Here is a 57,671-nt window from a genome sequence, read left to right on the forward strand (position 1 = left end):
GTAACACCGGCAGCGCATAATAGCATCCACTACGGGACATCCGAATGAATCAAAAAAATAGCATTTCCGAATACACCGAGCTCGAATTCCTGGAGTTTATAAACTCCATTATGAACCCTCCTGATGACTTGAGCGAGCATGAGCTCGACGCAAGGATCATGAAATTCAAGTTATTAACCGAACACCCAAATGGTTCAGACCTCATATATTGGCCTGAAGCAGACGGACTGGACACACCGGAAGAAATTGTACGCATCATAAAAAAATGGCGCGCAGCCAACAACAAACCAGGCTTCAAAGCGGAGTAAGCCCAACACCCCGCTCACGCGGGGTGTCAATTCTCTAAATAAAAAAGCGCAAAGAGAAAATTCCTACACCCCAGTCAAAGAACTCGCACAAGATACTCAACTCCACCATGCATACTGAGCTGCGTTCGGACGATAGATTTCATCCCACTATCAACTGAGAAAATTGCTGAAATGGCCACCATTCTTCCAGAATACATAGCAAAAAAACTGTCAGGACAAGCATTCAAGAACTTCGACCACTTTTCCCGGTCCTTCTGGCTAGCCATTGCAGAAGACCCAATCTACAGCCAACAATTCATCCCCGCCCAACTCAACCGCCTCAAGAAAGGCTGGCCCCCTCGCGCGCCATTCCATGAAACGGCAAAGGGTCTGCGCTCCTATCAGATATGCCACCTGAACCCACCCGAGTGGGGTGGGCTGCTGTACGACGCTAAAAATCTAAGGATCATGAGCGCCATGCAATACACGCTTTCATCGGAGATGCCATGGTGATCAGCTTGAAGCACAGCCTGGCAGACTATTCATACAGTGAGTTCCGGTCGATTGTTGACGCGTTGATTCAGGCGACAGGCTCCCAGGACTGGCAGGACAGACTGCTGGAGCATTTTATCGAGCTGGTTGAGCACCCGGATGGTTCTGACCTGATCTATTGCACCGGGGGTAAGCCGGGAGACTGCGCCGAGCAGATCATGACCCGCATCGTGGCATGGAGGCAATCGAAGGGCCTTTCCGGGCTCAGGGATTTGCAATGAGCACATCCATCCGTGAATGAAATAACCGATCAAGTTCTCGACGCACTGAACAAGTATCCGGAGCTGCTGAAACAGCTCCCGGCAAACACGTTTTTACACAGGGTTCAACCTTGTCGCTACGACGCCAACCCCGTGAACTACCGCGCCGATTCCGATACCCGCTACGCCGACCCGTCCAAACGTGTTGGCGTTTACTACCTGGGTTGTTCCGCAGAGGTTGCCGTGGCCGAGTCGTTCCAGCCAGGCCAAGGTGTCGATGATCAACCGGTGCGTTTCTCGCAACTGCAACAGGCCTCGCTACACCTGCTAAAAGCGGCGCGCAAATTGTGCCTGGTGGACGTAGCTGCCCTGGCGAATCGGGCTACTCATCACAAAATCCGGGACATCGTTCAGGCCAAGGGTCAAGGCAAAGAAGGTTACGCCCTCACGCGTAAAATCAGCCAGGTGTGCATGAGCCAAGACCATGTTGATGGCCTGCTCTATCTGTCTGCGGTCTATACCGTCACCGGCGCCATGGAAGGTTGCAACATTGTATTATTCGAAGGTCGCTCAACCCAGATCCAAGCAATAAGCCATCAGCCTGTGAGCATTGCAGTGCTGCCGAACGGTGAAACGGTAGTAGAGTTTCTGTGCAGTCTGGGCGTAGCGCTGGAATAGCCGCAGAACCCAACTCTCCCTGGAAGATCTTCACTGTCCTGCTTCAAACGCGTTCACAAAATCGCGCTTGATGATGTCCATGGCCGCATCGTCATTCAGCAACTCAAAGCGTGGCACCACATTACGTGGTTCTCCAGGCTCGGAATAATCCATGTTGCCGACGAGGTGCTGAACCAGAAAATTCATCGCTTCGGTATCTGCCGGGTCCACCGCGAGCGACCAAAACAGTGTCTCTACAACCGGCCTGGGCTTGTTGTCGGCGAATTGAAACGACGGATAGAATTTCCTGCGATTGCCAGTATTGGTATAGGCGAGCAGCTTCCCCGCCTTTGTCTTCTGACTCAGGGCCTGTTTGGTAATCCCCAGAATTTCACAAGCGGCCTTGGCGTCCAGCAGTTCACAACGGCTGGCCACACGCTCGAATGCACGTGTTTTCATTCTGGCCATAGCCTCTTGGTTACGTGTTGCAATACTGCGCTTCGCTTCGATATCTACTTTGGCAAGCGCAGCAAAAGCCTTCTCGTCCGCAAGGCCAAGTGCTTTGAGCACCACTGCTTCCGAAGCGCGCGCAAGATGCTCTTCAAAGCGCTGCCGCAGCGCAGCTTTGGCAGCTTCAAGGTGCGCGAGTGCAGGCCGAATCGCTTCGTGGGTAGCGGTTGCCATCAGTTCTCCTCCAGCCTGAACAGGCTCCTTGCCTATCAAGGTAGGCTTCCACTTTCAGCCTGTCAACTTGTCAACCAGTCAATATGTAAATAAAGACTGACACTGCCGCGCAGCCCATCGCGACCGCGCAAGCCGGTTGGGACGGAAACAAAAAACCCCGCCGAAGCGGGGTTTTCCTTGCACGCTAGCGCTTAGATCGCGCCGCGCTGGCGCAGTACGTCCAGCACCAGTTTCACACCTTCGTCCACGCTAGTGGCCTGGGTGTCGATCACCAGGTCGGCGTCCAGCGGCACATCGAACGGGAAGCTTTCGCCCGGGATGTTTTCGCCACCGGCCGCGTACAGGCCTTGCGGATCACGCTCGCGGCACGCCAGCGGCGAGGCCTGGACGTAAACGGTCACCAGGCGCTCTTTGCCGATCAGCGCCTTGGCCTGTTCGCGGCCTTCGGCATCCGGGGCCACGAACGCAGCCAGGGTCAGCAGGCCGGCCTCGTTGAACTGGCGCGCCACATGGGCGGCGCGGCGCCAGTTTTCGGTGCGACCGGCGCGGTCTTGCGGCAGGCCCTTGTTCAGGTCGTGGCGCAGGTTCTGGCCATCGAGCACGTATACCGCACGGCCCATGTCGAACAGCTTGCGCTCCACGGCATAGGCCAGGGTGCTCTTGCCAGCGCCGGACAGGCCGCTGAACAGCACGGTGGCTGGCTGCTGGCCGAAGCGCAGGGCGCGCTCTTCGGTCGACACGTGGGCCTGCTTGCCATGCTGGCCGGTGCTGCCGTGTGGCAGAACGGGCGGAGCGATGATCATGCCGGCGCCAACGGTGCCGTTGGTCAAGCGGTCGATGACAATGAACGCACCGGTGGTGCGGTTGCTGTCGTAGCCGTCCAGGGCGATCGAGGCGTCCAGCGCAACTTTCACGCGGCCGATCTCGTTCAGTTGCAGTGCGCTGGCAGCGCCCTGCTCCAGGGTGTTCACATCGACCTTGTGGGTGATGCTGGCAATCGAGCCCGGCACATAGCTGGTGGCGCGCTTGATGTCGTACTTCTTGCCCGGGAGCATCGGCTCTTCGGCCATCCACACCAGCATGGCGTCGAACTGGTCGGTTACCGGCGGAACGTTGTCGGCATGTACCAGCAGGTCGCCACGGGAGATGTCGATCTCGTCTTCCATGGTCAGGGTCACGGCCTGGCCTGGACCTGCGTTCTCCAGCTCACCTTCGTAGGTGACAATGGACTTGACGCGGCTGCTCTTGCCCGACGGCAGCACGACGATTTCGTCGCCCTTGTGCACCACGCCGCTGGCGATGGTGCCGGCGAAGCCACGGAAGTTCAGGTTCGGGCGGTTCACGTACTGCACCGGGAAACGCAGGTCGGTGAAGTTGCGGTCGGCCGACACTTCGACGGTTTCGAGGATTTCCATCAGCGTCGGGCCGGCATACCACGGCGAACGCTCGCTGTGGTTGACCACGTTGTCACCCTTGAGCGCCGACATCGGCACGAAGTGCAGGCTGCTCGGGGTCAGGTTGATGGCTTCGGCGAACTGCAGGTAGTCGGCCTTGATCGACTCGAAGACGTCTTGGTCGAAGCCCTTGAGGTCCATCTTGTTGACCGCGACCACGATGTGCTTGATGCCCAGCAACGAGGCGATGTAGCTGTGGCGGCGGGTCTGGGTCTGCACGCCGTAGCGGGCATCGACCAGGATGATCGCCAGGTCGCAGGTGGATGCACCGGTGGCCATGTTGCGGGTGTACTGCTCGTGGCCCGGGGTGTCGGCAATGATGAACTTGCGCTTGGCGGTGGAGAAGTAGCGGTAGGCAACATCGATGGTGATGCCCTGCTCACGCTCGGCCTGCAGGCCGTCTACCAGCAGTGCCAGGTCGACTTCTTCGCCGGTGGTACCGACTTTTTTCGAATCACGGGTGATGGCCTCGAGGTGGTCCTCGTAGATCATCTTCGAATCGTGCAGCAGGCGCCCGATCAGGGTGCTCTTGCCGTCATCCACGTTGCCGCAGGTGAGGAAACGCAGCAGTTCTTTGCGCTCGTGCTGAGCCAGATAAGCGAGGATATCTTCGCTGATCAAATCGGATTGGTGCGACATGGAGTAACCCTGAAAATTAGAAGTAGCCCTGACGTTTTTTGTCTTCCATGGAACCGGCGCCATCGTGGTCGATGACTCGGCCCTGGCGCTCGGAAGTGCGCGTCAGGAGCATTTCCTGAATGATGTCGGTGAGCGTTTCGGCTTCCGACTCGACAGCGCCCGTCAGCGGGTAGCAGCCAAGGGTACGGAAACGCACCTTCTTCTTGACGATGCGGGCTTTCTCTTCCTCGGAGAGGTGCTCGAGAATGCGCTCGTCGTCGATCATGATCAGGGTGCCGTTCTTCTCGATGACTTCACGCTCGGCGGCGAAGTACAGCGGCACGATCGGGATGCCTTCGAGGTAGATGTACTGCCAGATGTCCAGCTCGGTCCAGTTCGACAGCGGGAAGACGCGGATCGACTCACCCTTGTTGACCTTGCCGTTGTACACGTTCCACAGCTCTGGGCGCTGGTTTTTCGGGTCCCAACGGTGCTTGCTGTCACGGAACGAATACACGCGTTCCTTGGCCCGCGACTTCTCTTCGTCGCGGCGCGCGCCACCGAAAGCGGCGTCGAAACCATGCTTGTCCAACGCCTGCTTCAGGCCCTGGGTCTTCATGATGTCGGTGTGCTTGGAGCTGCCATGGGTGAACGGGTTGATGCCCTGCGCCACACCCTCGGGGTTGACGTGGGTGATCAGTTCCAGGCCCATTTCCTCGACCATCTTGTCGCGGAAGCTGTACATCTCCTGGAATTTCCACTGGGTGTCGACGTGCATCACCGGGAACGGCAGCTTGCCCGGGAAGAAGGCCTTGCGCGCCAGGTGCAGCATCACGGCGGAATCCTTGCCGATCGAGTACAGCATCACCGGGTTGTCGAACTCGGCGGCCACCTCGCGGATGATATGGATGCTTTCCGCCTCCAGCTGTTTCAAGTGCGTCAGTTTGTCGACCATGGCTACTCACGAAAAACGATCTTATGGACGGCCTGCGGGCCGTGTTCGAGCGAGCCACTTTATCACAGCGGCTGCTTCTATTTAGGCGGCGGGCTAGATCGAAAAGGTCTAACGATATGACTGGGGGTTTGGCTGATATTGGGGCCGCGTTGCGGCCCTTTGGGAGCAGGCGAGCCCGCGCAGAGGGCAGCACTGATTTCAGATGGGATTCGGGCAATCGATGAACAGGTGCTCCACGGCAAACCGCCGCGCCAGGTAATCGCCCAGCGCCTGCACGCCATAGCGCTCGGTGGCATGGTGCCCGGCCGCAATGAAGCTGACCCCATTCTCGCGGGCACTGTGGTAAGTCTGCTCCGACGCCTCGCCTGTGAGGTACAGGTCCACCCCGGCCGCAATCGCCGTGTCGATGTAACCCTGCCCGCCACCGGTGCACCAGCCGACCCGACGGATCATCTCGTCGCCTTCGACCAGCAACGGCTCACGCCCCAGCACGTCCTGCACCCGCCTTGCAAAATCACGCGCGGTCACGGGCTCGGCCAGCGAACCGACCAACCCGACCACTTTGGGGTTCTCCGGGTCCAGCGGCCCTTCGACGGTGATGTCCAGTTGCCGCGCCAGTTGCACGTTGTTACCTACCTCCGGGTGCACGTCCAGCGGCAGGTGAAACGCCAGCAGGCTGATATCGTTGTTCAGCAAGGTTTTCAGGCGACGCTGGCGAATACCGGTGATGCATGGGTTTTCACCTTTCCAGAAGTAACCATGGTGCACCAGCACCAGGTCGGCCCCGGCCTCGACCGCTGCGTCCAGTAACGCCTGGCTGGCGGTAACGCCACTGACGATGCGGCTGACCTGTGGCCGGCCTTCGACCTGCAGGCCATTGGGGCAATAATCCTGGATCTTCGCGCTACCCAGGTAACGCTCGGCTTCTTCGACCAGGGTGTTTAGAGCGACGGCCATGAAAATCTCCTCGAAAACTGCGCTTTTCCCAGGCACAACGCCTAGCGAACGCCCGTATAATGCCGGCCATTATGGGCCGTCGCCGGCACTGGGGGAACCGGTGTATCATCGCGCGCGCTCATGCCCCACTGCGCGGCCGCTGGCCCCCGCTCTTTCCAGGATTCGTTCATGTTCAAGGCTTTGCGTTACTTTGGCTGGCCCCTGCTTACCGGCGTACTGATCGCCATGCTGATCATCCAGCGTTTCCCGGAATGGGTCGGCCTGCCCAGCCAGGACGTCAACCTGCAGCAAGCACCGCAGACCACGCGGATCATGCAAGGCCCGGTGTCGTACGCCGACGCCGTGACATTGGCCGCCCCGGCTGTGGTCAACCTGTACACCACCAAGGTGGTGAACAAAAGCGCTCACCCGCTCTTCGAAGACCCGCAGTTCCGCCGCTTTTTCGGCGACAACCTGCCCAAGCAGCGCCGCTGGGAATCAAGCCTGGGCTCGGCGGTGATCATGAGCCCCGAGGGCTACCTGCTGACCAACAACCACGTCACCAGCGGCGCCGACCAGATCGTCGTTGCGCTGAAGGATGGCCGCGAAACCTTGGCCCGCGTGATCGGCAGCGACCCGGAAACCGACCTGGCGGTGCTCAAGATCGACCTGAAGAATCTGCCGGCAATCACCATCGGCCGTTCCGACAACATCCATATCGGCGACGTGTCGCTGGCCATCGGCAACCCGTTTGGCGTCGGCCAGACCGTGACCATGGGCATCATCAGCGCCACCGGCCGAAACCAGCTGGGCCTGAACAACTACGAAGACTTCATCCAGACCGACGCGGCGATCAACCCCGGCAATTCGGGTGGCGCGCTGGTGGATGCCAATGGCAACCTGGTCGGCATCAACACGGCAATCTTTTCCAAGTCCGGAGGCTCGCAAGGCATCGGTTTTGCCATCCCGGTAAAACTGGCACTGGAGGTGATGAAGTCGATCGTCGAGCATGGCCAGGTGATTCGTGGCTGGCTGGGTATCGAAGTGCAGCCGCTGAGCCAGGAGCTGGCCGAGTCGTTCGGCATGAAGGACCGCCCAGGCATCGTGGTGGCGGGTATCTTCCGCGAAGGGCCGGCGGCCAAGGCCGGGCTGCAGCTGGGTGACGTGATCCTGAGCATCAACGGCGAGCCGGCCGGTGACGGGCGCAAGTCGATGAACCAGGTGGCGCGGATCAAGCCCAATGAGAAGATCACCATCGAGGTGATGCGCAATGGGCAGCAATTGAAGCTGGTTGCCGAGGTGGGGCTGCGGCCGCCGCCGGCGCCGGCTGCCAACCCGGAAGAGAAATAAAAATGGGGCCGCTTTGCGGCCCCAACTGCATCAGTGCAGGATCTGGCTGAGGAACAACTTGGTCCGATCACTGCGCGGCCGGTCGAAGAAGTCATCCGGCGCGGCTTGCTCCACAATCTCCCCCTTGTCCATGAAGATCACCCGGTTCGCCACAGTCCGGGCAAAGCCCATTTCGTGGGTTACGCAAAGCATGGTCATGCCATCCTCGGCCAGGCCCACCATGGTATCGAGCACTTCCTTGACCATTTCCGGGTCCAGCGCCGAGGTCGGTTCATCGAACAGCATGATCTTGGGTTTCATGCACAGCGCACGGGCAATCGCCACACGCTGCTGCTGGCCACCCGACAACTGCCCTGGGTACTTGTGCGCCTGCTCCGGAATACGCACCCGCTCCAGGTAATGCATGGCAATTTCCTCGGCCTTGCGCCGTGGCATCTTGCGCACCCACATCGGCGCCAGGGTGCAGTTTTCCAGAATGCTCAGGTGCGGGAACAGGTTGAAGTGCTGGAACACCATGCCCACTTCACGGCGGATAGCCTCGATCTGCTTGAGGTCGTTGGTCAGCTCCACCCCGTCGACCACGATACGCCCCTGCTGATGCTCTTCCAGGCGGTTGAGGCAGCGGATGGTGGTGGACTTGCCCGAGCCGGACGGCCCGCACAGCACGATGCGCTCGCCCTGGCGCACATTCAGGTTGATGTCCTTGAGCACATGGAACTGGCCGTACCACTTGTTCACACCCTGCATCTGGATGATGCCTTCGGGGCCAGCAGGCTGCTTGATCGCTTCACTCATTTCGAAACTCCTAACGCTTGTGGCCAGTGTCCAGCTTGCGCTCCAGATGCATGGAGTAGCGGGACATACCGAAACAGAAAACCCAGAACACCAGGGCGGCGAACACATAGCCCTCGGTGGCCATGCCCAGCCAGGCCGGGTCGGCGGCGGCTTGCTTGACGCTGTTCAGCAGGTCGAACAGGCCGATGATGATCACCAGGCTGGTGTCCTTGAACAGGGCGATGAAGGTGTTGACGATGCCGGGGATCACCAGCTTGAGTGCCTGCGGCAGGATCACCAGGCCCATCGAGCGCCAGTAGCCCAGGCCCATGGCCGCAGCGGCTTCGTACTGGCCCTTGGGGATGGCCTGCAGGCCACCGCGCACCACCTCGGCGATGTACGCCGACTGGAACAGGATCACGCCGATCATCGCCCGCAGCAGCTTGTCGAAGCTCATGCCTTCAGGCAGGAACAACGGCAGCATCACCGAGGACATGAACAGCACGGTGATCAGCGGTACGCCGCGCCAGAACTCGATGAAGGTCACGCACACCACCTTCACGGCTGGCATCCGCGAACGCCGGCCCAGGGCCAGCAGGATGCCCAGCGGCAAGGCACCGACGATACCCACGGTGGCGATCACCAGGGTCAGCATCAGCCCGCCCCATTGGCTGGTCGGCACGCTATCCAGGCCCAGGTAGCCCCCGTGCAGCAGGGTGTAGGCCAAAACCGGGTACAGCACCAGGAAGCCCAGGCCATAGAAGGCCTTGCGCGGGAAGCGCTTGATGAACAGCGGCGCGGCACCGAGCACGGCAAGCCACACGGTCAGGTCCACGCGCCAGCGCAGCTCCGCCGGGTAGTAGCCGTACATGAACTGGCCGAAGCGCTGCTGCACGAACACCCAGCAGGCGCCCTCCTTGGTGCAGTCGGCGCGGGTGGTGCCGACCCAGTTGGCGTCGATCAACGCCCACTGCAGCAACGGCGGCACGATCAGCCACACCAGGTACAGGGCAAACAGGGTCAACAACGTGTTGAGCCAGCTGGAGAACAGATTGGCACGCATCCATGCGAGCACGCCGACGGTTTTCACCGGTGGCGGCATATCGGGTTTGAAAACATGGGCATTCACGGGCGTATCCTCACCGCTCGATCAGCGCAATGCGCTTGTTGTACCAGTTCATCAGCAGCGAAATGCTGATGCTGATGGCGAGATAGACACTCATGGTGATGGCGATCACCTCGATGGCCTGGCCGGTCTGGTTGAGCACGGTACCGGCGAACAGCGAGACCATTTCCGGGTAGCCGATACCGGCCGCCAGCGACGAGTTCTTCGCAAGGTTCAGGTACTGGCTGGTCAGCGGCGGAATGATCACCCGCAGTGCCTGGGGGATGATCACCTTGCGCAGGGTCGGGCCCTCGCGCAGGCCCAGCGAACGGGCGGCCTCGGTCTGGCCATGGCTGACCGAACGGATGCCGGAACGCACGATTTCAGCGATGAAAGCTGCCGTATAAATAGTCAGCGCCAAGGTCAGCGCCAGCAGTTCGGGGATCAATACCCAGCCACCGACGAAGTTGAAGCCCTTCAGCTGCGGTACTTCCCAGGTCACCGGGCTGCCGAACAACAGCACGCTCAAGCCCGGGATGGCGATCAACAGCGCCAGCCCTGCCCAGAACTTGTGGAACGGCACGCCAGTCTCGTCAAAGCGTTTGTTGGCCATGCGCACCATCACGGCAATGGCCGCGATTGCCACCACCACGGCCACTGCAAACGGCCAGAAACCATCGGCCATGGAGGCGCCCGGCATGTTCAGGCCACGGTTGCTGATGAAGAACATATCGTCGATGTTGATGCTGCCCCGTGGGCCTGGCAGGGTCAGGAACACGGCGAAATACCAGAACAGGATCTGCAACAGCGGCGGGATATTGCGGAAGGTTTCCACATACACGGTCGCCAGCTTGTTGATCATCCAGTTTGGCGACAGCCGCGCCACACCGATGATGAAGCCCAGGATCGTCGCCAGGATGACACCGATGAAGGTCACCAGCAGGGTATTGAGCAGGCCGATGACGAACACCCGCGCATAGCTGTCGGATTCCACGTAGGGGATCAGGTGCTGGGCGATGCCGAAGCCGGCACTGCGGTCCAGAAAGTCGAAGCCCGACGTGATGCCTCGGTGCTGCAGGTTGGTTTGCGTGTTGTGGAACAGGTACCAGCCCAGACCGACCACGAAGACGATCGTGAGAATCTGGAACAGCCACGCGCGCACACGCGGATCGTTAAGGGACAAGCCCTTGGGTGCGCCGATTTGATTTTGCATGAAGTGCCCCGGACAGTAGGGATTCGAACAGCCTGCGGCGGCGGGATGCCGCCGCAGGGTGCAACCATCAGCGCACAGGTGGCGCGTACTGGATGCCGCCGTTGTTCCACAGGGCGTTCATGCCACGGTCGATCTTCAGGTCGGTGCTCTGGCCCAGGTTCTTCTCGAACACTTCGCCGTAGTTGCCGACTTGCTTGACGATCTGCACTACCCAGTCTTTGGGCAGTTTGAGGTCCTTGCCGTACTCGCCATCCCCACCCAGCAGGCGGGCGACGTCCGGGTTCTTGGTGGCCTTGGCCTCAGCTTCGACGTTCTTCGAGGTGATGCCCGCCTCTTCGGCGTTGAGCATGGCGAACAGGGTCCATTTGACGATGCTGAACCACTCCTCGTCGCCCTTGCGCACTACCGGGCCCAATGGCTCCTTGGAGATGGTTTCCGGCAGCACCACGTAGTCGGTCGGTGCGGCCAGCTTGGAGCGCTGGGCGAACAGCTGCGACTTGTCCGAAGTCAGCACGTCGCAACGGCCGGACTCCAGCGACTTGGCGCTTTCGTCGGACGTGTCGAAGGTGATCGGGGTGTACTTCAGGTTATTGGCGCGGAAGAAGTCCGATACGTTCAGCTCGGTGGTGGTACCGGCCTGGATGCAGATGGTCGCGCCATCGAGCTCCTTGGCGCTGGAAACACCCAGCTTCTTGTTGACCAGGAAGCCGACGCCGTCATAGTAGGTGACACCGGCGAACACCAGGCCCATGCCCGCATCGCGCGAGCTGGTCCAGGTGGTGTTGCGCGACAGCACGTCGACTTCGCCCGATTGCAGGGCGGTGAAGCGTTCCTTGGCGTTGAGCTGGCTGAACTTGACCTTGGTGGCATCGCCAAACACGGCGGCGGCCACGGCACGGCAGACATCGGCGTCGATACCGACGATCTTGCCCTGTGCATCAGGTACCGAGAAGCCTGGAAGACCGTCGCTCACGCCACACTGGACGAAGCCCTTTTTCTTTACCGCATCGAGGGTGGCGCCGGCCTGGGCATTGCTCACGGCGCCCAGCGCGGCGGCAGCGGTCAGGACTGCCAGGGTGGTTTTCAACATCTTCATTCACAACCTCCAAATCGCTCTTGTTGTATCGAGCCGGAATTGCACCGCACCCTTTTGAGGCGTATCCGACCCGTATTGGCTTGTTATTGGGTCAATTGGCGCAATGGACTGTTCTGTGACAGCCTTCGCGTGCAAAGGGTGTTACCGTCACGGCTTGCCCTTTGCATCACAGGTTGAATTGCAAAGGGCGTACCAGATTCTTTGGCTGTAGCGTTTAAGCGCTCGTCAAGTAGGGAAAGTTGTATCGTTGCGACATTCTTTTTCCGACAATCATTTCCCGTGCCTTCTTTTCACGCACGCCATAACAAGACACGCACATTTTCGGAGCAGTCATGACCAACCCGCTGATTCTCGAACCACAGAAAACCGCTGACGCCTGTGTGATCTGGTTGCACGGTCTGGGGGCCGATCGTTACGACTTCCTACCTGTGGCCGAATTCATGCAGGAGCGCCTGCTCAGCACCCGCTTCATCATGCCCCAGGCGCCAACCCGCCCCGTGACCATCAACGGCGGCTACGCCATGCCCAGCTGGTACGACATCAAGGCCATGACCCCAGCCCGCGCCATCGACGAAGCTCAGCTGGAGGAGTCGGCCGAGCAAGTGGTTGCCCTGATCAAGGCCGAGCAGGCCAAAGGCATCAACCTGTCGCGGATCTTCCTGGCCGGTTTCTCCCAGGGTGGTGCGGTGGTGCTGCACACTGCCTATATAAAGTGGCAAGAAGCACTGGGCGGGGTGATCGCCCTGTCCACCTACGCCCCCACCTTCAACGACCAGCACCAGTTGAGTGCCTGCCAGCAACGCACCCCGGCCCTGTGCCTGCATGGGGTGCACGACCCGGTAGTGATCCCGTCCATGGGCCGCACCGCCTTCGAGTACCTGAACACCTGGGGCGTCGCCGCCCGCTGGCACGAGTACCCGATGGAGCACGAAGTGGTAGTCGAAGAGCTGAACGACATTCACGAATGGCTGGCCAAGCAACTGCAATAAGCCGCGACCGCCTGTAGTTGTAGGGCTATTCCACTACGCCGCGCCCGAATCTTGCATTACACTGCCCGGCGTACATTCCTTAACCAGTTGATGAGACGATCGTGCTCAAGGCACTCAAGAAAATATTCGGCAAGGGAGACGCCGCGCCACAGGCCGTCGCTCCTGCTGCCAGCGTGACGCCACCGGCGCCCACGCCCGCCAGCGAGCCCCGGCCCGCAGCCAAACCGGCCGCCCCGCGCGCCAACCCCACCCCCAAGGCTGAGCGGCCTGCCGCCGTTACGCCAGCGCCAGCAGCCGAGAAGCCGGCCAAGGACAAACCGCGTCGCGAGCGCAAGCCCAAACCGCAGGCCAGCCTATGGAAGCCCGAAGACTTCGTGGTCGAGCCGCAGGAAGGCAAAACCCGTTTCCACGACTTCAAGCTGTCCAACGAGCTGATGCACGCCATCCACGACCTGGGCTTCCCATACTGCACGCCGATTCAGGCGCAGGTACTGGGTTACACCCTGCGTGGCCAGGACGCCATCGGCCGGGCCCAGACCGGTACCGGCAAGACCGCCGCATTCCTGATCTCGATCATTTCCCAGTTGCAGCAAACGCCCCCGCCCAAGGAACGCTACATGGGCGAACCGCGCGCGCTGATCATCGCCCCCACCCGCGAGCTGGTGGTGCAGATTGCCAAGGACGCCGCAGCCCTGACCAAGTACACCGGCCTGAACGTGATGAGCTTCGTCGGTGGCATGGACTTCGACAAGCAGCTCAAGGCCCTGGAAGCGCGCCACTGCGATATCCTGGTGGCCACCCCGGGCCGCCTGCTGGACTTCAATCAGCGCGGCGAGGTGCACCTGGACATGGTCGAGGTGATGGTGCTGGACGAAGCCGACCGCATGCTCGACATGGGCTTCATCCCCCAGGTTCGCCAGATCATTCGCCAGACGCCGCCGAAGAGCGAGCGCCAGACCCTGCTGTTCTCCGCCACCTTCACCGACGACGTGATGAACCTGGCCAAGCAGTGGACCACCAACCCGGCCATCGTCGAGATCGAACCGGAAAACGTCGCCAGCGAAACGGTCGAGCAGCATGTGTATGCCGTGGCCGGCAGCGACAAGTACAAGCTGCTGTACAACCTGGTGACCCAGAACAAGTGGGAACGGGTAATGGTGTTCGCCAACCGCAAGGACGAAGTGCGGCGTATCGAAGAAAAGCTGGTGCGTGACGGCATCAATGCCGCCCAGCTGTCGGGCGACGTGCCGCAACACAAGCGCATCCGTACCCTGGAGAGCTTCCGTGAAGGGCGCATCACCGTGCTGGTGGCGACCGACGTGGCGGGGCGTGGTATTCACATCGATGGTATCAGCCATGTGATCAACTTCACCCTGCCGGAAGACCCGGACGACTACGTGCACCGCATTGGCCGAACTGGCCGTGCGGGGAGCAGTGGTGTGTCGATCAGCTTTGCCGGTGAGGATGATTCCTACCAGTTGCCGGCGATCGAAGAACTGCTGGGGCGCAAGATCAAGTGTGAAATGCCGCCGGATGAGCTGTTGAAGCCGGTGCCGCGCAAGCACCACTGATTACCCGAAATGCTAACGCCGTCCCTGTAGGAGCGGCCTTGTGTCGCGAAAGGGCCGCGCAGCGGCCCCAAAGATTTCATCTTTAATGCAGCTATTGCCGGGGCCGCTTTGCGGCCCTTTCGCGACACAAGGCCGCTCCTACAGGGAATCGGTGCAACCTTGACTACCAGCGCCCCGCCGCATCCTGGTCACTCTGCTTCCCTTCCACCCACCGCGGCCCTTCCTCGGTATTCTCCTTCTTCCAGAACGGCGCCCGGGTCTTCAGGTAGTCCATGATGAAGTTGCAGGCGTCGAACGCTGCCTGCCGATGGGCACTGGCCACACCGACGAACACGATCGGCTCACCCGGCTCCAGCGCACCGATGCGGTGCAGCACTTCCACCTTCAGCAGTGGCCAGCGCTGCTCGGCCTCGACCACGATCTTGGCCAAGGCCTTTTCGGTCATGCCGGGATAGTGTTCGAGGAACATCCCCGCCACTTCGCGGCCATCGTTGAAATCCCGCACATAGCCGACAAAGCCGACCACCGCCCCTACGCCGACGTTGGCCGCATGCATGGCATTGACCTCAGTCCCCGGGTCGAACGCGCCTTCCTGCACTCGCACTGCCATGGTCAGCCTCCGGTCACCGGCGGGAAGAATGCCACTTCATCACCCTCTTCCAGTGGCTCATCCAGCTTGCACAGCTCTTCGTTGCGCGCGCACATCAGGTTCTGCTCGGCCAGCACTTCGTACTGCCCGCCCTTGGCCACCAACGCCTGGCGCACATCGTCGAGCACCTTGAACGCCCCCTCCACACGTTCGGCATCCACGCCCAACAGCTCGCGGTAACGGGCGAAGTACATCACCTTGATCTTCATTACGCCTGCACCTTGTAGTGACCGCTCTTGCCGCCGAGCTTTTCCAGCAGGCGCACTTGCTCGATGACCATGCCCTTGTCCACCGCCTTGCACATGTCATAGATCGTCAGCGCCGCCACACTGGCTGCGGTCAGCGCTTCCATCTCCACACCGGTCTGCCCGGCCAGCTTGCAACGGGCGACGATACGCACAGTGTCCTGGCCCTCGGCACTGAGTTCGACCTTGACGCTAGTCAGCATCAATGGGTGGCACAGCGGGATCAGGTCGCTGGTCTTCTTCGCCGCCTGGATCCCGGCAATGCGCGCCACGGCGAACACGTCGCCTTTGGGGTGTTCACCGTCGACGATCATCTGCAACGTCTGCGGCAACATGCGCACCCGCGCCTCGGCGGTGGCCTCGCGCTCGGTCACGGCCTTTTCAGTGACGTCGACCATGTTGGCCCGCCCCTGGGAATCAAGATGTGTCAGCACTGCTCTGCTCCTGTGAAGGGAACAGCCAGTGTAAACCCGTGGGTCAGGTTTGAGCAGAGGGTTTGACCGCGAAGAGGCCGGGCGGCGAACCGCCCGGCGGCAAGGGTTACAGATGCGACTCGGCGTACTCGGCCAGCACCGAGCGTGGCACGCCCTGCAGGGTGATGTGCACGCCGTGGGGGAAGTCCTTGAAACGCTCGGTCAGGTAGGTCAGGCCCGAGCTGGTCGCGGACAGGTAGGGGGTGTCGATCTGCGCCAGGTTGCCCAGGCAGACCACCTTGGAACCGGAGCCGGCACGGGTAATGATGGTTTTCATCTGGTGCGGCGTCAGGTTCTGGCACTCGTCGATCAGGATCAGGCTTTGCTGGAAGCTGCGGCCACGGATGTAGTTCAGCGACTTGAACTGCAACGGCACGCGTTCGAGGATGTACTCGACGCTGCCATGGGTACTTTCGTCATCCATGTGCAAGGCTTCGAGGTTGTCGGTGATGGCGCCCAGCCACGGCTCCATTTTCTCCGCTTCGGTACCCGGCAGGAAGCCGATCTCCTGGTCCAGCCCCTGCACGCTGCGGGTGGCGATGATGCGCCGGTAGCGCTTGCTGACCATGGTCTGCTCGATGGCCGCAGCCAGGGCCAGGATGGTCTTGCCGGAGCCTGCGGCGCCGGTCAGGTTGACCAGGTGGATATCCGGGTCGAGCAAGGCGAACAGCGCCAGGCTTTGGTGGATGTCGCGTGGTTTCAGGCCCCAGGCTTCCTGGTGCAGCAGCGGTTCCTGGTGCAAGTCGAGCAGCAGCAGTTCGTCGTTGCGGATGCCCTTGATCCAGCCGACGAAGCCCTGCTCATCGATGATGAACTCGTTGATATGCACGGCTGGCAAGTTGTCGATCATCTGCACCCGATGCCAGGTACGGCCACGCTCCTGGCGGGTATCGACCTTGCTGACGCGGTCCCAGAACGAGCCGGTGACCGAGTGGTAACCCTTGGACAGCAAGGACACGTCATCGACCAACTGGTCGGTGCTGTAGTCCTCGGCCGCAATGCCACAGGCGCGCGCCTTCAGGCGCATGTTGATGTCTTTGGTGACCAGCACCACGTCCAAGTCGGTGCGCCGGCTGCGTACGTCGAGCAGGGTGTTGATGATGATGTTGTCGTTGAGGTTTTCCGGCAGCAACTTGCTGGGCTCGTTGCGCGGGCTCATCAGGATCGACAGGAAGCCCTTGGGCCCGCTTTTGTTGCGCTGGATCGGCACGCCCTGCTCGACATCGCTGGGCGAAGCGTCACCAAGGGTCTGGTCGATCAGGCGGATGGCCTGCCGGCATTCGGCGGCGATGGTCTGTTTACCGGTCTTGAGCTTGTCGAGTTCCTCCAGCACCGTCATCGGAATGGCGACATGGTGCTCCTCGAAGTTCAGTAACGCGTTGGGGTCGTGAATCAGGACGTTGGTATCGAGCACATAGAGGATTGGCTTGCTGGAGGAAGGGTTGCGTCCTTGGTCATCCATACTCGGTCACCTTATGTCGAAGCCATACGGCGCGGTCTGTTGCGCCGCAAAGTGACTGCCGCTGTTCCCGTATCCGCGTTGTTACGGGCGGGAAGCGAACCTGGCAAGGTGGGCCTGGATGACGCCACCTGTGCTGCAGGAATCGGCTGTCTGGTTTCTTCATACCGCAAAAACCATGACCAAAAAAAGCATTTTTACGTGTTTTTGAACTTTATTTTTCTGATTGACGAAGCCCTCTTGGCGGCAGGGCCAGAGGGGTCTACGCTCAGAAGTCATACCCTCTATTCGCTATATCCATATTCTCGGCAACTCTCCCAGCCAATCCCGCTCTGGGCGGTATTGCGCAGCACCCATTCCACCGCCGGCTGCGCCTTGGGCAGGCTGTCATGGAACTGGATCACGCCCTTGCGCCACAGCAGCATCAGGGTCAGTACACGCTGCGCCGACGCCTCTGCGCTCAGTGCGCCGTCATCCTGGGCATCGATATCCCATAACGATACCCGCAGCTGTTGGCTGGCCATGAACGCCTCGCCGTCGGCCCGGCGCTGGCCATAAGGCGGGCGGAACAGCGGCACATACTGTTCCGGCAAGTCGGCCTGCACCCGCGCCTGGCTGCGCCGCAACGAATCCTGCCAGTCGGTCCACTGCGCATGGGAGCGGTACTCCCAACCCTGGATGCCCACGCACTGGCCGCCATAGAGCCGGCGCAAGGCGTTCGCAGCCCCGCCATCCCGGCGTTGCTGCAGACGGTTGCCGAGCACGAAGAACGTGCCTTCGAGCTTCTGCCGGCGCAAGTAATCGGTGAGTAAATCGGTACTGCCACTCTCAGGCCCGGGCCCGCCGACGAAGGTCAGCAGGAACATACGGTCGTTCAATTCGTCGCCATTGCGCTCGCGCGAAGACAACCGCTCGATTTCGCTACTGGTCTGCGGCAACAACGCCGCCTTGCGCAGCTGCTCGTCCAGATAGCGCACATGAAACTGATGGCTTGGCTCGACCCAACCGGTATAGAACGTGCCGACATCAGCAGCGAACGTGGCTGCCTGCGTGCGCAACTCCGCCATCGACGTAACCGGGTAGCAGAACGACGCGTCCTGCTCGCAACTGCGCTGCGCCTGTTGATAACCTGCCCACAACCGCTGCCACATACGTGCCCGCACCTGGCGCACCTTCTGCAGGTTGATCTGCCGCAGCCCCAGCCTCGCCGCCAGCGCCGAGTCATCCAGCAACTCGCTTTCGTGCAGCACCTGGGCGAACGAAAGGATTTCCGCCCGCGAGGCCACGTCGAACAGCGCCGGGCTGTTCAGTTGCTCGGGCCACAGGCTGCGGTCCAGGCTGACCTGGGGTGAAGGGGCGGCTTGCACGGCCAGGCTCAGCAGAGCGGCCAGCAAGGCAAAGGCAGTGCGCACGGTCGAAGGCTCCGCAACGGCAAAACGCGAACTATAGCGCCTGCATCGGCCATGGTCTGTGACTATCGTCGCCATAGTTTGGACTTGCACCGCCCAGCCCGTAGAATCCTCGGCCAACGATGCCAGGAGCCGACCCGATGCTGACGGTGATTTCCCCCGCCAAGACCCTCGACTACGACACCCCGCCAGTAACCGAGCGTTTCACCCTGCCCCAGTACCTGGATGACTCCCAGGCGCTGATCCAGCAGCTGCGCGAACTGTCGCCAGCGCAGATCAGCGAACTGATGCACCTGTCCGACAAGCTCGCGGGCCTGAATGCCGCTCGTTTCGGCAGCTGGACCCCAGACTTCACCCCCGCCAATGCCAAACAGGCGCTGCTGGCGTTCAAGGGTGACGTGTACACCGGCCTCGACGCCGAAAGCCTGGCTGAAGACGACTTCAGTTACGCACAAGACCACCTGCGCATGCTTTCTGGCCTGTACGGCCTGCTGCGCCCGCTGGACCTGATGCAGCCCTACCGCCTGGAAATGGGCACCAAGCTGGCCAACGCACGCGGCAAGGACCTGTACGCCTTCTGGGGCACACGCATCAGCGAATGGCTGAACGAGGCCCTGGCCGAACAGGGTGATGACGTGCTGCTGAACCTGGCCAGCAATGAGTACTTCAGCGCGGTGAAACGCAGCGCGCTGAAGGCCCGGGTGATCAATGTCGATTTCAAGGACCTGAAGAACGGCCAGTACAAGATCATCAGCTTCTACGCCAAGAAAGCCCGCGGCATGATGAGCCGCTTCGTCATCCAGCAGCGCATCAGCGACCCAGAGCAGCTCAAGCAGTTCGATGTGCAGGGCTATTACTACAGTGCCGAGCAGTCCAAGCCGGACCATCTGGTGTTCCTGCGCGATCACCCTGCCGATTAAGCCTGCAAAGCCCTCTTCGCGGGCGTGTCCGCGAAGGGGCCATCAGCCAAGCCCCATCCCCTCCGCCCTGCAACAGGGCACGATGCAAATCGCCATCACGCCATAAATCAGGCGCCAACAAATCGACACGCCTACCTTTATCGCCAAACGCCATAAGACCGTTCATACCTTTTTTGACGAATTTTGAAAAATATTTTCCGATACTGGCATAAAAACATCTCGTAACAGTTACACCCTTGATACACGGGGGTGAAACACCCGCGTGCTATCAAATTGAAACTGCCTACAACTGAATAAATATTTAGAAATCTTTCATCCGAGCGAAACCGGCTCAGGAACTTCTGCTAGGAGCAATCGCTCATAGTGCCGTAACGATTTTCCTGCCTGTGGGCTGTGAGAGATGACTTACAGATGACAACGGCAGGTATCCACTACTGTGCCCTTACAACTTCGACAGGTACTACGGGAACACCCCAAGACCGTGTCCATGCTGGAGATACGCGCCCCTTAAAAATCGTCCTAGTGGTTGATTTCAAAGGATTTATCCACTTGAAAAAACAAGCACAGCAACGCGCCAAGTAGCGCATTGCAATAAAGACGGCTGCATTTCAGGGCACGTTTTTTAATTGATGGCTTTTTACTGCCAACTTTGAGCGCATAACTTTTTGCGCTCCGGATTTATTTTGCCTGCGCTCGGCGAAGTGTGCATTCGCCATGGATCCGTGCGCCCGAAAACTGTTGTTAATCAACCCAGCCCGGCACTCTGCGGAGGCGCCGGCGTGATAAACACATGAGGTGATAGCGATGCGTATCAGCATCTTTGGTTTGGGTTATGTGGGTGCAGTCTGTGCAGGCTGCCTGACGGCGCGTGGCCATGAAGTGATCGGTGTGGACGTGTCCAGCACCAAGATCGACCTGATCAACCAGGGCAAGTCGCCCATCGTCGAACCTGGCCTGGAAGCACTGCTGCAACAGGGCATCGCCAATGGCCGCCTGCGTGGCACCACCGACTTCGCCGAAGCCATCCGTGCCAGCGATGTGTCGATGATCTGCGTGGGTACGCCCAGCAAGAAAAACGGCGACCTGGGCCTTGAGTACATCGAATCGGTGTGCCGTGAAATCGGCTACGTGCTGCGTGACACCACCCGCCGTCACACCATCGTGGTGCGCAGCACCGTGCTGCCGGGCACCGTCAAGAATGTGGTCATCCCGATCCTCGAAGACTGCTCGGGCAAAAAGGCCGGCGTCGACTTCGGTGTCGCGGTCAACCCGGAATTCCTGCGTGAAAGCACCGCCATCAAGGACTACGACCAGCCACCGATGACGGTTATCGGCGAACTGGACAGCGCCAGCGGCGACATCCTCCAGGCCCTGTACGAAGAGCTTGACGCCCCGGTCATCCGCAAGCCGATCGAGGTGGCTGAGATGATCAAGTACACCTGCAACGTGTGGCATGCCACCAAGGTCACCTTCGCCAACGAAATCGGCAACATTGCCAAGGCGGTAGGCGTTGATGGCCGTGAAGTGATGGACGTGGTCTGCCAGGACACGGTGCTGAACCTGTCCCAGTACTACATGCGCCCAGGTTTCGCCTTCGGCGGCTCGTGCCTGCCCAAGGACGTGCGTGCCCTCACCTACCGTGCTGCCAGTCTCGATGTGCGCGCACCGCTGCTCGACTCGCTGATGCGCAGCAACGAATCGCAGGTGCAGAACGCTTTCGAGCTGATCGAAGCCCACGACAAGCGCAAGGTCGCCCTGCTGGGCCTGAGCTTCAAAGCCGGCACCGACGACCTGCGCGAAAGCCCACTGGTCGAGCTGGCCGAGCGCCTGATCGGCAAGGGCTACCAGTTGGACATCTACGACGAGAACGTCCAGTACGCCCGCGTCCACGGCGCCAACAAGGACTACATCGAATCGAAGATCCCGCATGTGTCGTCGCTGCTCAATGCCAACTTCCAGCAGGTGATCGACAACGCCGACATCATCGTCCTCGGCAACCGTGACGAGCAGTTCCGCGCGCTGGCCCAGCAAGCGCCAGCTGGCAAGCAAGTAATCGACTTGGTCGGTTTCATGAGCAAACCAACCTGCACCACCAGCCGTACCGAAGGCATCTGCTGGTAAGTGCCTGACCGGGCAGCGCAAGCCCTCCCCACTTGCGCTGCCCACCCTCCCCCGAATTCTCGACGGATGCTGAACATGCAAAGGCTCCAGACCGTGCTGTTGCAGTGCGCCGGGTGGCTGCTCTACATGAGCCTGCTCATGCTGATCGCCCTGGCCCTGCCAGCCGATATCTTCGACTCGCAATCGAAGCACTTCATCTTCCTGGTCGGCGCAGTCGGCATCTGGCGCTATTCCATGGGCGCCACCCATTTCATCCGCGGCATGATCTTCCTCTACGGCGTGTACCCGTACCTGCGCCGCAAGGTGCAGAAAATGGGCACTGCTGCCGACCCGTCGCACGTTTACCTGATGGTGACCAGCTTCCGCATCGAAGCGCTGACCACCGCCCAGGTGTACAGCTCGGTGATCCGCGAGGCGATCAACTGCGGCTTCCCCACCACCGTGGTCTGCTCGCTGGTGGAAATGTCCGATGAGCTGCTGGTGAAAAGCCTGTGGGCCAAATACAACCCACCAGCCCATGTGAAGCTGGACATCGTGCGCATCGCCGGCACCGGCAAGCGCGATGGCCTGGCCTACGGCTTCCGCGCCATCTCACGCATGCTGCCGGACGAGAACGCCGTGGTGGCGGTGATCGACGGGGACACCGTGCTGGCCGATGGCGTGGTACGCAAGACCGTACCGTGGTTCAAGCTGTTCCCCAACGTCGGTGGCCTGACCACCAACGAATTCTGCGAGGTGCGCGGCGGCTACATCATGAGCGAGTGGCACAAGCTGCGCTTCGCCCAGCGCCACATCAACATGTGCTCGATGGCACTGAGCAAGCGCGTGCTGACCATGACCGGCCGCATGTCGATGTTCCGCGCCAGCGTGGTGACCAACCCCGAATTCATCGCCGATGTTGAAAGCGACTCGCTGATGCACTGGCGCCTGGGCCGCTTCAAGTTCCTCACCGGTGACGACAAGTCCAGCTGGTTCAGCCTGATGCGCCTGGGCTACGACACGTTCTACGTGCCGGACGCGGCCATCAACACGGTCGAGCACCCGCCGGAAAAAAGCTTCTTCAAAGCCAGCCGCAAGCTGATGTACCGCTGGTACGGCAACAACCTGCGGCAGAACTCCCGCGCACTGGGCCTGGGCCTGGGCCGCCTGGGGTTGTTCACCAGCATCGTGCTGTTCGACCAGCGCGTGTCGATGTGGACCAGCCTGCTGGGCCTGACCGTGGCGGTGATCGCCAGCCTCAAGTTCGGCCTGGCCTTCCTGCTGGTGTACCTGCTGTGGATCGGCATTACCCGCCTGATCCTCACCATCATGCTGCTGTGCTCCGGCCACAACGTAGGCCCGGCCTACCCGCTGATTCTCTATTACAACCAGATCATCGGCGCGCTGATGAAGATCTACGTGTTCTTCCGCCTCGACAAACAGTCGTGGACGCGTCAGCCCACTGCCCTCAAGCGTGACCTCGCCAGCTTTCAACAATGGTTCAACACCTGGTCCTCGCGGACCATGACCTTCTCGGCTGCCAGCATCTTCGTTGCTGTGCTGTTCATGGTCGTGTGAGCCCAACCCGGATCGGATCTAACAGGAACAAACCACCATGAATACCGCCGTGAACGTCAATGTCGTGCATGAGTCCGAAGCCCAGCGCCAACACGCCCGGGTACGCATTCCCGCCAAGCTGCGCTTCCTGGACGCCCAGCGCCAGACCCACGAAGTGAAGGTCGACGACCTTTCCGCCGGTGGCCTGAGCTTCCACACCAAGCAGCAGCTGACGGTAGGCGATGTACTGCGCGGGCGCCTGCAGTTCGTGGTCGACAACCTGGGCCTGTCGATCGACATCGAGTTCCAGGTGCGCTCGTACAACCCGGACAATGGCCGTACCGGCGCGCAGTTCCAGAACCTTGAACCACGCGACATCGCCACGCTGCGGCACATCATCACCAGCCACCTGTCCGGTGAGCTGATCAGCATCGGCGACGTGCTCAGTACCCTGCAGCGCGACAACTTCACCAAGGCGCGCAAGCAGAAGGACGGTGGTTCTGGCCTGAGCGCCTTCGGCCGGCTCAAGGCCGTTACCGTCACCCTCGGCGTGTTCGTGGTCGGCGTTGCAGCTTTTGGCTTCGTCGCCAAGTCGCTGTACGGCATGTACTTCGTCAGCCATGCCGAAGCGGGTGTGGTCGCGGTACCGACCACCACCGTCACCATGCCGCGCGACGGCACTGTGAGCAGCCTGGTCGAAAGTGGCGGGCAGATCGCCAAGGGCGCGCCACTGGCCAGCTTCACCACCAGCATGCTGGACATGCTCAAGGGCAACCTTGAAGACGCACAGCTGGAGCCGGCGAAGATCGAAGAACTGTTCGGCAAGCAGCTGTCCGGCACCCTCACCAGCCCCTGCGATTGCGTGGTCGCCCGCCAGTTGGTGGACGATGGCCAGTACGCAGCCAAAGGCCAGGCGATCTTCCAGCTGATCCCGCGCACCACCACGCCGATGGTCGAGGCCCGCTTCAGCTACCGCCAGTTCGACGAGGTCAAGCCGGGTACCCGGGTCAACTTCCAGGTCGCCGGCGAAGACGAAGTGCGCACCGGCCAGATCGTCAGCAGCACCAGCCTCAACAGCGAAGACCTGTCCTCCGACATCCGCGTGCAGATCAAGCCTGACACTGGAATGCCCGCCGAACTGGCCGGCCGCCCGGCTTCGGTCAACAGCGACCGTGGCCCGTCTATGAACTGGCTGATCGACAAAGCAGTGGCCCGTGGGCTGTAAGAGGAACTTGCGATGACTAGCATGCCGCCGTTGCGAGGGCTTTGCCCTCGATCGCGACACAAGGCCGCTCCTACAGGGTCCGAGTCGTTCTCCCATCTGTCGCCTGGCACTCAACCTGTAGGAGCGGCCTTGCGTCGCGATCGAGCGCGCAGCGCTCGCCCATTCGCATGGTGCACACTCGCCCTGGCCATTACCCTGGCCGGCTGTGCCGGCCTGCCTGACCAGCGCCTGGCCAACGAAGCCATGAAGCGCGGCGACACGGCTTTGGCCGAGCGCAACTACAAGGCCCTGGCCGACCTGGGCTACAGCGAAGCACAAGTAGGCCTGGCAGACATCAAGGTGGCCACCCGCGACCCATCGCAAATCAAGGAAGCCGAGGCCACCTACCGCGCAGCGGCGGCCACTTCGCCCCGTGCCCAGGCGCGCCTTGGCCGCCTGCTGGTGGCCAAGCCCGACAGCACCCAGGCCGAACGCGAAGAAGCCGAAACCCTGCTCAAGCAGGCTGCGAAGCAGGGCGAAAGCAATACCCTGATTCCGCTGGCAATGCTCTACCTCAGCTACCCGCAGAGCTTCCCCAAGGTCAATGCGCAGCAGCAGATCGACCAATGGCGCGCCGCCGGCAACCCGGAAGCGGGCCTGGCCCAAGTGCTGCTGTACCGCACCCAGGGCACCTACGACCAGCACCTGGGCGACGTGGAGAAGATCTGCAAGGCCGCCCTGAACAGCACCGACATCTGCTACGTCGAACTGGCCACCGTGTACCAGAAGCGTGGCCAGGCCGACCAGCAAGCCGCCCTGCTCGCCCAGTTGAAGTCCGCCTACGCCCGTGGCGCGGTGCCGGCCACTCGGGTCGACAGCGTTGCCCGGGTGCTGGCCGACCGCAGCCTTGGCCAGACCGACGAGAAAACCGCCAAGGACCTGCTTGAGCAGGTGGCCCCCGCCAACCCGGCATCCTGGGTCAGCCTGGCGCAACTGCTGTACGACTTCCCCGAACTGGGCGATACCGACCAGCTAATGGCTTACATCGACAAGGGCCGCGAGGCCGAACAACCACGCGCCGAACTGTTGCTGGGCCGCCTGTACTACGAAGGCAAAACCCTGCCAGCCGACGCGAAAAAAGCCGAGCAGCACCTGCAAGCCGCCGCCGACGCTGGCGAAATCAGCGCCCATTACTACCTGGGCCAGCTGTACCGCCGTGGCTACCTGGGCAATGTCGAGCCGCAGAAAGCCGTCGATCACCTGCTGGCCGCCGCCCGTGGTGGGCAGAACAGCGCCGACTATGCCCTGGCCCAGCTGTTCAGCGAAGGCCACGGCATCCGCCCGCAACCGGGCAACGCCTGGGTGTTCGCCCAGCTGTCGCAGGCCAACCCGACGCCGCAATCGAGCGAACTGCTGCAGCAACTCGACCAGCAACTCACGCCTGACCAGCGCAGCCAGGCCCAGCAACTGTTGGGCCAGGAAAAGCGCGCACGCGGCAGCATGGCGCAGGGCGCGAACAGCACCCTGGCCCTCGAAGCCCTGCAAGACGACGAAAAAGAAGTAGACGGTGAGGACTCGCTATGACGCTCAATCCCTTCGTGAAAGCCGGCATCGGCCTGAGCTTCGCCCTGCTGTGGTCCTGCCCGACCCTGGCGGAAATGACCGCTGAAAAGAATTTTGGCCTGGACGTGAAAATCACCGGCCAGTCGGAAGACGACCGCGACCTGGGCACCCGCCCTGGCGGAGACGTCAACGGCCTGGGCCTGGACCTGCGCCCTTGGGTGTACGGCGAGCGCGGTAACTGGAGTGCCTATGCCATGGGCCAGGCCGTCGCCGCCACCGACACCATCGAAACCGACACCCTGCGCCAGAACGACGACGGCACCAGCACCGAAACCGGCGACGATAGCCGCCAGCCGGACAAAAGCTACCTGGCCATGCGCGAGTTCTGGGTCGGCTACAGCGGCCTCACCGCCTACCCCGGCGAGCAACTGCGCTTCGGCCGCCAGCGCCTGCGCAGCGACGATGGCATGTGGCGCGACACCAACATCGAAGCATTGAACTGGACCTTCGACACCACCCTGCTCAAGGCCGACCTGGGCGTGGCCCAGCGCTTCAGCGAGTACCGCACTGACCTCACCGAACTGGCCCCGGAAGACAAGGACCGCACCCACATCTACGGCAACGTCGCCACGCAGTGGACGCCTGGCCATTGGGTTGGCGTGCGGGCACACCATACGCACGACAGCGGCAGCCTGAAAAAACCCGGCGAAACCGTCGACGCGCTGGACAAGACCCGCACTGGCGACTTGACCTGGCTGGGCCTGGAAGCCAACAGCGACGCCTACAACTGGCGCAACGACCACACCGTCAACTACTGGGGTAGCGTCACCTGGCTGACCGGTGACCGCGACACCCTCAGCAGCCAGGCCGTCGGCAACGATCAGGTTGCCACCGGCAAGCAGAGCGGCGACGTCAATGCATGGGCCACCGACCTTGGCATTCGCCTGCGCCTGGACCCGCAATGGCAGGTCGGTGCGGCCTACGCCCGTGGCAGCGGCGGTGGTGGCGACGACGGCTCGAACAACTTCGAGCAGACCGGCCTTGAGAGCAACCGCTCCAACTTCACCGGCACCCGCTCGCGCGTGCACCGCTTCGGCGAAGCTTTCCGTGGCGAGCTGGGCAACTTGCAGGCAGCCACCCTGTTCGCCTCCTGGCAGCTGCGCGACGACTACGACGCCAGCCTGATCTACCACAAATTCTGGCGGGTCGACGGTAACCAGAACATCGGCTCCAGCGGCATCAACGCGGTGGTCAACGACAACGGCGTGAACCGCCCGCTGGTCGACGGCGAAAAAGACCTTGGCCAGGAAATGGACGTGGTCGTGACCAAGTACTTCAAGCAAGGCCTACTGCCGGCATCGATGAGCCAGGCCATCGACGAGCCGTCCGCTCTGGTGCGCCTGCGTGCCGGTGTATTCAAGCCGGGCGATGCCTACGGCAAGGAAGCGGACTCGTACATGCACCGCGCCTTCGTCGATGTGATCTGGCGCTTCTGAGGCCGGTAGGGGACTGACCGTTATGAACCTTCACCCGCACTTACGTCACAGCCTGTTGGCCAGCGCCTTGCTGCTGGCCAGCGGCCTGGTCGCTGCCGCAGAACCCCAGGTGATCGCCAAGGAGCTGCAGCAGGCCAAGACCTACACAGTGGCCAGCGCACCGATCGAACCGCTGCAGATGGACCCGCCAAAGCTGCCCGACTTGACCGGTTTCACCGCCGAGGCGGTGCAGAAGAAGATCGACCGTAGCCACAAAGGCAAGGTCAGCCTGCGCCGCATGTTCCAGGAGGACACCCTCAAGGAGTTCGTCGGCGGCGACAACAAGGCAGCCGAGTGGGTGCAGCGCCAGCACGGCATTCCGCAGGCGATCTTCGTCGATGACGGCCATGTCGACCTGGTCGAGCTGAGCAAGAAGGTGCCCAAACAGTACCTCAGCGAAATCGAGCCCGGTGTGTACCTGGCGCGCCTGCCGATCGTGGTCGGGCAAAAGGGCATCCTCGAGATCGACGGCAAGGTCAAGCAGTTGCGCCTGTCCCAGGAGGGCGGTTCGTTCCTGGTCAACGACGGCAAGCTGTTCGTCACCGACACCCAGGTGACCGGCTGGCGGGAAAAGGACAATGGCCCGGCCACCTTCCGCTCGCCCAAGGAATTCCGCCCGTTCCTGCTGTCGTGGGGCGGCACCGAGACCTACATCGTCAACACCAGGATGGCCAGCTTCGGCTACGCCAAGTCCAAGTCGTATGGCGTGAGCATTTCGCAGTACACGCCGAACATGGCCAAGCGCATGGGCCGCCCGGAACCCACCGGCTGGATCATCGGCTCGGAATTCAGCGACATGTGGTACGGCTTCTATTGCTACGAAACCCAGGATTTCGTGGTCAAGGACAGCACCTACCGCGACAACATCGTCTACGGCATCGACCCGCACGACCGCTCGCACCGCCTGATCATCGCCGGCAACACGGTGTACGGCACCAAGAAGAAGCACGGCATCATCGTTTCGCGTGAGGTCAACGACAGCTGGATCATCAACAACAAGAGCTACGACAACAAGCTCTCGGGCGTAGTGATCGACCGTAACAGCGTCAACAACTTGGTGGCCTACAACGAGATTTACCGCAACCACACCGACGGCATCACCCTGTACGAAAGTGGCGACAACCTGATCTGGGGCAACAAGCTGATCAACAACCGCCGCCACGGCATCCGCGTGCGCAACAGCGTGAACATTCGTCTGTACGAAAACGTCGCCATGGCCAACGGCCTGGTCGGCGTGTACGGCCACATCAAGGACCTGTCCGACACCGACCGCGATATTGCCCTCGACCCGTTCGACACCAAGGTGTCGCTGATCGTGGTGGGTGGCGAGCTGGCGGCCAACGGCTCCGGCCCGCTGTCGATCGACTCGCCGCTGTCGGTCGAACTGTACAAGGTGTCCATGCTCGCCCCACGCAAGGCCAGCGGCATCAGCCTCAATGGCGTGCTGGGCGAGCGCCAGGACGAAATCCTCGACCTGCTGGTACGCCAGCAGAAGGCTGTGCTGATCGACCCGGTCGAACGCCAGACCGAAATGATCGATTAAGGAAGCCCAGACCATGACTCCACACCTGATGAAACTGCTGGGCCTGTCCGCCGCCCTTCTGGCGATCAGCCAGGGCGTGCGCGCCGAAGACGTCAAGGCCCCGACCTTCAGCGCCGAGCCCTGCTGCCAGCTGTGCCCCGAAGCGCACGATGCCAGCCGCTACACCACCCGCTACCAGCAGAACTTCACCACGCTGGTGCAGGCCAAGGGTGACTGGCTGTTCCGTACCCGCGAAGACCTGCGCACCGAGTTCACCACCACCCCGGCCGGCTACAAGCGCCTGCAACAAGTGCACGACGCTTTCAAGAAGCGTGGCGTGGAACTGGTGGTGGTGTACCAGCCGACCCGTGGCCTGGTGAACCGCAACATGCTCAACCCGGCCGAGAAAGCCGCCTTCGACTACCCAAAGGCCCTGGGCAACTACCAGGCCATGCTCAAGCGCTTCGCCAGCATGGGCTACAACGTGCCCGACCTGTCGCCGCTGACCAACGAGCAACTGGCCGCCGCCGACCAGGGCAAGGACTTCTACTTCCGTGGCGACCAGCACTGGACGCCCTATGGCGCCGAGCGCGCGGCAAAAATCGTGGCCGACACCGTGCACAAGATGCCGGCCTTCGAAGGCATACCGCGCAAGGAATTCGAGACCAAGAAGTCCGGGCGCATGGGCAAGACCGGCACCCTGCATAACGTAGCCGGCCAGCTGTGCAGCACCAGCTACGCGGTGCAGTACATGGACCAGTTCGCCACCGAGCCGAAAGGTTCGAGCGGCGGCGACGACCTGTTCGGTGACGGCGGCAACGCGCAGATCACCCTGGTCGGCACCAGCCACAGTGGCAAGAACTACAACTTCTCGGGCTTCCTCGAGCAATACATCGGCGCCGACGTGCTCAACGTCGCCTTCCCTGGCGGTGGCCTGGAGGGCTCGATGATCCAGTACCTGGGCAGCGAGGAATTCCAGAAGCACCCGCCGAAGATCCTGGTGTGGGAGTTCTCCCCGCTGTACCGCCTGGACCAGGAAACCATCTGGCGGCAAATCCTTGGCCTGCTCGATGACGGCTGCGACGACCGCCCTGCCCTGATGAGCGCCAGCACCACCCTCAAGCCCGGCAAGAACGAGCTGATGGTCAACGGCAAGGGCGGCGTGATCAAAGACTTGATCAACCGCAACCTGCAGATGGACGTGAAGTTCGAAGACCCGTCGGTGAAGGTGTTGCAAGCCACCCTCTGGTACCTCAACGGCCGCCACGAGGACATCAAGCTGGAAAAACCGGAAACCTCCGACACCGACGGCCGCTTCGTCTTCCAAATGCGTGAAGACGAAGACTGGGCCAGCCAGGGCCTGCTGGCGTTCGAGGTACAGGGGCCGGAAAGCGGCACCCAGAAGGTCGAGGCCAAGCTCTGCAAACGCAACAAATTCGCCGTGCCTGCGCAGACCGCGCAGGCCGGCCAGTGAGGCGATCCATGACCCTATTGAAGCGAATTTCCAGCCCCGCCCTGCTCGCTTTGGCCCTGTTTGGCGGTGCCGCGCACGCTGCGCTGGTACCCCCGCAGGGTTACTACGAGGGGATCGAAAAGCTCAAGACCGGCGACGGCAATTTCCGCTGCGAAGCGGCGCCCAAGCCGTACACCGGCGCGTTGCAGTTTCGCAGCAAATACGAAGGCTCTGACAAGGCGCGGGCAACGCTCAATGTTGCCTCGGAAAAGGCCTTCCGCAAGTCGACCGAAGACATCACCACGCTTGAGAAAGGCGTGAGCAAGATGGTTGGCCAGTACATGCGCGATGGCCGCCCGGCGCAGCTCGATTGCACCTTGGCCTGGCTGGGCACTTGGGCACGCGCCGACGCATTGCTGTCCACCGACTACAACCACACCGGCAAGTCGATGCGCAAATGGGCACTGGGCAGCATGAGCGGCTCGTGGCTGCGCCTGAAGTTCTCCCACTCGCAGCCGCTGGCCGCGCACCAGGCTGAAGCCGAAGTCATCGAAAAATGGTTCGCCCGCCTGGCTGAACAGACCGTGCGCGACTGGAGCGACCTGCCGCTGGAGAAGATCAACAACCACAGCTACTGGGCGGCCTGGTCGGTCATGGCGACCGCTGTCGCCACCGACCGTCGCGACCTGTTCGACTGGGCCGTGAAGGAATACAAGGTGGGCGCCAACCAGGTGGATGACCAGGGCTTTCTGCCCAACGAAATCAAGCGCAAGCAGCGCGCACTGGCCTACCACAACTATGCCCTGCCGCCCCTGGCGATGATTGCCAGCTTTGCCCAGGCCAATGGCGTGGACCTGCGCAAAGAGAACAACTTCGCCCTGCAGCGTCTGGGTGAAGGCGTACTGGCCGGTGCCCGCGACCCGAGCCAGTTCAAGGCCCGCACCGGCGAGAAGCAGGACATGAAGGACCTCAAGGTCGACAGCAAGTATGCCTGGCTCGAACCCTGGTGCGAACTGTACCACTGCGTCGGCGACACCCTGCAGCGCAAGCACGGCATGCAGCCGTTCAACAGCTTCCGGCTGGGCGGCGACCTGACCCGGGTCTACGACCCGAACGCAGAGAGCAAGAAATAGATGTCGCCTGGGTTAGGGCCGCTTTGCGGCCCATCAGGAATGAAGTGACAACGGTTTCCTCCAGCTTTTTGCTGGGGGGTTTGGGGGGCGCTTTGCCCTGGATGCTGTGAACAAATTAGGAGAACCGGGATGGTCTTCTCGTCCAACGTGTTCCTGTTCCTGTTCTTGCCGATCTTCCTCGGCCTGTACTACCTGAGCGGGCAACGTTATCGCAACCTGCTGCTGCTGATCGCCAGCTACATCTTCTATGCCTGGTGGCGGGTGGACTTCCTGGCCCTGTTCGCCGGGGTCACCCTGTGGAATTACTGGATCGGCCTCAAAGTGGGTGCCGCCGGTGTGCGCACCAAGCCCGCCCAGCGCTGGCTGCTGCTTGGCGTGGGTGTCGACCTGGCGATTCTCGGCTACTTCAAGTACGCCAACTTCGGCGTCGACAGCCTCAACGCGATCATGGCCTCGTTCGGCCTTGAGCCGTTCATCCTCACCCACGTGCTGCTGCCGATCGGTATCTCGTTCTACATCTTCGAGTCGATCAGCTACATCATCGACGTCTACCGTGGCGACACCCCGGCTACTCGCAACCTGATCGACTTCGCCGCGTTCGTGGCCATCTTCCCGCACCTGATCGCAGGCCCCGTGCTGCGCTTCAAGGACCTGGTCGAGCAATTCAACAACCGCACCCACACCCTGGACAAGTTTTCCGAAGGCTGCACCCGCTTCATGCAGGGCTTCATCAAGAAAGTGTTCATCGCCGACACCCTGGCCGTGGTCGCCGACCACTGCTTCGCCCTGCAAAACCCGACCACGGGCGATGCCTGGCTGGGCGCGCTGGCGTACACCGCACAGCTGTACTTCGACTTCAGCGGCTACAGCGACATGGCCATCGGCCTGGGCCTGATGATGGGATTCCGCTTCATGGAGAACTTCAAGCAGCCATACATCAGCCAATCGATCACCGAGTTCTGGCGGCGCTGGCACATCAGCCTGTCGACCTGGCTGCGCGACTACCTGTACATCACCCTGGGCGGTAACCGCAAAGGCACCTTCAACACCTACCGCAACCTGTTCCTGACCATGCTGCTGGGCGGCCTGTGGCACGGTGCCAACTTCACTTACATCATCTGGGGCGCCTGGCACGGCATGTGGCTGGCCATCGAACGCGCGCTGGGCATCGACACCAACCCGCAGCGCTTCAACCCGGTCAAATGGGCCTTCACCTTCCTGCTGGTGGTGGTCGGCTGGGTGATCTTCCGCGCCGAGAACCTGCACGTGGCCGGCCGCATGTACGGCGCCATGTTCAGCTTCGGCGACTGGCAGCTGTCGGAACTCAACAGTGCCCAGCTGACCGGCCTACAGGTGGCGACCCTGGTCATCGCCTACCTCACCCTGGCGTTCTTCGGCCTACGCGACTTCTACCGCAATGCCAAACCGACGCCCAAGGCAACCCCGGTGCAGGTGAACAGCGATGGCTCGATCGGCCTGGACTGGACCCGGGTGATGACCCGCGCCCTGATTCTGCTGCTGTTCGTCGCCTCGATCCTCAAGCTTTCGGCGCAGAGCTACTCGCCGTTCCTGTACTTCCAGTTCTGAGGCCGATGACATGAACCGCACATTACGCATCACTTATTCCTTGTCGTTCCTTGGCTTGCTGGTGGGCATGGGCGTGTGGTCCACCGGTGGCCTGCAAAGCTTTCAGCGCACCGAGCAGATGACCCTGCTCAACGGCAAGCTGGCCAAGGCCGCCGAGACCCACTACGACGACGAGTTCCCGATCAAGCGCCTGGGCACGAACCTTTGGGCGGCCATGGACTTCAAGCTGTTCAACGAGGGCCGACCCGGTGTGGTACTGGGCCGCGACCAGTGGTTGTTCAGCGACGAAGAGTTCAAGCCCACCGCCGGTGCCGAACAACTGATGCAGGAAAACCTGGCGCTGATCCGTGGCGTGCGCGACACCTTGCAGCAGCACGGTAGCCAGCTGGTGCTGGCGATCATCCCGGCCAAGGCGCGCCTCTATTCGGAATACCTGGGCAAAGAGCAACCGGCCAGCCTGCACGATGACCTGTACAACCAGTTCCACGCCCAGGTACGCCAGGCCAACGTGTTCGCCCCAGACCTGCAAGCGGCCATGGAACAAGCCAAAGCCCGCGGCCAGGTATTCCTGCGCACCGACACCCACTGGACACCAATGGGCGCCGAAGTCGCCGCCCAGACGCTGGCCGAGGCGGTAAGCCGGCAGAACCTGCTCAACGGTGACCCGCAAACCTTCGTCACCGAAGCTGGCAGCACCGCGCCCTACAAAGGCGACCTGACCAACTTCCTGCCACTGGACCCTTTGTTCAGCAACCTGTTGCCGGCCCCGGACAACCTGCAGCAGCGCACCACCCGCCCGGTCGATGCCGAGGGTGACGCGGGGGACGCACTGTTCGCCGATAAGCAGATTCCGGTTGCGCTGGTGGGTACCAGCTACAGCGCCAACCCGCACTGGAACTTCCTTGGTGCCCTGCAGCAGGCCCTGAACAGCGACGTCGCCAACTACGCAGAAGACGGCCATGGCCCGCTGCTGCCAATGCTCAAGTACCTGCAAAGCGATGCCTTTAAAAACGCCGCACCGCAAGTGGTGGTGTGGGAATTCCCCGAGCGTTATCTGCCCATGAAAAACGACCTCAGCAGTTTCGATCCGCAGTGGATCGCGCAGCTGAAGAACACCCGTAAAACCGAAGAAAACCTGGCCTTGTCGTCCAACCAGACGCGCCACTGATCGATAGAGAGGAAACGCACATGACTACCAAGACTTCCATTGCCAAAGCCCTCACCCTCGCGGCCGGCCTGTCCCTTGCTTCCATGCAGGCCTTCGCCGGCGCGGATGCCGCGCTGTATGGCCCGAGCGCGCCGAAAGGCTCGACCTTCGTGCGCCTGTACAACGCGGCCAGCGCACCGGCCGCCGCCTCGGTCGGCAACACCCAGATCAAGCAGGTTGGCGCCCAGGCCAGCAGCGACTTCAGCTTCCTGCCAGGCGGCGACTACACAGCCCAGGTCGGCGGCAAGAGCGTGCCGGTCAAGCTGGCCTCGGACAAGTACTACACCCTGGTCAACAGCAGCAGCGGCAACCCGCAGTTGATCGAAGAACCACCGTTCAAGAACAAGCAGAAAGCCCTGGTGCGCGTGCAGAACCTGAGCGACCAGCAGCTGACCCTGAAAACCGCCGACGGCAAGACCGAAGTGGTCAAGCCGGTGGCCGCAAACGGCCGGGGCGAACGCGAAATCAACCCGGTCAAGGTCAACCTGGCGCTGTACCAAGGTGACAAGAAAGTGGGTGACGTGAAACCCGTCGCCCTGGAGCGCGGCGAAGCCGCCGTGCTGTATGTAACGGGTTCCGGCAACGCCTTGTCGCCGGTGTGGGTAACTCGCCCCGTGGCTAGCAACTGATCCCCCTGCCTTTAACGACTATTGGAGAAACATGATGATCCCGGTAATTCTTTCTGGTGGTAGCGGTTCGCGTCTGTGGCCTCTGTCGCGCAAGCAGTTCCCAAAACAGTTCCTGGCCCTGACCGGCGAACACACCCTGTTCCAGCAAACCATCGAGCGCCTGGCGTTCGAAGGCATGGACACACCGATCGTGGTCTGCAACAAGGACCACAAGTTCATCGTCCAGGAACAGCTGGCTGCGCTGAAGCTGGAAACCCAAGGCATCCTGATGGAGCCGTTCGGCCGTAACACCGCGCCGGCCGTGGCCATGGCCGCCATGAAACTGGTCAACGAAGGCCGCGACGAGCTGATGCTGGTACTGCCAGCCGACCACGTGATCGACGACCAGAAGGCCCTGCAGCGCGCCCTGGCCCTGGCCACCATCGCCGCCGAGCGTGGCGAGATGGTGCTGTTCGGCGTGCCGGCGACCAAGCCGGAAACCGGCTACGGCTACATCCGCTCCAGCCAGGATGCCCTGCTGCCCGAAGGCGTGGCACGCGTGGCCCAGTTTGTCGAGAAACCCGATGAGAAACGCGCCGCCGAGTTCGTCCAGGCCGGTGGCTACTTCTGGAACAGCGGCATGTTCCTGTTCCGCGCCAGCCGCTTCCTCGAAGAGCTGAAAAAGCACGACGGCGACATCTACGACACCTGCGTGCTGGCGCTGGAGCGCAGCGAGGAAGACGGCGATGTGCTGAGCATCGACGAAGCCACCTTCGCCTGCTGCCCGGACAACTCCATCGACTACGCGGTGATGGAAAAAACCCAGCGCGCCTGCGTAGTGCCGATGTCGGCCGGCTGGAGCGACGTGGGCTGCTGGTCATCGCTGTGGGAAGTGCACGAGAAGGACGACAACGGCAACGTCACCAAGGGCGACGTGGTGGTGCAGGACAGCCGCAATTGCATGATCCACGGCAACGGCAAGCTGGTGTCGGTGATCGGCCTGGAAAACATCGTGGTGGTCGAAACCAAGGACGCCATGATGATTGCCCACAAGGACAAGGTCCAGGGCGTCAAGCAGATGGTCAAGACCCTAGACGAACAGGGTCGCACTGAAACCCAGAACCACCTGGAAGTGTATCGCCCGTGGGGCTCGTACGACTCGGTGGACATGGGTGGCCGCTTCCAGGTCAAGCACATCACCGTCAAGCCGGGTGCCAGCCTGTCGCTGCAGATGCACCACCACCGCGCCGAGCACTGGATCGTGGTGTCCGGCACCGCCGAGGTCACCTGCGACGAGAACGTGTTCCTGCTGACCGAGAACCAGTCGACCTACATCCCGATCGCATCGGTGCACCGCCTGCGCAACCCAGGCAAGATCCCGCTGGAGATCATCGAAGTGCAGTCCGGCAGTTATTTGGGCGAGGATGACATCGAGCGCTTCGAGGATGTGTATGGCCGGACATCGACGCCGGTGGAGCGAGGTGTTTCGGTCAAGACGATTGCGCAGTAAGTAAACCCCTGGGGCCGCTTTGCGGCCCTTTCTCGACACGAGGGCGAAGCCCTCGCGCTTTTGAGCCCTCCCCCATTTCAGGCTACGATGGTCAGACCCCGCGCAACCAAGGTCTTCAAGCCCAATGATCATCGGTGCCTTCCTCATCCTCACCTGGCTGGTGCTGCTGTTGCGCTACCCGGCCAAGGCCCTGCCGATTTCGCTGGCCGCCGTGTGTGGCCTGGGCCTGGTAGCCCTGTTCGTTGCCTGGCAGGAAAACCGCGAAGCCTCGCAATTGGCCCGCCTGGACCTGCGCCTGAGCTACGCCCCCGAGCAGTGCCCTGCCGACCGCGCCCTGCAGGTACGCATGAAAAACGGCAACAAGGCCCCGCTCACCGAACTTCGTTGGCGGGTAGCGGCGTATGCGCCGGGCGATACCGTGAACCTGGCCGAGAATACCTACAACGCACCGCGTTACCGTGGACCGGGTGAGTTGCAGCCGGGAGCCGAGTGGAAAGATTGCCTGCCGGTGCCGCCGCTGCGCTCCGGGTACCGGCCACAGACCCTGGAATTTCGTGCCGAGCATCTGCAAGGTACATTCGCCAATTAATCGAAGGCCTCTCCCATGCCCACTGTCCTGATCACAGGTTGTTCCAGCGGCATCGGCCGCGCCTTGGCCGATGCTTTTCGCGATGCCGGCCACCACGTCTGGGCCACTGCCCGCAAGCCTGAAGATGTCGAGCAACTGAGCGCCGCCGGCTACACCGCCCGGCAGTTGGATGTGAACGACGGCGAGGCGCTGGCCCGCTTGGCCGACGAACTGGAGAGCCTCGACATCCTGATCAACAACGCCGGCTACGGCGCCATGGGCCCGTTGCTCGATGGCGGCGTGGATGCCCTGCGCCAGCAGTTCGAAACCAACGTCTTCGCCGTAGTCGGCGTTACCCGTGCGCTGTTCCCGCTGCTACGCCGCTCACGGGGCCTGGTGGTGAACATCGGCAGCGTCTCCGGCGTGCTGGTCACGCCATTCGCCGGTGCCTACTGCGCCTCGAAAGCCGCCGTGCATGCGCTGAGCGATGCCTTGCGCCTGGAGCTGGCACCGTTCGGTGTGCAGGTGATGGAAGTGCAGCCGGGGGCGATTGCCACGCAGTTCGCCAGCCATGCCCAGCGCCAGGCCGAGCAGGTGCTGGCGGCGGATTCACCGTGGTGGCCGCTGCGCGAGCATGTGCAGGCACGGGCGCGGGCTTCGCAGGACAGGCCGACTTCGGCGGCGGTGTTTGCCCGGGGGGTGTTGGCGGCAGTCGGCAAGTCGCCGGTACCGGGGGTGGTGCGGTTGGGCAATGGCAGTACCGCGCTGCCGCTGATGGCCCGGTTGCTGCCACGGCGGTTGCTGGACTGGGCGTTACGCAAGCGCTTTGGGCTGCTGCGGCCGCTCTGAGTTTTCGGATGCCCTGGGGCTGCTTTGCAGCCCATCGCGACACAAGGCCGCTCCTACAGGCAGTCGCGGTCTCCTGTAGGAGCGGCCTTGTGTCGCGATGGGCCGCACAGCGGCCCCGCTTTCTAGGCTTTGTTCGCTGGCTGCTCATCAAACGCCTGCCAGCCACCCCCCAAGGCCTTGTACAACCCCACCAGCGCCTGCGACACCGCTGCCGAGCTGTCGATCCACTGCTCCTCGCTGGCCAGCAATGCCCCTTGCACTGTCAGCACATTGAGAAAGTCCACCGCCCCTTCCACATACTGGCGCTGGGCGGTTTCCAGGGCGATGCGGTTCTGCCGCACGGCCTCGGCCAAATGGTCGCGGCGCAACTGGCTGGCGTTGTACAGGCGCAGCACATCGTCAATTTCATGCCAGGCCCCCAGCACCACCTTGCGGTAGTTCAGCGCGGCCTCTTGCTGCTGCGCCTCGCGCAGTTCCAGGGTGCCCTTGAGCCGGCCACCCTCGAAGATCGGCAGCGACAGCTGCGGCCCGAAAGCAAACCGACGCGAATCCCAGCCACCAAAATCAGACAGCTGCATGGCCTGGAAACCGACACTGCCCGACAGCCGGATGCTCGGGTAGAAATCTGCCTTGGCCACACCGATGCTGGCGGTGGCGGCATGCAGGCGGGCCTCGGCCTGGCGGATGTCCGGGCGGCGCTCGGCCAGTTCGGACGGCAAGCCAATGGCAAACTTCTGCTGCGGCGCGGGCAGCTCGCCGCCCTGCAGCAATTCGGCCTGCAAACTGCGTGGCGGTTCGGCAGCGAGCAGGCTGAGGGCGTTGATCAGGTCATCACGGCGGGCTTCCAGGCTGGGCAGTCGCGACTCGATCGACGCGACCTGAGCGCTGGCCTGGGCCACATCCAGGCGCGTGGCAACGCCTTCGGCCTGGCGGTCTTCGGACAGCTTCAGGCTGTGCCGGGCAACCTTGAGGTTGTCCTGCGTCACATCCAGGGTGTGCTGCACCGCGCGCAGCTGGATGTAGTTGCCGGCGGTTTCCGACAGCAGGGCAAGCAGCACCCCACGGCGGTCGTTCTCAGCCACTTCGACGCTGGCATCGGCAGCCTCGACCTGGCGTCGTACGCGGCCCCAAAGGTCCAACTCCCAACCTGCCACCAGGTCGCCTTGCCAGAGGTTGTACGCCGCTTTACCCGCTTTGCCGGACGGGTCGCTGAGGCCTTCGGCGCTGTTACGCGCGCGGCTGTAGCCGGCGTTGGCGTCCACCGACGGCATTTCGTCGGCGGCCACGGTGCTGCGCAGGGCACGGCTTTGCAGCAACCGTGCGCTGGCCATCTGCAGGTCGAGGTTGCGTTCGGCGACGCGCTGGATCAAGGCGCTGAGCTGGGCATCGTGAAAGGATTCCCACCAGCGCAACTCCAGCGGTTCGGCCTGCGGCTGGCTGGCCGCTGCCTCACCCTGCAGCGGCGCCCACTGTTGCGGTGCCTGGCTGTCGGGGCGCAGAAAGTCCGGGCCCATGGTGCAGCCGGCCATCAGTACGGCCAGCAATAAAGGGCTCAAGCGAAATGCCGATTTCATCGTGCACTTACCTCTTTGCCGTCCAGCTTGTCACCACGGGTGTCGATGGTCGCTTCCACCGACATGCCCACACGTAGGCGGCTGAGCAGCGGCTGCCCGTCATCGAAGACGATTTTCACCGGGATGCGCTGCACCACCTTGGTGAAGTTGCCGGTGGCGTTGTCCGGTTTCACGGCAGCGAAGGTGACGCCGGTGGCAGGAGCGATACTTTCTACATGGCCGTGCAGCTTTTCGCCGGAGAAGGTATCGACGCTGATGCTCACCGGCTGGCCCGGTTGCACGTGGGTCAGCTGGGTTTCCTGGAAATTGCCGACCACATAGGCCTGTTGCAACGGCACCACCGACAGCAGGCGGGCGCCTGGGTTGACGTAGGCGCCGACGCGCAGGGCACGCTCGCCGACCATACCGTCCACCGGTGCAGTGATGCGGGTGTAGGACAGGTCGAGCTGAGCCTTTTCCAGCCCCGCTTCGGCACGTTTGAGCTGGCCATCGGCGCTGGCCACCTGAGCGGTGAGAATGTCCACTTGCTTGCGCGCCGCCACCAGCGCCGCCTGGGCATTGGCCAGGCGAGCACGGGCCTGGTCGACACCGCTGCGCGCCTGTTGGGCGTTCTGCACGGTACCGGCGCCCTGCTCGGCCAGGCGGCTGTAGCGGTTGACTTCATGGTCGGCGAACGCCGCTTCGGCCTGGGCCGCTTTGACAGCAGCCTCGGCCTGGGCAATCAGCGCTGCCTGGCGCTCCAGGGTGGCACGGGCATCGGCACTTTGCGCCTGGGCTACCAGCAACTGCGCCTGCGCGGCATCCAGCGCGGCCTGGTAGTCACGGGCATCGATGGTCGCCAGCAACTGGCCTGCGGTGACCTGCTGGTTGTCTTCCACCAGCACGTCCTTGATGAAACCGGCGACTTTGGGCGCGACCACGGTGTAGTCGGCGATCACATAGGCGTCATTGGTGCTCTGGCGGTGGTCACTGCCCAACATCCAGGGGCCGACGATGCCAGCCAGGACGGCCACGGCCAGCACCGAGCCGATGAACAGGGTTTTGCGGTTGTTGGTCATTTCAGCGGTTCTCGAATTCATCCAGGGTTCAGGCCACCGCACGCGGCGGATAGACCCGGGTAGGCACGAAAGGAATCAGGCAGATCAAGGCCACGGCAATGCAGGCCATGACGAGGTACAGGTCGGCCGAGGTCAGGACCAACGCCTGGTCGTGGATGCGCTTGGCCAGGCCTGCAGCGCTGTCGTCGACCAGCGGGGCGTTGCCCAGGCTGTCCACCAGGTGGTTGGAATGGAAGTGCCGGCGCAGGGTGCCAAGGGCGTCCAGCAGGCCACCGGCAATCACGGCGGCCAAGCCCTTCACGGTGTTGAACCAGCTGGAGGCGAACGGGCCTTCCTGCGGGGTCATGCCATTGGTGGACAGCATCAGCAACGGCAGCACGGCCATCGGCTGGCCGAACACCTGCAGCAGGTAGAACGGGTAGAAGTCGCCACGGATCCATTCGCTGGTCAGCAGGCTGCTGCCGACACAGGACACCGCCAGCATCGCCAGGCCGATACCCAGCACCCAGCGGCAGTCCACTGCACGGATGTTGCACAGTGCCGCCGTCAGCGGCAGGGCGATCAGTTGAGGCATGGCCACCAGCATCATCAGCGGGCTGGTCTGTGCCGGGCGGTAGCCTTGGATCTGCGCCAGGTAGGCCGAAGGAATGCTGCCCACGCCCGAGAGCACGATCAGCACACCGGCCAGTGTCACCAGCGCGAAACTCAGGTTGCGCCGCTGCAACATGCGCAACTGGAAGAACGGCAGCGGTTCGGACCACTCGTTGAACATGAACAGCACCAGCAACACCAGGCCACCGCCCAGCAGCCAGCAGATCAGCGGCGAATCGAACCAGCCCCAGCGGTCGCCCAGCGACAGGCCCAGTACGATGCAACTGATGGCGGGCAGGCCGAGCAGCACGCCACGCCAATCGAACTGCTTGAAACGTTCCAGGCGCAGCGGGTCCTGCGGCAGGCCCCAGCCGACACAGACGATGGCCAGCAGCGAGGGCAGAATGATCTGCCAGAACGCCCATTGCCAACCGACATACTCGGTCCACAGCCCCGCCAACGGCGTGCCAAGGTTGGGGCCGAAGGTGGCGGTCAGCGCATAGCAGGCCAGGCCGTAGACCTTGATGCCCGGTGGCAGGAAGCGCAGGGCCACACTCATCAGCATCGGTGGCAAGGCCCCCGAAGCAAAGCCCTGCAGCACGCGCAGCAGCATCAGGCTGTGCAGGTTGGGGGCGAACGGTTGCAGCAAGCCGAGCACGGCGAACAGGCCGATGGCGCTCATGGTGAAGCGCCGCAGCGAGAAGGTGGTGGCCAGCCACGGCGCAAAGGCCATGGCCGAGACCGAGGCGGCGCTGTACACCGCCAGCAGCCAGGCACCTTCGTCAGCACCGATGCCCATGGCACCGCGGATATCGGCGAGGGAAATCTTGGTAACCGACTCGTTTAGGCCTGCGCACAGCACGGCCAGCAACACACCGAACAGCCCCACTACCACCTGCAGGCCAAACGCCGTCTGCGCAGGCGCGGCCGGCGCGGGGGCGGCGGCCAGCGCCGCAGAGGGCGCGGTCAGGGAACTCATGGGAATACATCTCCAGCAACAATTTCAGGGCTGGAGCAAGTTTAAGAAGGTCGAATGCTGACGAAAACTGACTTGTTGGCAGTTTTATATTGCGTCAGACGCAATCAATGGCGACATCACGGGTCAATGCGCCCACACGCTTTCAACGTCTGGCGCAGCCAACGGTGTGCGGGGTCGTTGTCGAAACGCGGGTGCCACGCCTGCTTCACATTGACTTTCTCCAACGGCACCGGGATCTCGAACGAGCGCAATGGCAGCTTCAGCCGCTGCACACTGTTGAGGATGTTGGCGGGTATCGGCAGGATCAAGTCCGAATCCGGCAGCGAGAACATCGCCGAGTGAAAGCTGGTGGTGATCAGGGCCACCCGCCGCTCTACCTTGTGGTTGGCCAACGCCACATCGATCGGCCCATTGGCCCGGCCGCGCCGCGATACGCTGATCTGCGGGTAGGCGGCAAAACGCTCTGGGGTGATCGGGGCGTCGAAAATCGGGTGCCCCACACGCGCCAGGCCCACGAAGTAGGTGCTGAACAGGCTCTGCACCTTGATTTCCGGGCCAAGTTCAACGGCCGAGCTGATGATCAAATCGATATGCCCGTTGCGCAGCACCGCATCATCGTCACCGCTGCCCTCCGGGACGAAGCGCAACACCGTTCGCGGCGCCTGGGCCAGCATCATGCTCAGCAATTGGGCGCCGTACAGGGCGATGAACAGGTCATTGGTGCGTATGTTGAAGGCACGGTCCAGGTTCACCAGGTCGACATCATCACGGCTACGGAACACCTGCCCGGCTTGCTCTACCAACCCATGCACCTGCTCGCGCAGGGCCAGCGCCCGCGGCGTGGGCACCAGGCCACGACCGGCACGCACCAGGATCGGGTCGCCCATGGCTTCGCGAATGCGCCCCAGTGTCCGGCTCATGGCCGCCGGGCTCAGGTTCATTCGCTGAGCTGCGCCGACCACGCTGCCCTCGTCGAGCAGGACATCGAGGGCGACGAGCAGGTTCATGTCCGGGAGTTGCATGGCCGTTTTCCGTTACAGCTGTGGGAATGGCGATGGTAACAGGTTGCTCGATTGCACCAGACGCAATGCGCTCGTGCGTTGTGGGGCATTTATTCACTGACCGTGTTCGGCCTTAAATAGAGCATTGGCAGGATCGGCCTCTTCGCGGGCGTGCCCGCGAAAGGGCCGATCCTGCAGATACACCCGCCAGCCATTGCCAAGGATCCTACATGCCCAGCTCCGTCCTGATCGCCATCGACGCCTCCCCGGCTTCCAGTGCCCTGCTGGCCCTCGCCCGCCGCTACTGCCGCCCTGGCGAGCACGAATTGCACGTGCTGCTGGCCATCGATTCCACCTTCGCCGTGCATGAGCAACCAGCGCCCTATACCACCGAAGAGCTGGAGGAATACCCCGCCGCCTGCGAGGAACAGCAGCATGCCGACCACGCCGTGACCGAGGCCGTGCGCGAACTGCAGCAAGCCGGCTTTGCCAGCCGGGGTTGCATGGTGGCTGGGCAGCCGGTCGATGTGATCGTGACTAAGGCGCACGAACTCAATTGCGAGCTGATCATCATGGGCCACCGTCACCTGTCGCGGCTGGGACGGTTGCTCGACCCTTCCATCAGCGCGAAGGTGATTGACCAGGTGAAGGTGCCGGTGTTGGTGGGGGCGGCGGGGTAGAAATCACAGAAGATTGGACGCTTGGCTCTGAGCTTCATTTGGGCATGCAGGTGCTCGCCATGATTTTTACAGCGCCTTTGAGATCGAGCGCCGCGCGGGCGGTGCTCGATGTTCCTGACTACAAATCTCTCAAGGCGAACTCGGCTTCACCACCACCGTACACGTCGTCCCCGCCGCCAGCAAAAACCCTTCCGGCACTTCATCGATGTGAATACGCACCGGCACCCGCTGCGCCAGCCGCACCCAGTTGAACGTAGGGTTCACATCGGCAATCAGCTCGCGGCTTTGCGGGTTGTCGCGGTCGTAGATGCCACGGGCGATGCTCTCCACATGCCCCTTGATGCGCTCGCCGCTCATCATCTGCAGCTCGGCCTGGTCACCCACCTTCACGTGCGGCAGCTTGGTCTCCTCGAAGAAGCCGTACACCCAGAACGAGTTCTCATCGACCACCGCCATCACCGCCTCACCGGTACGCGCATAGTCGCCCTTGTGGATGTTCAGGTTGGTCACATAGCCATCCACCGTGGCCACGATGTGCGTGCGCTTGAGGTTCAGTTCGGCTGCGGCCAGTTCAGCAAGGGCTTGCTGGTAATCGGCTTGGGCAGCGTTGGCAATGTTGCTGGCATCGTCGCGGTTTTCCTTGGAGATCACCAGGTTGTCCATGTCGGCCCGGCGCTTGGCGTTGACCTTGCGCATTTCCCAGGTGGCCTTGCGCGAGGCGACCAGCGCCTTGGCCTGGTCGACCGCCAACTGGTAGTGCTCGGGGTCGATCTGGATCAGCAGGTCGCCCTTCTTCACCCGCTGGTTGTCCTTGACCGGTACGTCCACCACGTAGCCGGGCACGTCGGCGGCGACGTTGATGATGTCGGCACGCACGCGGCCGTCGCGGGTCCATGGGGTGGTCATGTAGTGCAACCACAACTGGCGACCGATGGCCACGGCAGCGACCAGCACCAGCAGGGTGGCGATCAGGCTGAAGAACTTTTTCATCGAAGGTTTCTCACCAGTAGACAGTAAGCGCCATGGCGCCGAACAGGCAGACGAACAGGCTCAGGCGCAGCAGCGCCGGGTGCCAGAAGAAACGGTAGCCATCATGGCTGGCGATGAACCGGTCCAGGCCCCAGGCCAGGCCCAGGGCGAACAGGAACATCAAGGTCATGGTGGGCATGTACACGCCATGGAAGGCGATTTCACGGGGCATGGTGCAATCCTTTCGCCGGTGCCAGTGGCGACTGTGGGTCCAGCAGGGAAGAACGGATGAAGTGCAGGTAGCTTTGCGCACGGCGCAGCACCGAGGTGTCGAAGTGCCGGGCGAACGGCTCGTCGGTGGCCTGCACGCGGGCGATGGCATGGTCCACGGCCACCAATGCACGCTCGTGGTTGCTGGCGCTTGGCTGCAGGAACAACCGCGCCAGGGCACGGCCCATGACGCGAATCGCCTGGCGCCACGGCTGCGACTCTGCGTAGGCCGGGTGCACCGGCGCACGGGCCTGCTCCTTGCGCAACTCGATCACGGCGTGGCCGATTTCCAGCACGGTGAACATCCAGCCCATCAACTGGCTCTGCACCTGCGGCTTGCCCGCCGCCAGGCCATAGGCCTGGTGCAACAGGTCGCGGGTGCGGCTTTCGAACGCCGTGCCGATGCCGCGCAGGCGACCACTGATGGCGAACAGCACCTGCTCGCGCAGCTCTTGTTCCAGGCGGCTCCACAACCAGCGGCTGTTGGGCGGCAGGATGATCGCCCCGGCGGCGGCACAGACGAACATGCCGATCACCATGCCGATGTAGTCGTTGATGAAGGTGTAGGGGTCATACACGGTGAGGTTGTTCGGCACCGAGCCAATCGCGAAAAACACCAGCAAGCCGATGCCGTAGCCGGCATAGGCCGGGCGCGACGACAGAAACGCGCCCAACACGAACACGGGTGCCAGCACCATGCACAGCAGCGGGAAACCGTCGATCCAGGGGAACACGAAGAACGTTTCGAAGAACCCGACAAAAGCACCGATGGCCGTGCCGCAGGCCATCTGGAACGACATGCGCTTGGGGTTCGGCGACGCCGCCGAAAGGCCCACGGTGACGGTGGCGATCAGGGTCATCATGGCGCCGCTGGGCCAGTCACTGAGTAGCCAGTAGCTACCCAGCAGCAACAGCACCGCCGAGGCACGCACACCGGCGGCCAGCGACACCAGCCAGCTGGTCTGCGCCACGTAGGGCTCGTCCCACTGCTCGCGCTGGTGCGTGTGCGCGGCCAGCGAGGCATGGGTTTCGGCGTAGCTGAACATCTCGTCGACGAAGCGATACAGCAGTTCGAACGCGGTGTGAAAGTCGAGCAAGTCGGATTCACTGGGGTCGGTCGCCAGGTATTCGGCCCGCAAGCCGCGCACCTGGGCCTGCAGGCCTTCTTTGTAGGCGGCCAGCTCCAGGGTCAGGCGCAGTGCATCGGCGTCGGTCAACGCCCGCCCCACGTAGGGCTGCAGCAGCTCCACCAAGGTATTCAGGCCCGGCTCGATGGCACTGACAATCTGTAGCGGGCCACGGGCACGCAGCCGCTCCAGCAAGCGGTGCAGGGCGTTGAAGCGCGTGGTGATGGCCATGAACTCACTGTTCATCCGCACCAGCCGACCACTGCGCCGGCGCATGTGCGGGTCTTCGAAGGCGGTGACGTTGCGCAAGCTTTCAAGGCCTACGGCCTCTGCCACGAAACGCACGTTGCTGCTCTCGAAACGGTCCTTTTGGCTATCGCCACGCAGGGCCTCGACCACCACCCCGGCGAACACGCCAAAGCGCTGGTACAGGGCGTTACGCATCGCGGCGCTGGCCGACTGCGGCAGGATTGCGGCACTGACGAAGGTCGACACCAGAATCCCCAAGGCAATCTCCAGCACCCGCCATACGGCTGCCATGAACGCCTGGTCAGGGTGCTGCAGTACCGGCAGGCCGATCATCGCGGCGGTGTAACCGGCCAGCACGAAGCCATAGGCGCGGAAGGTGCGGTAGCGCATGGCACCGGCCGAGCACAGGCCCACCCACAGCGCCAGGCTGGGCAGGAACAGCTCGGTGTTCTGCGGGAAGATGGCGATCAGTGCCACCATCATCGCCGAGCCGGCCAGGGTGCCGAGCACCCGGTAGAAGCTTTTGGCGAACACATGCCCGCTTTGCGGCTGCATGACGATGAACACGGTGATCATGGCCGTGCGTGGTTGCGGCAGCTCAAGGCGCATGGCCAGCCACAACGTGATGAACGCGGCGGCCAGCACCTTGAAGATGTACACCCAGGTCACGCCGTCGGTGCGTGCCCAGGCAAAGAAGCCCCGGCGCCATTCCAGGCTTTGCAGCCAGCGCACGGGCAAACTGGAAGTGCTCATTCGGCGTTATCCGGCTTCTTGTCGAAAATGGCCAGGGTAGCCGGGGTTTTCGGCGCAGCCTGGCGTTCCTCCTTCGGCACATCCTGGCCGGCCTGCAGGCCGCCGCCCAGGGCGGTGACCAGCTCGGCATGGGCGACCAGGCGGGCGGCCTGCACCTGTTGCTGCACCTGCTGCTGGCGGAACAGCAATGTCTGCGCATTGAGCACGTTCAGGTAGTCGGTAAGGCCGCGCTGGAAGGCGACCATGGCGATGTCGTAGGTTTTCTGAGCTGCGGCGACGGACTCGGCCGCGAAGTGCGACTGCTCTTTCATCGACTCGCGGCGGATCAACTGGTCGGAAATGTTCTTCAGCGCACCAATCACGGTCTGGTTGTAGCGCGCCACCGCTACGTCATACCCCGCCGAGGCCACGCCCAGTTCCGAACGCAGGCGGCCACCGTCGAAGATCGGCAAGCTGATCGCCGGGCCGACGTTGTAGTTGAACTTGCGCCCGGTCAGGAACTCCAGCGGGCCACCACCGGTAGCCATGAAGCCCAGGCTGCCGACCAGGTCGACGTTGGGGAAGAAGCCGGCATGGGCAACATCGATGCCACGCGCTTGAGCGGCCACCTGCCAGCGGCTGGCGACCACATCGGGGCGCTGGCCGACCAGTTCGGCAGGCAGGTTCGAGGGCAGCTTCAGCGGCGCGGCCAGGGCCAGGGTCGGGCGTTGCAACTGTGCGCCCTCCCCCGGGCCTTTGCCGGCCAGCGCCGCCAGCTGGTTGCGGGTCAGGGCAATTTCTTCGTCGAGGCTGTCGAGCTGGCGGTGGGTTTCCGGCAGCGGCGCTTCGGCCTGGCTGACCTCGAAGTGAGTGCCGATGCCGGCATCCAGACGACGCTTGGCCAGCGCCAGGATCTGCTCCTGCTGCTCCAGTTCGGCCTTGACGATATCGCGCTGGGCAAAGTGCAGGCTCAGTTGGATGTAGGCGCGCACCACGTTGTTCTGCAGCTCCAGTTGCGCCTGGCGGGCTTCGGCCACGCTCATGTGCGCCTGGTCCACGGCCTGCTCACTGGCGTTGCGCTCGCGCCCCCACAGGTCGAGGGCGTAGCTGAAGCCAATGGCAGCGTTGTTGTCCCAGGTGTTGGCGCCCGACAGCGCGCCAGGGCCGTAGAACTGGTCTTCAGGCCAGTTGTGGCGCTTGAGCGTGGCCTGGCCGTTGGCCTGGAGCTTTTCCGCCGACTCGACCACGCCAGCCATGGCCTTGGCTTCGCGCACCCGCGCCGCGGCCATGGCCAGGCTTGGGCTGCCGGCCACGGCCAGGGCAATCCAGCGGTCCAGCTGCGGGTCGCCATAGGCGTGCCACCACTGCTGGTCAGGCCAATGGGCGTCGGTCGCGGCTTCGCGTATGGCCGCGTCGGTGGTCAAGGTATTGGCTTGCAGCGTCTTGCTTTGCGGGGCGATGCCCCAGGTTCCGATACAGCCACTCAAGGTGAGGGCAAGGGCACAGGCACTGAACGCATTGAGCGTTCTGATGATGCGACGCGGCACAGCTGCGATTTCCCGAGGAAGAGGTGAAGGGGCCGGGCAATTCTAGGGGGCGACAGCACTGGCGATAAGCGCAGATTCCTGCGAATCTTTGTTACCAAAACAGCGATAATCCGCCTTTGGTCGAAGGTAACTTTTCAGCTTTTTTGCGTTACTTCGTGACACAATTTTGTCCTCTACATCGAGAGTGACCCATGGACACCCTGCAAAACATGCGTGCTTTCAGTTGCGTAGCCCAGCTTGGCAGCTTTACCGCTGCTGCCGCGCAACTGGATACGACCACCGCGAACGTGTCGCGGGCGGTCTCCAACCTGGAAGCCCATCTGCAAACAAGGCTGCTCAACCGTACCACCCGCCGCATTGCGCTGACCGAGGCCGGCAAGCGTTACCTGATGCGTTGCGAACAGATTCTTACCTATGTGGAAGAAGCCGAAGCCGAAGCCAGCGATGCCCACGCCCGCCCGGCCGGGCAGTTGAAGGTGCACTCGATGACCGGGGTGGGCCAGCACTTCGTGGTCGATGCCATCGCCCGCTACCGCGAGTCGCACCCGGACGTCACCTTCGACCTGACCATGGCCAACCGCGTGCCCGACCTGCTCGACGAGGGTTATGACGTGTCCATCGTGCTGGCCACCGAACTGCCCGATTCGGGGTTCGTGTCACAGCGCCTTGGCATCACCTACAGCATCGTCTGCGCCTCGCCCGGCTACATCGCCCGCCACGGCACTGCGCACAAGCCCGCCGACCTGCTCAAGCATGCCTGCCTGCGCATGGTCAGCCCGGTGATCCCGCTGGAAAAGTGGCTGTTCGACGGCCCGGAAGGCCAGGAGATGGTCAACATCACCAGCTCGCCGTTCATGGTCAACACCGCCGATGCCATGAAGACCGCGATCCGCAGCGGCATGGGCGTAGGCGTGCTGCCGATCTATTCGGCCATCGACGGCCTGCGTGACGGTAGCCTGGTGCGAGTGTTGCCCGAGTACCGCCTGCAGGAACTGAACCTGTACGCCATCTACCCATCGCGGCAGTACCTGGATGCCAAGATCAAGACCTGGGTCGAGTACCTGCGCAACTCGCTGCCAGAGATTCTCGCGGCCCATGAGGCGGACCTGAAAACCCATCAAGTGCTCATCGCCAACTAAAAAGCTGCTGCATGGCGGGGGTGGACAATGGTAGGTTGCTAACCAATGTCCACCCCCGCCTTGCAGAGAAGTTGCCCGATGAAAAAGACTGTCCTGGCCTTCAGCCGTATTACCCCGGCCATGGCCGAGCGCCTGCAGCAAGACTTCAACGTGATTCTGCCCAACCCCAAGCTCGGCGACATCAACGCCCAGTTCAACGAAGCCCTGCCCGAGGCCCACGGCCTGATCGGCGTTGGCCGCAAGCTGGGCCGTGCACAGCTTGAAGGCGCGGCCAAGCTGGAGGTGGTGTCCAGTGTTTCGGTCGGCTATGACAACTACGACTTGGACTACTTCAACGAACGCGGCATCGCCCTGACCAACACCCCCGACGTGCTCACCGAAAGCACCGCCGACCTGGGCTTCTCGCTGATCATGGGCTGTGCCCGCCGCACCGCCGAACTGGATGCCTGGACCAAGGCCGGCAACTGGCAGGCCACCGTAGGCCCGGCCCATTTCGGCAGCGATGTGCATGGCAAGACGCTGGGTATCGTCGGCATGGGCAACATCGGCGCTGCCATTGCCCGCCGTGGCCGGTTCGGTTTCAACATGTCGGTCATCTACGCTGGCAACAGCCGCAAGACCGCGCTGGAGCAAGAACTTGGGGCGCAGTTGCGCAGCCTGGAGCAGTTGCTGGCCGAAGCGGACTTCGTGGTCATTGTGGTGCCGTTGTCCGACGCCACCCGCAAGCTGATTGGCGCCCGCGAGCTGAAACTGATGAAGCCGAGTGCCTTCCTGATCAACATCGCTCGCGGGCCGGTGGTGGATGAAGCGGCGCTGATCGAAGCCCTGCAGAACGGTACCCTTCGTGGGGCTGGTCTGGATGTGTACGAGAAGGAGCCGCTGAGCGATTCGCCGCTGTTCAAGCTGCCCAATGCGCTGACCTTGCCGCACATTGGTTCGGCCACTGCCGAAACCCGTGAGGCCATGGCCAATCGGGCGATGGACAACCTGCGCGCGGCGCTGCTGGGCGAGCGGCCGCGGGACCTGGTGAACCCGCAGGTGTGGAAAGGCTGATAGCGCTCTATTGCCTGCACCGGCCCTTTCGCGGGTAAACCCGCTCCCACAGGTCCAGAACGCTGTGGGAGCGGGTTTACCCGCGAAAGGGCCGGTGCAGGCAACGCATGTCCTATTTGGCCACCACAACACCGCCAGCCACCCGGACCCGAGGCTTGCGAAACACCAGCACATTCCCCGCCATCACCGCCACCAGCCCCAACAAGGCCGGTGCCGTCCACTGATACCCCTCGGCCACCGCCGACACATTCAACGCCACCAACGGAAACAGCACCGTGCAGTAGGCCGCGCGCTCTGGCCCCATGCGACCGACCAGGGTCAGGTAGGCGGTGAAACCGATCACCGAACCCGGAATTACCAGGTACATCAGCGAACCGATGTAGCGGGTGTTCCACTCCATGTTGAAAGGAATGCCGCTGACCAGGCAATAAACCATCAGCATGGCCGCCCCATAGACCATGCCCCAGGCATTGGTGGTCATAGGCTTGAGCCCGGCCTTCTGCTGCATGCTCGACAGCATGTTGCCCGCCGAGAAGCACAGCGTGCCGAGCAGCGCCAGGCCAAGGCCGTACAGGGTTTCACGGCTGGCCGCATGATGGGACAGCTCGGGCCAGAACAGCAGCCCCAGCCCAAGCAGGCCCAGGGCACCACCGCCCAGTACATTGGCGGCGATTTTCTGGCCGAAGAAGACCCGCGCATTAAGTGCGTTCCACAGGGTTGCAGTGGAGAACACCACGGCGATCAGACCACTGGCGATCCACTGGCTGGCAGTGAGAAAGCACATGAAATTGACGCAGAACAGGCAAAAGCCCTGTGCCAGGCAGATCAGGTGGCCACGGCGGTTCATCGGTTGCAAGCGCCGGGTGAGCAATAGGATGGCGAACAGGATCAGGCCGGCCAGGGCGAAGCGATAGACGATCGAGACCGGGATGGCGACCACGCCCAGCTGGAGCTTCAAGGCGATCCAGGTAGTGCCCCAGATCAGGACGGTGAGCAGGTAGAGTGACAGGTTCATGGCGGCAGTTCCTTGGGCCTTTCAGGATCGGTGCCCGGCGCTTCGCGGGTAAACCCGCTCCCACAGGGATCACCAGTGTTCGCTAGATGGGCCTTTACCGGCTTGCACAAACTTGCGCTTTTCTTGCGCCAATAGATGTCACGCTGTGCAGGGCGCAGTAGGATGACTGGCAAGAGGAACCCACCATGACGCCACTCACCCAGTTGCAAGTGTTCAACGCCATGCATGCCTCGCCCCACGCCCGGCTGGAGCTGAGCGCGCACCTGGGCGACGGGCTGGCGGCGGCGTTGTGGAGCAACCGTGACGATGCCCGTGATTACCAGGCACCGACCCATCACACCCTGTCGTGCTACATCGCCGACGGCACCGGCACCTTCCGCCGCCAACGCCCGGCCGACAAGGGCGCACCCGGCAAGCTGTGCGTGATGCCGGCCGGGCAGGAATCGAACTGGGTGGTCAATGGCGCGATCCGGCTGGCACACCTGTATGTCAGCGAGGCGCAGTTCGCACTGGGCTGCGTGCGCCTGCTCGACCGTGAACCACGGGAGCTGCAACTGCAGGAGGCGACCTTTCTGGACGATCCACAGCAGGCGGCACGCTTTCGCCAACTGATCCAGCTGGACTGGGACGAGCCCGGCGAACGCCTGCTGGCCAGCAGCCTGGCACACGAAATCGTCGACCATGCGCTGCTCAGCCAGGTCGGGCTGCGCCAAGGCCTGCGCCTGAAAGGTGGGCTGGCGCCGAACCTGCGCCGGCAGTTGGTCGAGTACATCGAAGCGCACCTGGACCAGCCGATTACCCTGGGTGAACTGGCGTTGCGCTGCAACTTGTCCGAATACCACTTCGCACGCATGTTCCGCGCCAGTTTCGGGTTACCGCCGCACCAGTACTTGCTGGCCAGGCGGCTGCAGCGGGCTTGCGAGTTGTTGCGACTGGGGGAAATGCCGCTGGGCGAAATTGCCCTGTTATGCGGGTTTGCCAGTGCCAGCCATTTCAGTAACCGCTTCCGGCAGGCCCTTGGCGCAACGCCTGGGGAATATCGCTCGGCCATTCGCGGCTAAAGCCGCTCCACAGAGTAACGCGATCCCTGTAGGAGCGGCTTTAGCCGCGAAGAGGCCGGCACAGGCTGTACTTAAAACTCAAAGGTACTCGACAAACTCACCTGCCGCGCATCTCCAATCGCCACAAAGTACTGGTTCACCGCCGAGCTGTAGTAAACCTTGTCGAACAGGTTCTTCACGTTGAGCTGCAGGCGCACATTGTGTTCATCGAGCTTGGTCTCGTAGCTGGCGAATGCATCCGCCACGGTGTAGGACGGCAGGTCGAAGGTGTTGGTCGAGTTACCCGACCGCTCGCCCACGTAGCGCGCACCCGCACCTACCCTCAGCTTGTCGCCACCGAACAGGCTGCCGAAGTCGTACACAGCCGACAACGAACCACTGTGCTTGGCTACGTTCTGCAGGCGGTTGCCTTGCAGGTCCGGGTCCTTGGTAACCTTGGCATCCGTGTAGGCATAGCTGCCAATCAAGCTCCAGCGATCAGTCAGCTGGCCGGTCAGGTCAAGTTCCACGCCTCGTGAATTGACTTCACCCGCGTTGCTGTAGACCGTCTCGCTGGTGCTGGCGTCGAAGTTCGAAACCAGGACGTTGCGTTTGGTGATATCGAACAGCGCCAGGGTGCCCGTGATGCGGCCCGGCATATCGAGCTTGGCCCCCAGCTCCCACGACTTGCCCTCTTCCGGGGCTACCGACGAGTCGAGCACGATATTGCCGGTCAGTGGCGCAATGGTGGAGTTTGGCTTGAACGATTCGCTGTAGCTGCCATAGAACGACAGCTGGTCGTCGACCTTGTAGACAATGCCGGCGTGAGGCACCCAGGCCTGGCCACTGATGTCGGTATTGACGTGGAACGGGCGGCCGCGACCGGCGTACTGGTCGTACTGCTGGAAGCGCGCGCCGGCCACCAGGATCCAGTGCTCGTCCAGGTGCAAGGCGTCCTGCACGAACAGCGCATCGGTGCGCAGCTTGTCGGTCTGGTCGCTGTCACTGGCGCGCACCGTGCTGCCTTCCACTTCCTGACCGTAGACTGGGTCCACATAGCTGAACGTGGACTTGGCCGTCTGGCGAATCAGATCACCCCGGAAAATCTTGCGGTCTTCGTGGTCGATGCCGAACAGCAAGTCGTGCTGCATGCCGGCCACTTCCACGTTGCCTGCCAGGCTGACGGTCGCGAACTGGTCACGGCTCATGGCGTTGTGGGTGCCGTCGATGCTGCGTGTCAGCGTGCCTTTTGCTTCGTTGACGGCCGTCACCCGCACCTGGCTGGCATCGTAGGTTTCACGGTTGAAGCTGTAGCCGAAGTGCAGCTTCCAGTCATCGGCCAACTGATGGTCGACTTCCAGGCGATACAAGTCGGAGCGCCCTTCCATGTCGTTGAAGGGCTCGTCCAGACGACGCGTGGCGGGGATGTTCAGCGGGTGGCCGTTGTTGCCGAACGCGGTACCCCGATCGAACGGGTAGAGAAACTCGCGGTGCTCGTAAGCCACCACCACCTGGGTATCTTCGCCCAGCCAGGCCAGCGACGGCGCCACCAGCGATTCGCGGTGCACGCCGTAGTTACGCCAGTAGTCTTCGTCCTCGTGGTCGACGACCAAGCGGTAGGCGAAGTTGCTGTCGCCCAGCGCGCCAGTGCTGTCGAGCCCGCCGCCACTGCCGTTCTTGCCACTGCCGTAGGTCGAGCCACGCACGGTCAGGGCGTTGTACTGCTGCAGTTGCGGGCGCTTGCTGACCACGTTGATCACCCCACCCGGGTCCTGGATGCCGTACAGCAGCGAAGCCGGGCCCTTGAGCACTTCGACCCGCTCGGTGCTGGCGTTGAGGCTGCGGCCCTGCACGATGGGCATGCCATCGCGCATGATCGAGCCATCGCGGTTGTCGCCGAAACCACGCTTCATCACCGTGTCGGACGTGCCACCGAAGTTATTGCCCTGGGTAATGCCGCTGACATTGGCCAGGGCGTCATCGAGGTTACGCGGCGCCTGATCACGGATGACCTGCGCCGGTACCACGTTGATCGCCTGGGGGATGTCCTGGTTAGGGCCCTGCCCGCGCATGATCGAGGCGCTAGCCGGGGGCTGATAGCTGTAGTCATCCAGTTGCGAGGTCACCGTTGTGGCCTGCAGGTTGAGGGCACCGGAGGTGTCGGCAGCTTCTAGGGTGAAGGTGCGTGCATCGACGCGGCGCCAGGCCAGCCCGGAAGTACCCAGCAGCTGTTGCAGGGCCTGTTCGGCGCTGTACCGGCCATTTAGCGCAGGCGCCTGCACGCCTGGTAGCTCAAGGGTGTAGACCACGCTCTGGCCGGTGGTACGACTGAAAGCGTTGAGTGCCTGGGCCAAGGGCTGGGCTGGCTGGGCGAAGGCGTAGGCCTGCTGTTGCTCGGCGGCGCAGGCCAGGGGGGCGACAGCGATGGCAGGCAGCGTAGCAAGGCCTAGCCAGAGAGGGACGCAACGCGGGGAGAACTTCATGGACGCTGACCTGTGAGAGGGATATTACTGCGAATGAATCGCACTTCCACTCATTACACGGATGCCACGTCCTGTTACCTCACCCGCTATCTGAAAAATTTTTTCCTGTGCCGACCGCTTCGCCGACAACTACCGAATCAGGGTCAAACGCCCCAACACCGTCTGCCGCGAAAAGCCCATCACATTGCCCAACGAATCCAGCGCCAGCAACGGCTCGGCCACCGGGAAACTGCCGCTGACCTTGCGCTGCCCCAGTTCGCCATCCAGCAGCAGGATGCGCCCTGGGTAATAGCGCCCAAGGTCCTCGAGCACCTGCGCCAGCGGCACCTGGTAGTAGTTCAGCCAGCCTTCCCGCCAGGCCAGGCGGTTATCACTGTCCACCGCCAACGTGTCGCCCGCGCGCCCTGCGCGATAGGCCACCTGCTGGTTGGCAGTCAGTTCACGCACCAACGCGCCCGGAACAGGGCTAACCCCCACGCGCCCACTGCGCACCGTGACCAGCGCCCCCTCACCCTGCTCGCGCACCTCGAACTGGGTACCGAGGACTCGCACCTCTCCACCGGCAGCTTCGACCATGAACGGCTCGCCGGTATGGGTCACCTGGAAGAAGGCTGCGCCATGCAGCAGCCGCACACGGCGCTCGCCCTGGTTGAAATCGACCGCAATGGCGCTACCTGCATCAAGCGTGACCTGCGACTGGTCAGCCAAGGTCACCTGGCGCACCTGCCCGTTACTGCTGTAGTCCGCTTGCAGGTCCTGCAACCAGTAACCCGGGTGCCAACCACCTGCAATACCTAGGGCCAGTACCATGCAGGCTGCCATCGCCAGTGCTGCCACCCGCCGCCACCGGCCACGGGGCGCTGGCCTGGCCATGGCATCGAGGTAGCGGTGCAGGGCTTGCTGTTCTTCGTCGGCCAACCGCTGCGCCGGGGCGGCACTTTTCTGCCACAGCGCCTGCGCCTGTCGGTAGGCTGCACGGTGCCCTGGGTCGGCCAGCAACCAGCGCTTGAACGCCGCCCCTTCGGCTTGTGCGGGCTGCTCGTTGATGCGGCTGAGCCATTGCAGGGCGGCCTGGGATTGCGCCTCGGTGATGGGGGGCATGCTGCTCATCGACGGGCGCTCCCTGGCCGGCGTGGGGTGGGCGCGGGTTCGGCAATACTCGCCTTGCACGCTTCAAGGGCGCGCATCATATGCTTTTCCACAGCACTCTGGGACAGTTGCATGGCTTTGGCGATCTCGCCGTACTTGCAGCCGTGAATGCGGTTGAGCAAAAAGATCTGCCGGGTGCGCTCGGGCAAGGCACGCAAGGCGGCTTCGATTCGCTGCAAGTCGTGGTCGATCTCCACCGCCTGCTCCGGGGCATGGCCCATGGCCGCTTCATCCACCTGCAGAGCAACTTCGGCCACGCGTTCGCGGCTACCCTCGCTGCGCAGGTGGTCGATGGCCAGGTTACCGGCGCACCGCAGCAAGTAGGTGTCCAACGCTTCGACCTTGACCTCGGGGCGGCGCCAGAAGCGTAGAAAAAGCTCCTGGACCAGGTCCGAAGCGGTAGCTCGGCAGCCGACCCTGCGGCTGACCAGCGCCTCCATGCGCGCGCGCTGGGCCTGGAACACCTGGACGAAACGAGCACGCGCGCCTGCGCTGTCGGCGTCAGGCTCTATGCTATCGCTCTGCTCGCTCACAGCGTCACACGGCAAACACGGCAAGCAACGGGCCCAGCACCCCACTGGCGGCGGCCAGGCCCAACAGCAGGCGCGGCTGGTATGGCAGGCCAAACACCCACAGCGTCACCCCGGCCATCGTCACCGCCGTCCACTCCACCAGGCCATGAGCCCAGCCACGCAGGTGCACGCTGAGCGCCAACGACAGCATCAGCAGCAGCCAACCCACGACACGCAACAGGCGCAGCTGCCCTGGGCGCGGCTTGCGCCCAAGCAGGTCGCTAAAGTGCTTTTCCATGGCAAGGCAGAGGGCGACGAAGCCTGCGAATGCGATCAGTGCGTTACCCAGCATCAGCTCGCCTCCGCCGTTTCAGTGCTCGGCTTTTTTGCCGCACGCGCGGCGCGCTTGGCTACGGGCTTGGGGCTGCGCAGCATCTTGCTGGCCAGCCAGGCCAGGAACAGGCCAGTGCCCAGCGCAGTCAGGTCGAAGCCGGCCATGGCCCAGTCACCT

The 57,671-nt window shown here is 62.6% G+C and carries 53 protein-coding genes (1 of these 53 running past the window's edge); 26 read left to right on the forward strand and 27 right to left on the reverse strand.

Going from position 1 to position 57,671, the window contains the following annotated elements:
- Positions 1-44: 44 nt before the first annotated feature.
- The 4 genes from APH42_RS10575 to APH42_RS10590 all read left to right on the forward strand — a co-directional run bounded on the left by APH42_RS10575 (position 45) and on the right by APH42_RS10590 (position 1,717).
- Entirely contained in the window at positions 45-308 is a 264-nt protein-coding gene (locus APH42_RS10575) for a bacteriocin immunity protein (protein ID WP_060493254.1), read from the forward strand.
- Between the two features lie 171 nt (positions 309-479).
- Entirely contained in the window at positions 480-800 is a 321-nt protein-coding gene (locus tag APH42_RS10580; protein WP_060493255.1) for an S-type pyocin, read from the forward strand.
- The gene (locus APH42_RS10585) at positions 794-1,060 is read left to right on the forward strand and encodes a bacteriocin immunity protein (protein ID WP_060493256.1); all 267 of its coding nucleotides are present in this window, start codon (positions 794-796) and stop codon (positions 1,058-1,060) included. Before APH42_RS10580 ends, APH42_RS10585 begins: the two co-directional genes overlap by 7 nt.
- A gap of 12 nt (positions 1,061-1,072) precedes the next feature.
- Positions 1,073-1,717 carry an RES family NAD+ phosphorylase gene (locus APH42_RS10590; RefSeq protein WP_043197996.1) on the forward strand — a complete coding sequence of 215 codons (645 nt, stop codon included), beginning with the start codon at positions 1,073-1,075 and terminating at the stop codon, positions 1,715-1,717.
- A 30-nt stretch (positions 1,718-1,747) separates the two neighbouring features.
- On the opposite strand, the gene APH42_RS10595 is transcribed toward APH42_RS10590, so the two are convergent.
- From APH42_RS10595 to APH42_RS10610, 4 genes are all read right to left on the reverse strand, one after another.
- Complete coding sequence (locus APH42_RS10595; protein WP_176729451.1) at positions 1,748-2,380, reverse strand: hypothetical protein; 633 nt, start codon at positions 2,378-2,380, stop codon at positions 1,748-1,750.
- 191 nt (positions 2,381-2,571) lie between these two features.
- A complete protein-coding gene (gene cysN / locus APH42_RS10600) occupies positions 2,572-4,473 on the reverse strand; it encodes a sulfate adenylyltransferase subunit CysN (RefSeq protein ID WP_060493257.1) in 1,902 nt (633 codons plus the stop codon).
- Between the two features lie 16 nt (positions 4,474-4,489).
- Positions 4,490-5,407: a sulfate adenylyltransferase subunit CysD gene (gene cysD / locus APH42_RS10605; RefSeq protein WP_003251799.1), complete on the reverse strand. Its 918-nt coding sequence runs from the start codon at positions 5,405-5,407 to the stop codon at positions 4,490-4,492.
- A 198-nt stretch (positions 5,408-5,605) separates the two neighbouring features.
- The gene (locus APH42_RS10610) at positions 5,606-6,364 is read right to left on the reverse strand and encodes a Nif3-like dinuclear metal center hexameric protein (RefSeq protein WP_012274087.1); all 759 of its coding nucleotides are present in this window, start codon (positions 6,362-6,364) and stop codon (positions 5,606-5,608) included.
- A 168-nt stretch (positions 6,365-6,532) separates the two neighbouring features.
- On the opposite strand from APH42_RS10610, the gene algW reads away from it, so the two are divergent.
- The gene (gene algW, locus APH42_RS10615; protein WP_012274088.1) at positions 6,533-7,693 is read left to right on the forward strand and encodes a Do family serine endopeptidase AlgW; all 1,161 of its coding nucleotides are present in this window, start codon (positions 6,533-6,535) and stop codon (positions 7,691-7,693) included.
- A 30-nt stretch (positions 7,694-7,723) separates the two neighbouring features.
- Here the strand turns inward: algW and APH42_RS10620 are convergent, their stop codons facing one another.
- The 4 genes from APH42_RS10620 to APH42_RS10635 all read right to left on the reverse strand — a co-directional run bounded on the left by APH42_RS10620 (position 7,724) and on the right by APH42_RS10635 (position 11,881).
- The gene (locus tag APH42_RS10620; RefSeq protein ID WP_003251792.1) at positions 7,724-8,488 is read right to left on the reverse strand and encodes an amino acid ABC transporter ATP-binding protein; all 765 of its coding nucleotides are present in this window, start codon (positions 8,486-8,488) and stop codon (positions 7,724-7,726) included.
- A 10-nt stretch (positions 8,489-8,498) separates the two neighbouring features.
- On the reverse strand, positions 8,499-9,596 hold the full coding sequence (locus APH42_RS10625; RefSeq protein WP_012274089.1) for an amino acid ABC transporter permease: 1,098 nt from the start codon (positions 9,594-9,596) through the stop codon (positions 8,499-8,501).
- Between the two features lie 10 nt (positions 9,597-9,606).
- Complete coding sequence (locus tag APH42_RS10630; protein ID WP_012274090.1) at positions 9,607-10,785, reverse strand: amino acid ABC transporter permease; 1,179 nt, start codon at positions 10,783-10,785, stop codon at positions 9,607-9,609.
- 67 nt (positions 10,786-10,852) lie between these two features.
- Positions 10,853-11,881 (reverse strand): amino acid ABC transporter substrate-binding protein, encoded by a 1,029-nt coding sequence (locus tag APH42_RS10635; protein WP_012274091.1) that lies wholly within the window; start codon positions 11,879-11,881, stop codon positions 10,853-10,855.
- A gap of 332 nt (positions 11,882-12,213) precedes the next feature.
- Here APH42_RS10635 and APH42_RS10640 point away from each other — a divergent pair, with 332 nt between their 5' ends.
- Positions 12,214-12,870, forward strand: coding sequence for an alpha/beta hydrolase (locus tag APH42_RS10640; RefSeq protein ID WP_012274092.1), 657 nt, complete (start codon positions 12,214-12,216; stop codon positions 12,868-12,870).
- Positions 12,871-12,971: 101 nt separating this feature from the next.
- Positions 12,972-14,441 carry an ATP-dependent RNA helicase RhlB gene (gene rhlB, locus APH42_RS10645; RefSeq protein WP_012274093.1) on the forward strand — a complete coding sequence of 490 codons (1,470 nt, stop codon included), beginning with the start codon at positions 12,972-12,974 and terminating at the stop codon, positions 14,439-14,441.
- A 163-nt stretch (positions 14,442-14,604) separates the two neighbouring features.
- On the opposite strand, the gene moaE is transcribed toward rhlB, so the two are convergent.
- From moaE to APH42_RS10670, 5 genes are all read right to left on the reverse strand, one after another.
- The gene (gene moaE, locus APH42_RS10650; protein ID WP_060493258.1) at positions 14,605-15,051 is read right to left on the reverse strand and encodes a molybdopterin synthase catalytic subunit MoaE; all 447 of its coding nucleotides are present in this window, start codon (positions 15,049-15,051) and stop codon (positions 14,605-14,607) included.
- A gap of 2 nt (positions 15,052-15,053) precedes the next feature.
- Positions 15,054-15,299, reverse strand: a complete 246-nt coding sequence (gene moaD, locus APH42_RS10655) for a molybdopterin converting factor subunit 1 (protein WP_060493259.1) — start codon at positions 15,297-15,299, stop codon at positions 15,054-15,056.
- The gene (gene moaC, locus APH42_RS10660; protein ID WP_012274096.1) at positions 15,299-15,769 is read right to left on the reverse strand and encodes a cyclic pyranopterin monophosphate synthase MoaC; all 471 of its coding nucleotides are present in this window, start codon (positions 15,767-15,769) and stop codon (positions 15,299-15,301) included. Before moaC ends, moaD begins: the two co-directional genes overlap by 1 nt.
- 106 nt (positions 15,770-15,875) lie before the next feature.
- Positions 15,876-17,270 (reverse strand): PhoH family protein, encoded by a 1,395-nt coding sequence (locus tag APH42_RS10665; RefSeq protein ID WP_012274097.1) that lies wholly within the window; start codon positions 17,268-17,270, stop codon positions 15,876-15,878.
- A 281-nt stretch (positions 17,271-17,551) separates the two neighbouring features.
- Positions 17,552-18,679, reverse strand: a complete 1,128-nt coding sequence (locus APH42_RS10670) for a polysaccharide deacetylase family protein (RefSeq protein WP_060493260.1) — start codon at positions 18,677-18,679, stop codon at positions 17,552-17,554.
- A gap of 137 nt (positions 18,680-18,816) precedes the next feature.
- On the opposite strand from APH42_RS10670, the gene yaaA reads away from it, so the two are divergent.
- From yaaA to APH42_RS10745, 15 genes are all read left to right on the forward strand, one after another.
- On the forward strand, positions 18,817-19,596 hold the full coding sequence (gene yaaA / locus APH42_RS10675; protein WP_012274099.1) for a peroxide stress protein YaaA: 780 nt from the start codon (positions 18,817-18,819) through the stop codon (positions 19,594-19,596).
- 804 nt (positions 19,597-20,400) lie between these two features.
- The gene (locus APH42_RS10680) at positions 20,401-21,717 is read left to right on the forward strand and encodes a nucleotide sugar dehydrogenase (RefSeq protein ID WP_012274100.1); all 1,317 of its coding nucleotides are present in this window, start codon (positions 20,401-20,403) and stop codon (positions 21,715-21,717) included.
- Between the two features lie 75 nt (positions 21,718-21,792).
- Entirely contained in the window at positions 21,793-23,274 is a 1,482-nt protein-coding gene (locus APH42_RS10685) for a glycosyltransferase family 2 protein (RefSeq protein ID WP_041166586.1), read from the forward strand.
- A gap of 37 nt (positions 23,275-23,311) precedes the next feature.
- On the forward strand, positions 23,312-24,478 hold the full coding sequence (locus APH42_RS10690; protein WP_012274102.1) for an alginate biosynthesis protein Alg44: 1,167 nt from the start codon (positions 23,312-23,314) through the stop codon (positions 24,476-24,478).
- Positions 24,479-24,490: 12 nt separating this feature from the next.
- Entirely contained in the window at positions 24,491-26,041 is a 1,551-nt protein-coding gene (gene algK, locus APH42_RS10695; protein WP_012274103.1) for an alginate biosynthesis TPR repeat lipoprotein AlgK, read from the forward strand.
- Positions 26,038-27,516: an alginate export family protein gene (locus APH42_RS10700; RefSeq protein ID WP_060493261.1), complete on the forward strand. Its 1,479-nt coding sequence runs from the start codon at positions 26,038-26,040 to the stop codon at positions 27,514-27,516. The genes algK and APH42_RS10700 overlap by 4 nt, the downstream gene beginning before the upstream one ends.
- Positions 27,517-27,538: 22 nt before the next feature.
- Positions 27,539-29,098 carry a mannuronan 5-epimerase AlgG gene (algG, locus tag APH42_RS10705; RefSeq protein WP_060493262.1) on the forward strand — a complete coding sequence of 520 codons (1,560 nt, stop codon included), beginning with the start codon at positions 27,539-27,541 and terminating at the stop codon, positions 29,096-29,098.
- A 13-nt stretch (positions 29,099-29,111) separates the two neighbouring features.
- On the forward strand, positions 29,112-30,551 hold the full coding sequence (locus APH42_RS10710) for an alginate O-acetyltransferase (protein ID WP_060493263.1): 1,440 nt from the start codon (positions 29,112-29,114) through the stop codon (positions 30,549-30,551).
- 8 nt (positions 30,552-30,559) lie between these two features.
- Positions 30,560-31,663, forward strand: coding sequence for a mannuronate-specific alginate lyase (locus APH42_RS10715; protein ID WP_012274107.1), 1,104 nt, complete (start codon positions 30,560-30,562; stop codon positions 31,661-31,663).
- A 129-nt stretch (positions 31,664-31,792) separates the two neighbouring features.
- Positions 31,793-33,250 carry an MBOAT family protein gene (locus APH42_RS10720; protein ID WP_012274108.1) on the forward strand — a complete coding sequence of 486 codons (1,458 nt, stop codon included), beginning with the start codon at positions 31,793-31,795 and terminating at the stop codon, positions 33,248-33,250.
- Positions 33,251-33,260: 10 nt separating this feature from the next.
- The gene (locus tag APH42_RS10725; RefSeq protein WP_012274109.1) at positions 33,261-34,418 is read left to right on the forward strand and encodes an alginate O-acetyltransferase; all 1,158 of its coding nucleotides are present in this window, start codon (positions 33,261-33,263) and stop codon (positions 34,416-34,418) included.
- 20 nt (positions 34,419-34,438) lie between these two features.
- Positions 34,439-35,086: an alginate O-acetyltransferase AlgF gene (locus tag APH42_RS10730; RefSeq protein WP_012274110.1), complete on the forward strand. Its 648-nt coding sequence runs from the start codon at positions 34,439-34,441 to the stop codon at positions 35,084-35,086.
- A 34-nt stretch (positions 35,087-35,120) separates the two neighbouring features.
- Positions 35,121-36,575, forward strand: coding sequence for a mannose-1-phosphate guanylyltransferase/mannose-6-phosphate isomerase (locus tag APH42_RS10735; RefSeq protein ID WP_041166587.1), 1,455 nt, complete (start codon positions 35,121-35,123; stop codon positions 36,573-36,575).
- Positions 36,576-36,699: 124 nt separating this feature from the next.
- A complete protein-coding gene (locus APH42_RS10740) occupies positions 36,700-37,164 on the forward strand; it encodes a hypothetical protein (RefSeq protein WP_012274112.1) in 465 nt (154 codons plus the stop codon).
- A 15-nt stretch (positions 37,165-37,179) separates the two neighbouring features.
- Positions 37,180-37,992, forward strand: a complete 813-nt coding sequence (locus APH42_RS10745; protein ID WP_012274113.1) for an SDR family oxidoreductase — start codon at positions 37,180-37,182, stop codon at positions 37,990-37,992.
- A 122-nt stretch (positions 37,993-38,114) separates the two neighbouring features.
- Here the strand turns inward: APH42_RS10745 and APH42_RS10750 are convergent, their stop codons facing one another.
- The 4 genes from APH42_RS10750 to APH42_RS10765 form a co-directional block, all read right to left on the reverse strand.
- Positions 38,115-39,566, reverse strand: coding sequence for an efflux transporter outer membrane subunit (locus tag APH42_RS10750; protein ID WP_060493264.1), 1,452 nt, complete (start codon positions 39,564-39,566; stop codon positions 38,115-38,117).
- Entirely contained in the window at positions 39,563-40,624 is a 1,062-nt protein-coding gene (locus tag APH42_RS10755) for an HlyD family secretion protein (protein WP_012274115.1), read from the reverse strand. The genes APH42_RS10750 and APH42_RS10755 overlap by 4 nt, the downstream gene beginning before the upstream one ends.
- A gap of 28 nt (positions 40,625-40,652) precedes the next feature.
- The gene (locus APH42_RS10760; protein ID WP_060493265.1) at positions 40,653-42,194 is read right to left on the reverse strand and encodes an MFS transporter; all 1,542 of its coding nucleotides are present in this window, start codon (positions 42,192-42,194) and stop codon (positions 40,653-40,655) included.
- A gap of 116 nt (positions 42,195-42,310) precedes the next feature.
- Positions 42,311-43,216, reverse strand: a complete 906-nt coding sequence (locus tag APH42_RS10765; RefSeq protein ID WP_012274117.1) for a LysR family transcriptional regulator — start codon at positions 43,214-43,216, stop codon at positions 42,311-42,313.
- A gap of 209 nt (positions 43,217-43,425) precedes the next feature.
- Here APH42_RS10765 and APH42_RS10770 point away from each other — a divergent pair, with 209 nt between their 5' ends.
- Positions 43,426-43,875, forward strand: a complete 450-nt coding sequence (locus APH42_RS10770; protein ID WP_012274118.1) for a universal stress protein — start codon at positions 43,426-43,428, stop codon at positions 43,873-43,875.
- A gap of 129 nt (positions 43,876-44,004) precedes the next feature.
- On the opposite strand, the gene APH42_RS10775 is transcribed toward APH42_RS10770, so the two are convergent.
- Genes APH42_RS10775 through APH42_RS10790 form a run of 4 tightly spaced genes read right to left on the reverse strand, consistent with a single transcriptional unit; the run spans position 44,005 to position 48,769 of the window.
- Positions 44,005-44,865 carry an HlyD family secretion protein gene (locus tag APH42_RS10775; RefSeq protein ID WP_012274119.1) on the reverse strand — a complete coding sequence of 287 codons (861 nt, stop codon included), beginning with the start codon at positions 44,863-44,865 and terminating at the stop codon, positions 44,005-44,007.
- A 10-nt stretch (positions 44,866-44,875) separates the two neighbouring features.
- Positions 44,876-45,076 carry a DUF1656 domain-containing protein gene (locus APH42_RS10780; RefSeq protein WP_009685040.1) on the reverse strand — a complete coding sequence of 67 codons (201 nt, stop codon included), beginning with the start codon at positions 45,074-45,076 and terminating at the stop codon, positions 44,876-44,878.
- Entirely contained in the window at positions 45,066-47,243 is a 2,178-nt protein-coding gene (locus APH42_RS10785) for an FUSC family protein (RefSeq protein ID WP_012274120.1), read from the reverse strand. Before APH42_RS10785 ends, APH42_RS10780 begins: the two co-directional genes overlap by 11 nt.
- The gene (locus tag APH42_RS10790) at positions 47,240-48,769 is read right to left on the reverse strand and encodes an efflux transporter outer membrane subunit (RefSeq protein ID WP_012274121.1); all 1,530 of its coding nucleotides are present in this window, start codon (positions 48,767-48,769) and stop codon (positions 47,240-47,242) included. The genes APH42_RS10785 and APH42_RS10790 overlap by 4 nt, the downstream gene beginning before the upstream one ends.
- 191 nt (positions 48,770-48,960) lie before the next feature.
- On the opposite strand from APH42_RS10790, the gene APH42_RS10795 reads away from it, so the two are divergent.
- On the forward strand, positions 48,961-49,908 hold the full coding sequence (locus APH42_RS10795) for a LysR family transcriptional regulator (RefSeq protein ID WP_012274122.1): 948 nt from the start codon (positions 48,961-48,963) through the stop codon (positions 49,906-49,908).
- 78 nt (positions 49,909-49,986) lie between these two features.
- Complete coding sequence (locus APH42_RS10800) at positions 49,987-50,961, forward strand: D-glycerate dehydrogenase (protein WP_060493266.1); 975 nt, start codon at positions 49,987-49,989, stop codon at positions 50,959-50,961.
- A gap of 112 nt (positions 50,962-51,073) precedes the next feature.
- Here APH42_RS10800 and APH42_RS10805 read toward each other — a convergent pair whose 3' ends face one another.
- A complete protein-coding gene (locus APH42_RS10805) occupies positions 51,074-51,976 on the reverse strand; it encodes a DMT family transporter (RefSeq protein ID WP_060493267.1) in 903 nt (300 codons plus the stop codon).
- Between the two features lie 185 nt (positions 51,977-52,161).
- Between APH42_RS10805 and APH42_RS10810 the strand changes: the two genes are divergently transcribed.
- Positions 52,162-53,037 (forward strand): helix-turn-helix domain-containing protein, encoded by an 876-nt coding sequence (locus tag APH42_RS10810; protein ID WP_060493268.1) that lies wholly within the window; start codon positions 52,162-52,164, stop codon positions 53,035-53,037.
- A 71-nt stretch (positions 53,038-53,108) separates the two neighbouring features.
- On the opposite strand, the gene APH42_RS10815 is transcribed toward APH42_RS10810, so the two are convergent.
- The 5 genes from APH42_RS10815 to APH42_RS10835 all read right to left on the reverse strand — a co-directional run.
- On the reverse strand, positions 53,109-55,499 hold the full coding sequence (locus APH42_RS10815) for a TonB-dependent siderophore receptor (RefSeq protein WP_012274126.1): 2,391 nt from the start codon (positions 55,497-55,499) through the stop codon (positions 53,109-53,111).
- Between the two features lie 129 nt (positions 55,500-55,628).
- Positions 55,629-56,609, reverse strand: coding sequence for a FecR family protein (locus tag APH42_RS10820; RefSeq protein WP_060493269.1), 981 nt, complete (start codon positions 56,607-56,609; stop codon positions 55,629-55,631).
- Positions 56,606-57,181: an RNA polymerase sigma factor gene (locus APH42_RS10825; RefSeq protein WP_012274128.1), complete on the reverse strand. Its 576-nt coding sequence runs from the start codon at positions 57,179-57,181 to the stop codon at positions 56,606-56,608. Before APH42_RS10825 ends, APH42_RS10820 begins: the two co-directional genes overlap by 4 nt.
- Positions 57,182-57,185: 4 nt before the next feature.
- Positions 57,186-57,512 (reverse strand): DUF3325 domain-containing protein, encoded by a 327-nt coding sequence (locus APH42_RS10830; protein ID WP_012274129.1) that lies wholly within the window; start codon positions 57,510-57,512, stop codon positions 57,186-57,188.
- A protein-coding gene (locus tag APH42_RS10835; RefSeq protein WP_060493270.1) for a PepSY domain-containing protein crosses the window boundary here: on the reverse strand, positions 57,512-57,671 show its 3' end. The gene runs 1,418 nt beyond the window's last position; 160 of the gene's 1,578 nt are visible here — the last part of the coding sequence; its start codon lies off the right edge, out of view; the stop codon is at positions 57,512-57,514. Before APH42_RS10835 ends, APH42_RS10830 begins: the two co-directional genes overlap by 1 nt.

It is taken from the genome of Pseudomonas sp. NBRC 111140 (genome assembly GCF_001320885.1).
Taxonomy (GTDB): domain Bacteria; phylum Pseudomonadota; class Gammaproteobacteria; order Pseudomonadales; family Pseudomonadaceae; genus Aquipseudomonas; species Aquipseudomonas putida_P.

Coding starts and splice junctions, on each gene's coding strand:
- APH42_RS10710 (WP_060493263.1), top strand. CDS start 29,112: ATGACTCCACACCTGATGAAACTGCTGGGCCTGTCCGCCGCCCTTCTG.
- APH42_RS10630 (WP_012274090.1), bottom strand. CDS start 10,785: ATGCAAAATCAAATCGGCGCACCCAAGGGCTTGTCCCTTAACGATCCG.
- APH42_RS10820 (WP_060493269.1), bottom strand. CDS start 56,609: ATGAGCAGCATGCCCCCCATCACCGAGGCGCAATCCCAGGCCGCCCTG.
- APH42_RS10700 (WP_060493261.1), top strand. CDS start 26,038: ATGACGCTCAATCCCTTCGTGAAAGCCGGCATCGGCCTGAGCTTCGCC.
- APH42_RS10805 (WP_060493267.1), bottom strand. CDS start 51,976: ATGAACCTGTCACTCTACCTGCTCACCGTCCTGATCTGGGGCACTACC.
- APH42_RS10690 (WP_012274102.1), top strand. CDS start 23,312: ATGAATACCGCCGTGAACGTCAATGTCGTGCATGAGTCCGAAGCCCAG.
- yaaA (WP_012274099.1), top strand. CDS start 18,817: ATGCTGACGGTGATTTCCCCCGCCAAGACCCTCGACTACGACACCCCG.
- APH42_RS10595 (WP_176729451.1), bottom strand. CDS start 2,380: ATGGCAACCGCTACCCACGAAGCGATTCGGCCTGCACTCGCGCACCTT.
- algG (WP_060493262.1), top strand. CDS start 27,539: ATGAACCTTCACCCGCACTTACGTCACAGCCTGTTGGCCAGCGCCTTG.
- APH42_RS10800 (WP_060493266.1), top strand. CDS start 49,987: ATGAAAAAGACTGTCCTGGCCTTCAGCCGTATTACCCCGGCCATGGCC.
- algK (WP_012274103.1), top strand. CDS start 24,491: ATGACTAGCATGCCGCCGTTGCGAGGGCTTTGCCCTCGATCGCGACAC.
- cysD (WP_003251799.1), bottom strand. CDS start 5,407: ATGGTCGACAAACTGACGCACTTGAAACAGCTGGAGGCGGAAAGCATC.
- APH42_RS10680 (WP_012274100.1), top strand. CDS start 20,401: ATGCGTATCAGCATCTTTGGTTTGGGTTATGTGGGTGCAGTCTGTGCA.
- APH42_RS10720 (WP_012274108.1), top strand. CDS start 31,793: ATGGTCTTCTCGTCCAACGTGTTCCTGTTCCTGTTCTTGCCGATCTTC.
- APH42_RS10725 (WP_012274109.1), top strand. CDS start 33,261: ATGAACCGCACATTACGCATCACTTATTCCTTGTCGTTCCTTGGCTTG.
- APH42_RS10610 (WP_012274087.1), bottom strand. CDS start 6,364: ATGGCCGTCGCTCTAAACACCCTGGTCGAAGAAGCCGAGCGTTACCTG.
- APH42_RS10580 (WP_060493255.1), top strand. CDS start 480: ATGGCCACCATTCTTCCAGAATACATAGCAAAAAAACTGTCAGGACAA.
- APH42_RS10620 (WP_003251792.1), bottom strand. CDS start 8,488: ATGAGTGAAGCGATCAAGCAGCCTGCTGGCCCCGAAGGCATCATCCAG.
- APH42_RS10795 (WP_012274122.1), top strand. CDS start 48,961: ATGGACACCCTGCAAAACATGCGTGCTTTCAGTTGCGTAGCCCAGCTT.
- APH42_RS10730 (WP_012274110.1), top strand. CDS start 34,439: ATGACTACCAAGACTTCCATTGCCAAAGCCCTCACCCTCGCGGCCGGC.
- cysN (WP_060493257.1), bottom strand. CDS start 4,473: ATGTCGCACCAATCCGATTTGATCAGCGAAGATATCCTCGCTTATCTG.
- APH42_RS10830 (WP_012274129.1), bottom strand. CDS start 57,512: ATGCTGGGTAACGCACTGATCGCATTCGCAGGCTTCGTCGCCCTCTGC.
- APH42_RS10815 (WP_012274126.1), bottom strand. CDS start 55,499: ATGAAGTTCTCCCCGCGTTGCGTCCCTCTCTGGCTAGGCCTTGCTACG.
- APH42_RS10770 (WP_012274118.1), top strand. CDS start 43,426: ATGCCCAGCTCCGTCCTGATCGCCATCGACGCCTCCCCGGCTTCCAGT.
- moaD (WP_060493259.1), bottom strand. CDS start 15,299: ATGAAGATCAAGGTGATGTACTTCGCCCGTTACCGCGAGCTGTTGGGC.
- APH42_RS10665 (WP_012274097.1), bottom strand. CDS start 17,270: ATGGATGACCAAGGACGCAACCCTTCCTCCAGCAAGCCAATCCTCTAT.
- APH42_RS10750 (WP_060493264.1), bottom strand. CDS start 39,566: ATGAAATCGGCATTTCGCTTGAGCCCTTTATTGCTGGCCGTACTGATG.
- APH42_RS10775 (WP_012274119.1), bottom strand. CDS start 44,865: ATGAAAAAGTTCTTCAGCCTGATCGCCACCCTGCTGGTGCTGGTCGCT.
- APH42_RS10735 (WP_041166587.1), top strand. CDS start 35,121: ATGATCCCGGTAATTCTTTCTGGTGGTAGCGGTTCGCGTCTGTGGCCT.
- APH42_RS10760 (WP_060493265.1), bottom strand. CDS start 42,194: ATGAGTTCCCTGACCGCGCCCTCTGCGGCGCTGGCCGCCGCCCCCGCG.
- APH42_RS10575 (WP_060493254.1), top strand. CDS start 45: ATGAATCAAAAAAATAGCATTTCCGAATACACCGAGCTCGAATTCCTG.
- APH42_RS10810 (WP_060493268.1), top strand. CDS start 52,162: ATGACGCCACTCACCCAGTTGCAAGTGTTCAACGCCATGCATGCCTCG.
- APH42_RS10640 (WP_012274092.1), top strand. CDS start 12,214: ATGACCAACCCGCTGATTCTCGAACCACAGAAAACCGCTGACGCCTGT.
- APH42_RS10685 (WP_041166586.1), top strand. CDS start 21,793: ATGCAAAGGCTCCAGACCGTGCTGTTGCAGTGCGCCGGGTGGCTGCTC.
- APH42_RS10755 (WP_012274115.1), bottom strand. CDS start 40,624: ATGACCAACAACCGCAAAACCCTGTTCATCGGCTCGGTGCTGGCCGTG.
- APH42_RS10585 (WP_060493256.1), top strand. CDS start 794: ATGGTGATCAGCTTGAAGCACAGCCTGGCAGACTATTCATACAGTGAG.
- moaE (WP_060493258.1), bottom strand. CDS start 15,051: ATGGCAGTGCGAGTGCAGGAAGGCGCGTTCGACCCGGGGACTGAGGTC.
- APH42_RS10765 (WP_012274117.1), bottom strand. CDS start 43,216: ATGCAACTCCCGGACATGAACCTGCTCGTCGCCCTCGATGTCCTGCTC.
- APH42_RS10745 (WP_012274113.1), top strand. CDS start 37,180: ATGCCCACTGTCCTGATCACAGGTTGTTCCAGCGGCATCGGCCGCGCC.
- APH42_RS10780 (WP_009685040.1), bottom strand. CDS start 45,076: ATGCCCCGTGAAATCGCCTTCCATGGCGTGTACATGCCCACCATGACC.
- APH42_RS10740 (WP_012274112.1), top strand. CDS start 36,700: ATGATCATCGGTGCCTTCCTCATCCTCACCTGGCTGGTGCTGCTGTTG.
- APH42_RS10715 (WP_012274107.1), top strand. CDS start 30,560: ATGACCCTATTGAAGCGAATTTCCAGCCCCGCCCTGCTCGCTTTGGCC.
- algW (WP_012274088.1), top strand. CDS start 6,533: ATGTTCAAGGCTTTGCGTTACTTTGGCTGGCCCCTGCTTACCGGCGTA.
- APH42_RS10635 (WP_012274091.1), bottom strand. CDS start 11,881: ATGAAGATGTTGAAAACCACCCTGGCAGTCCTGACCGCTGCCGCCGCG.
- APH42_RS10785 (WP_012274120.1), bottom strand. CDS start 47,243: ATGAGCACTTCCAGTTTGCCCGTGCGCTGGCTGCAAAGCCTGGAATGG.